46 protein-coding genes and 1 pseudogene (1 of these 47 running past the window's edge) are annotated in these 57,671 nt (G+C 44.7%); 15 read left to right on the top strand and 32 right to left on the bottom strand.

Annotated features, from left to right (window positions below):
* The 3 genes from cydD to azu all read left to right on the top strand — a co-directional run.
* A protein-coding gene (gene cydD / locus AB4154_RS15610) for a heme ABC transporter permease/ATP-binding protein CydD (protein WP_017059751.1) crosses the window boundary here: on the top strand, window positions 1–822 show its 3' end. The gene continues 963 nt to the left of window position 1, outside the view; the window shows 822 of its 1,785 coding nt (coding positions 964–1,785); the start codon falls outside the window, past its left edge; it ends in the stop codon at window positions 820–822.
* Window positions 815–2,536: a heme ABC transporter ATP-binding protein/permease CydC gene (gene cydC / locus AB4154_RS15605; protein WP_372123492.1), complete on the top strand. Its 1,722-nt coding sequence runs from the start codon at window positions 815–817 to the stop codon at window positions 2,534–2,536. The genes cydD and cydC overlap by 8 nt, the downstream gene beginning before the upstream one ends.
* Window positions 2,537–2,810: 274 nt before the next feature.
* Window positions 2,811–3,263, top strand: coding sequence for an azurin (gene azu / locus AB4154_RS15600; RefSeq protein ID WP_017063577.1), 453 nt, complete (start codon window positions 2,811–2,813; stop codon window positions 3,261–3,263).
* A 71-nt stretch (window positions 3,264–3,334) separates the two neighbouring features.
* Here the strand turns inward: azu and AB4154_RS15595 are convergent, their stop codons facing one another.
* The 9 genes and pseudogenes from AB4154_RS15595 to AB4154_RS15555 form a co-directional block, all read right to left on the bottom strand.
* Window positions 3,335–5,218: a methyl-accepting chemotaxis protein gene (locus AB4154_RS15595; protein WP_372123489.1), complete on the bottom strand. Its 1,884-nt coding sequence runs from the start codon at window positions 5,216–5,218 to the stop codon at window positions 3,335–3,337.
* Between the two features lie 322 nt (window positions 5,219–5,540).
* A complete protein-coding gene (locus tag AB4154_RS15590; RefSeq protein ID WP_017060963.1) occupies window positions 5,541–7,112 on the bottom strand; it encodes a BCCT family transporter in 1,572 nt (523 codons plus the stop codon).
* Window positions 7,113–7,383: 271 nt separating this feature from the next.
* Window positions 7,384–8,982 (bottom strand): annotated as a pseudogene (locus AB4154_RS15585) (BCCT family transporter).
* Between the two features lie 149 nt (window positions 8,983–9,131).
* Complete coding sequence (locus tag AB4154_RS15580; RefSeq protein WP_017060961.1) at window positions 9,132–9,770, bottom strand: response regulator transcription factor; 639 nt, start codon at window positions 9,768–9,770, stop codon at window positions 9,132–9,134.
* Window positions 9,763–11,118, bottom strand: coding sequence for a cache domain-containing protein (locus AB4154_RS15575; protein WP_017063573.1), 1,356 nt, complete (start codon window positions 11,116–11,118; stop codon window positions 9,763–9,765). Before AB4154_RS15575 ends, AB4154_RS15580 begins: the two co-directional genes overlap by 8 nt.
* 104 nt (window positions 11,119–11,222) lie before the next feature.
* Window positions 11,223–12,506 carry a TRAP transporter large permease subunit gene (locus tag AB4154_RS15570; RefSeq protein WP_029235146.1) on the bottom strand — a complete coding sequence of 428 codons (1,284 nt, stop codon included), beginning with the start codon at window positions 12,504–12,506 and terminating at the stop codon, window positions 11,223–11,225.
* A 9-nt stretch (window positions 12,507–12,515) separates the two neighbouring features.
* Window positions 12,516–13,061: a TRAP transporter small permease subunit gene (locus AB4154_RS15565; RefSeq protein WP_017060958.1), complete on the bottom strand. Its 546-nt coding sequence runs from the start codon at window positions 13,059–13,061 to the stop codon at window positions 12,516–12,518.
* 197 nt (window positions 13,062–13,258) lie between these two features.
* Window positions 13,259–14,353 carry a TRAP transporter substrate-binding protein gene (locus AB4154_RS15560; protein ID WP_102428058.1) on the bottom strand — a complete coding sequence of 365 codons (1,095 nt, stop codon included), beginning with the start codon at window positions 14,351–14,353 and terminating at the stop codon, window positions 13,259–13,261.
* Between the two features lie 553 nt (window positions 14,354–14,906).
* Window positions 14,907–15,299, bottom strand: coding sequence for a hypothetical protein (locus AB4154_RS15555; RefSeq protein WP_017063571.1), 393 nt, complete (start codon window positions 15,297–15,299; stop codon window positions 14,907–14,909).
* A gap of 220 nt (window positions 15,300–15,519) precedes the next feature.
* On the opposite strand from AB4154_RS15555, the gene AB4154_RS15550 reads away from it, so the two are divergent.
* Window positions 15,520–16,320 carry a DUF2982 domain-containing protein gene (locus AB4154_RS15550; RefSeq protein ID WP_017060955.1) on the top strand — a complete coding sequence of 267 codons (801 nt, stop codon included), beginning with the start codon at window positions 15,520–15,522 and terminating at the stop codon, window positions 16,318–16,320.
* A gap of 111 nt (window positions 16,321–16,431) precedes the next feature.
* Here the strand turns inward: AB4154_RS15550 and AB4154_RS15545 are convergent, their stop codons facing one another.
* The 15 genes from AB4154_RS15545 to nrfB form a co-directional block, all read right to left on the bottom strand.
* Window positions 16,432–17,085, bottom strand: a complete 654-nt coding sequence (locus tag AB4154_RS15545; protein ID WP_017060954.1) for an MBL fold metallo-hydrolase — start codon at window positions 17,083–17,085, stop codon at window positions 16,432–16,434.
* 205 nt (window positions 17,086–17,290) lie between these two features.
* Window positions 17,291–17,839 carry a YcbK family protein gene (locus AB4154_RS15540; protein ID WP_017060953.1) on the bottom strand — a complete coding sequence of 183 codons (549 nt, stop codon included), beginning with the start codon at window positions 17,837–17,839 and terminating at the stop codon, window positions 17,291–17,293.
* 198 nt (window positions 17,840–18,037) lie between these two features.
* Window positions 18,038–19,576, bottom strand: a complete 1,539-nt coding sequence (locus AB4154_RS15535; RefSeq protein WP_372123487.1) for a murein L,D-transpeptidase — start codon at window positions 19,574–19,576, stop codon at window positions 18,038–18,040.
* 80 nt (window positions 19,577–19,656) lie between these two features.
* Window positions 19,657–20,745, bottom strand: a complete 1,089-nt coding sequence (locus AB4154_RS15530; RefSeq protein WP_372123485.1) for a DUF1513 domain-containing protein — start codon at window positions 20,743–20,745, stop codon at window positions 19,657–19,659.
* Window positions 20,735–21,796 (bottom strand): imelysin family protein, encoded by a 1,062-nt coding sequence (locus tag AB4154_RS15525; protein ID WP_372123483.1) that lies wholly within the window; start codon window positions 21,794–21,796, stop codon window positions 20,735–20,737. Before AB4154_RS15525 ends, AB4154_RS15530 begins: the two co-directional genes overlap by 11 nt.
* 159 nt (window positions 21,797–21,955) lie before the next feature.
* The gene (locus AB4154_RS15520) at window positions 21,956–23,344 is read right to left on the bottom strand and encodes a di-heme oxidoredictase family protein (RefSeq protein WP_372123481.1); all 1,389 of its coding nucleotides are present in this window, start codon (window positions 23,342–23,344) and stop codon (window positions 21,956–21,958) included.
* A gap of 111 nt (window positions 23,345–23,455) precedes the next feature.
* Entirely contained in the window at window positions 23,456–24,715 is a 1,260-nt protein-coding gene (locus tag AB4154_RS15515; protein ID WP_017063566.1) for an imelysin family protein, read from the bottom strand.
* A 176-nt stretch (window positions 24,716–24,891) separates the two neighbouring features.
* Complete coding sequence (ribA, locus tag AB4154_RS15510; RefSeq protein WP_009848836.1) at window positions 24,892–25,488, bottom strand: GTP cyclohydrolase II; 597 nt, start codon at window positions 25,486–25,488, stop codon at window positions 24,892–24,894.
* A gap of 249 nt (window positions 25,489–25,737) precedes the next feature.
* Complete coding sequence (locus tag AB4154_RS15505) at window positions 25,738–25,914, bottom strand: hypothetical protein (protein ID WP_017063565.1); 177 nt, start codon at window positions 25,912–25,914, stop codon at window positions 25,738–25,740.
* A gap of 89 nt (window positions 25,915–26,003) precedes the next feature.
* Window positions 26,004–26,444, bottom strand: a complete 441-nt coding sequence (gene nrfF / locus AB4154_RS15500; protein ID WP_017063564.1) for a heme lyase NrfEFG subunit NrfF — start codon at window positions 26,442–26,444, stop codon at window positions 26,004–26,006.
* The gene (locus AB4154_RS15495; RefSeq protein WP_102332079.1) at window positions 26,441–26,995 is read right to left on the bottom strand and encodes a DsbE family thiol:disulfide interchange protein; all 555 of its coding nucleotides are present in this window, start codon (window positions 26,993–26,995) and stop codon (window positions 26,441–26,443) included. Before AB4154_RS15495 ends, nrfF begins: the two co-directional genes overlap by 4 nt.
* Complete coding sequence (locus AB4154_RS15490; RefSeq protein ID WP_372123480.1) at window positions 26,988–28,892, bottom strand: heme lyase CcmF/NrfE family subunit; 1,905 nt, start codon at window positions 28,890–28,892, stop codon at window positions 26,988–26,990. Before AB4154_RS15490 ends, AB4154_RS15495 begins: the two co-directional genes overlap by 8 nt.
* Before the next feature lie 128 nt (window positions 28,893–29,020).
* The gene (gene nrfD, locus AB4154_RS15485) at window positions 29,021–29,995 is read right to left on the bottom strand and encodes a cytochrome c nitrite reductase subunit NrfD (RefSeq protein WP_017069166.1); all 975 of its coding nucleotides are present in this window, start codon (window positions 29,993–29,995) and stop codon (window positions 29,021–29,023) included.
* A 2-nt stretch (window positions 29,996–29,997) separates the two neighbouring features.
* Window positions 29,998–30,684: a cytochrome c nitrite reductase Fe-S protein gene (gene nrfC / locus AB4154_RS15480; RefSeq protein ID WP_017060985.1), complete on the bottom strand. Its 687-nt coding sequence runs from the start codon at window positions 30,682–30,684 to the stop codon at window positions 29,998–30,000.
* 3 nt (window positions 30,685–30,687) lie between these two features.
* Window positions 30,688–31,272: a cytochrome c nitrite reductase pentaheme subunit gene (gene nrfB / locus AB4154_RS15475; RefSeq protein WP_008222036.1), complete on the bottom strand. Its 585-nt coding sequence runs from the start codon at window positions 31,270–31,272 to the stop codon at window positions 30,688–30,690.
* Between the two features lie 482 nt (window positions 31,273–31,754).
* Here nrfB and nrfA point away from each other — a divergent pair, with 482 nt between their 5' ends.
* Both nrfA and AB4154_RS15465 read left to right on the top strand, forming a co-directional pair.
* The gene (gene nrfA, locus AB4154_RS15470) at window positions 31,755–33,185 is read left to right on the top strand and encodes an ammonia-forming nitrite reductase cytochrome c552 subunit (RefSeq protein ID WP_029235145.1); all 1,431 of its coding nucleotides are present in this window, start codon (window positions 31,755–31,757) and stop codon (window positions 33,183–33,185) included.
* 125 nt (window positions 33,186–33,310) lie between these two features.
* On the top strand, window positions 33,311–33,655 hold the full coding sequence (locus AB4154_RS15465) for a rhodanese-like domain-containing protein (protein WP_017063559.1): 345 nt from the start codon (window positions 33,311–33,313) through the stop codon (window positions 33,653–33,655).
* 25 nt (window positions 33,656–33,680) lie between these two features.
* Here the strand turns inward: AB4154_RS15465 and AB4154_RS15460 are convergent, their stop codons facing one another.
* Complete coding sequence (locus AB4154_RS15460; protein ID WP_017066842.1) at window positions 33,681–34,310, bottom strand: tetratricopeptide repeat protein; 630 nt, start codon at window positions 34,308–34,310, stop codon at window positions 33,681–33,683.
* Between the two features lie 169 nt (window positions 34,311–34,479).
* Window positions 34,480–37,122 (bottom strand): DNA topoisomerase (ATP-hydrolyzing) subunit A, encoded by a 2,643-nt coding sequence (gyrA, locus tag AB4154_RS15455; protein WP_017072500.1) that lies wholly within the window; start codon window positions 37,120–37,122, stop codon window positions 34,480–34,482.
* 258 nt (window positions 37,123–37,380) lie between these two features.
* On the opposite strand from gyrA, the gene ubiG reads away from it, so the two are divergent.
* The 4 genes from ubiG (at window position 37,381) to yfaE (ending at window position 42,430) form a co-directional block, all read left to right on the top strand.
* A complete protein-coding gene (gene ubiG / locus AB4154_RS15450) occupies window positions 37,381–38,124 on the top strand; it encodes a bifunctional 2-polyprenyl-6-hydroxyphenol methylase/3-demethylubiquinol 3-O-methyltransferase UbiG (protein WP_017060991.1) in 744 nt (247 codons plus the stop codon).
* Between the two features lie 508 nt (window positions 38,125–38,632).
* On the top strand, window positions 38,633–40,915 hold the full coding sequence (gene nrdA / locus AB4154_RS15445) for a class 1a ribonucleoside-diphosphate reductase subunit alpha (RefSeq protein ID WP_017060992.1): 2,283 nt from the start codon (window positions 38,633–38,635) through the stop codon (window positions 40,913–40,915).
* Window positions 40,916–41,018: 103 nt separating this feature from the next.
* Complete coding sequence (nrdB, locus tag AB4154_RS15440; RefSeq protein WP_017063554.1) at window positions 41,019–42,152, top strand: class Ia ribonucleoside-diphosphate reductase subunit beta; 1,134 nt, start codon at window positions 41,019–41,021, stop codon at window positions 42,150–42,152.
* Window positions 42,152–42,430 carry a class I ribonucleotide reductase maintenance protein YfaE gene (yfaE, locus tag AB4154_RS15435; protein ID WP_010438115.1) on the top strand — a complete coding sequence of 93 codons (279 nt, stop codon included), beginning with the start codon at window positions 42,152–42,154 and terminating at the stop codon, window positions 42,428–42,430. The genes nrdB and yfaE overlap by 1 nt, the downstream gene beginning before the upstream one ends.
* A 172-nt stretch (window positions 42,431–42,602) precedes the next feature.
* Here the strand turns inward: yfaE and napF are convergent, their stop codons facing one another.
* Together napF and AB4154_RS15425 are read right to left on the bottom strand one after the other, a co-directional pair.
* Complete coding sequence (napF, locus tag AB4154_RS15430) at window positions 42,603–43,118, bottom strand: ferredoxin-type protein NapF (RefSeq protein ID WP_372123478.1); 516 nt, start codon at window positions 43,116–43,118, stop codon at window positions 42,603–42,605.
* Window positions 43,118–43,684, bottom strand: coding sequence for a molecular chaperone (locus AB4154_RS15425; protein ID WP_017060995.1), 567 nt, complete (start codon window positions 43,682–43,684; stop codon window positions 43,118–43,120). The genes napF and AB4154_RS15425 overlap by 1 nt, the downstream gene beginning before the upstream one ends.
* A 198-nt stretch (window positions 43,685–43,882) precedes the next feature.
* On the opposite strand from AB4154_RS15425, the gene AB4154_RS15420 reads away from it, so the two are divergent.
* The 3 genes from AB4154_RS15420 to AB4154_RS15410 are packed head-to-tail and all read left to right on the top strand — an operon-like array spanning window position 43,883 to window position 47,800.
* A complete protein-coding gene (locus tag AB4154_RS15420; protein WP_017060996.1) occupies window positions 43,883–46,321 on the top strand; it encodes a DmsA/YnfE/YnfF family dimethyl sulfoxide reductase in 2,439 nt (812 codons plus the stop codon).
* An 11-nt stretch (window positions 46,322–46,332) separates the two neighbouring features.
* The gene (locus AB4154_RS15415) at window positions 46,333–46,953 is read left to right on the top strand and encodes a DMSO/selenate family reductase complex B subunit (protein ID WP_004733360.1); all 621 of its coding nucleotides are present in this window, start codon (window positions 46,333–46,335) and stop codon (window positions 46,951–46,953) included.
* A 1-nt stretch (window position 46,954) separates the two neighbouring features.
* Entirely contained in the window at window positions 46,955–47,800 is an 846-nt protein-coding gene (locus AB4154_RS15410; RefSeq protein ID WP_372123476.1) for a dimethyl sulfoxide reductase anchor subunit family protein, read from the top strand.
* A gap of 174 nt (window positions 47,801–47,974) precedes the next feature.
* Here the strand turns inward: AB4154_RS15410 and AB4154_RS15405 are convergent, their stop codons facing one another.
* Complete coding sequence (locus AB4154_RS15405; RefSeq protein WP_017063552.1) at window positions 47,975–49,213, bottom strand: CinA family nicotinamide mononucleotide deamidase-related protein; 1,239 nt, start codon at window positions 49,211–49,213, stop codon at window positions 47,975–47,977.
* Between the two features lie 210 nt (window positions 49,214–49,423).
* On the opposite strand from AB4154_RS15405, the gene AB4154_RS15400 reads away from it, so the two are divergent.
* Together AB4154_RS15400 and AB4154_RS15395 are read left to right on the top strand one after the other, a co-directional pair.
* Entirely contained in the window at window positions 49,424–50,332 is a 909-nt protein-coding gene (locus AB4154_RS15400; RefSeq protein WP_372123474.1) for a DUF3943 domain-containing protein, read from the top strand.
* 267 nt (window positions 50,333–50,599) lie between these two features.
* Window positions 50,600–51,112 carry a glycine cleavage system protein R gene (locus AB4154_RS15395; RefSeq protein ID WP_017061000.1) on the top strand — a complete coding sequence of 171 codons (513 nt, stop codon included), beginning with the start codon at window positions 50,600–50,602 and terminating at the stop codon, window positions 51,110–51,112.
* 73 nt (window positions 51,113–51,185) lie between these two features.
* On the opposite strand, the gene nspC is transcribed toward AB4154_RS15395, so the two are convergent.
* From nspC to AB4154_RS15380, 3 genes are all read right to left on the bottom strand, one after another.
* Window positions 51,186–52,325, bottom strand: a complete 1,140-nt coding sequence (gene nspC, locus AB4154_RS15390) for a carboxynorspermidine decarboxylase (protein WP_017063550.1) — start codon at window positions 52,323–52,325, stop codon at window positions 51,186–51,188.
* 199 nt (window positions 52,326–52,524) lie between these two features.
* Window positions 52,525–53,778 (bottom strand): carboxynorspermidine synthase, encoded by a 1,254-nt coding sequence (locus AB4154_RS15385; protein ID WP_017061002.1) that lies wholly within the window; start codon window positions 53,776–53,778, stop codon window positions 52,525–52,527.
* Between the two features lie 8 nt (window positions 53,779–53,786).
* Window positions 53,787–56,726 (bottom strand): pyridoxal phosphate-dependent class III aminotransferase, encoded by a 2,940-nt coding sequence (locus tag AB4154_RS15380; protein WP_372123472.1) that lies wholly within the window; start codon window positions 56,724–56,726, stop codon window positions 53,787–53,789.
* Between the last annotated feature and the right edge of the window lie 945 nt (window positions 56,727–57,671).

Below are 57,671 nucleotides of genomic sequence, written 5' to 3'. Positions count from 1 at the left end.
GAAAGTATTGTCGAGTTCCTAGAAACAGACATCACTAAAGTTAAATCAGGCGACACTCAGTTAGACCCGGCTCAAGGCATCAATATTGAAGCTCAAGATCTGAAAGTATTGAGCCCTGAAGGTGTTCAACTGGTTGGTCCTATCTCGTTCGCGCTTAACACTCGCCAATCGACTGCGTTAGTTGGCCCAAGTGGTGCAGGTAAAACAAGTTTGATCAACGCTATTCTTGGTTTCATGCCTTATGAAGGAAGCTTGAAAATCAATGGCATTGAACTGCGTGACCTAGACTTGGCCTCTTGGCGTAAAACCATTAGCTGGGTTGGTCAAAACCCGTTACTACTGCACGGCACAATTCGTGACAACGTCACTCTAGGTAAGCACGATATCACTGACCAAGTTGTCGAGAATGCACTTGAGCAGTCTTTTGCTAACGAATTCGTAAATGAGCACGGCTTGGATTACATGATTTCTGATCGTTCTGGCGGCTTATCTGTTGGTCAATCTCAGCGTTTGGCTCTGGCTCGCGCAATGATTCAAGACGGTCAGTTCTGGTTGCTCGATGAACCCACTGCCAGCCTAGATACTCGTAGCGAACAGTTGGTAATGAAAGGCATCAATAGCAACATCGAAAGCCGCACTGCCCTACTTGTGACGCACCAGCTCGCTCCGCTTCAATCGGTCGATAACATTCTGGTTATGCGCGATGGTGGTCTTGTTGAACAAGGTCATTACTCTCAGCTTTCGACTGCGGGTGGTTTATTCGAAGAGATGCTTAACGCGAACTTAGCTCAACAAGACAATAAGGGTAATTTAGATGCGTGATTTACTGCCTTACCTGAAACTCTATAAAAAGCATTGGTTTGGCCTATCGCTAGGCATGCTACTGGCTTTTGCTACTCTGTCGGCTTCTATTGGCTTGTTAACGCTATCAGGCTGGTTCATTTCAGCTTCTGCGGTTGCAGGCCTTACGATTGCACGTGAAACCTTCAACTACATGCTGCCGGGTGGTGGTGTACGTGGTTTGGCAATGAGCCGCACTGCGGGTCGTTGGGGTGAACGTGTTGTCAGCCACAATGCAACATTCAAACTGTTAACTGATTTACGTATCTTCTTCTTCAAGAAGCTGGCTCCGCTGATCCCAGGTCGTATCTCAAACCTTCGTGATGCTGACCTACTGAACCGTTTGGTTGCTGATGTAGACGCGATGGATCACGTGTACCTGCGCTTAGTAAGCCCTGTGACGGTGGGTGTGTTCGGGATCTTCTTCCTGACTCTGTTCTTGATGTGGTTCGATAGCTCGCTTGGTTTGATCTTGGGTTCTATCCTTCTGATCATGCTGTTGGTTTGGCCAATCTTGTTCTACAAATTGGGTAAACGTAACGGTGGTGAACTGACACAGAACAAAGCTGATCTTCGTGTGACTACGCTAGATTGGATTGAAGGCTACAGCGAACTGACTCTGTTTGGTGCTGAAGAGCGTTACCGTAATGCCATTCTAGAGACTCAACGCAAGCTGATGGCGAATCAGTTTGTGAATGCTAACCTAACCGGTATGGCTTCAGCAGCGCTAATGCTGTTCAACGGTTTGACGTTGGTTCTTATGCTTTGGCTTGCGGCTGACGGTGTGGGTGGTAATGCACCAGACCCGTTCATCGCGCTAATGGCATTCGCAACCATGGCAAGCTTCGAGCTATTAATGCCAATTGCAGGTGCGTTCCAGCATTTAGGTCAAACTCTGTCTTCAGCACGTCGCTTGAACGAAGTTATTTTGTCGGAGCCTGAAGTTCAGTTCGCTGAAGAGAAGCTAGACATCAACAAGCCGCTTGATATTACGTTCTCAAACGTGACGTTCAACTACCCTGATTCTGAGCGCAGTGTTCTGAACGCTGTTGACCTAACGATCCCTGCCACGCACAAGGTTGCGATTGTTGGTCAAACGGGTTCTGGTAAATCGACTCTGATTCAGCTTCTGACTCGCTACTGGGATCCTAAAAAGGGCTACATATCAATCGCGGGTATTGAACTGACGCAGTGGAACGAATCGCAGCTTCGTGAATCAATCAGTGTAGTAAGCCAACGTGTCGACATTCTAAATGGTACTTTGCGTGACAACTTGTTGATTGCAAGACCAGAAGCGACCGATGATCACTTAGCAAATATCCTAAGAGATGTTGGCCTAGAAAAGCTGCTTGAGAATAATGCACTTGATAGCTGGTTAGGTGACGGTGGTCGTCAACTGTCTGGGGGTGAGAAGCGCCGTATTGGTATCGCACGCGCGATTCTTCATGATGCCCCTATCCTGCTTCTAGATGAGCCAACAGAAGGCTTAGATAAGCAAACAGAACACAGCATCATGACGCTGTTCGAGAAGCACTTTGAAGGCAAGACGGTTATCTTCATTACGCACCGTTTGATTGGTCTAGAGTCGATGGATTCTATCGTTCTGATTGAACAAGGCGAGATTGTTGAAAACGGCTCTCACGAGAAGCTGTTAAACGAAGAAGGACGTTATTTCCAACTTCGTCAGGCAATCTAGCTTCCCCTTAAGCTATAAAGAAAACTATTCAAGGCCCGAGTTTATGCTCGGGCTTTTTGTTGTCTGCGATTCTAGTCTCGAGCAACCATTCCCCCCTAAACGGTTGTTCATGCGCTGATTAGTTTTGCCCTTTCCTACAAAAACTTACCATTTACAAAGCAACGAGTTGCACACAATTCAAGTCGTAGCACATTACTATGATCATCTTTCTAGGATAATACGTATCAATCAACCTCATGGAATAACCTCCCCCTAAAATAATGGAGAACAGTGTATGTCTTTACGATTAATCGCAACAACGATAGCGCTTGTAGGTGCTAGCTTTACCGCTCAAGCGAGCTCGGAATGTGAAGTATCGATTGATGCTAGTGATCAAATGAAATTTTCAACTGACACATTAAGCGTTCCAGCGAGCTGTAAAGAAGTGAAGCTGACGCTAAACCATACTGGTTCTATGCCAGCCCAATCAATGGGTCACAACGTCGTTATAACAGACACTGCGTCGCTACAAGCAGTAGGCATCGATGGTATGTCGGCAGGTATCGACAATAACTACGTAAAACCTGACGACAGCCGCGTTTACGCCTTCACTCGTGTTATCGGTGGTGGCGAGTCAACCTCAATCACTTTCAGCACAGAGAAAATGACAGCCGGTGGCGACTACTCTTTCCTATGTTCATTCCCGGGCCACTGGGCAATCATGAAGGGCAAGTTTGAGTTTAAATAACTCGTTAGTCTAGATTGTACAGATACATCAAAGCCCCAACCTAAGTCGGGGCTTTGTTATATTGGCTTCGATTACAGCTTGAAGCGGCTGATTTCGCTTTCTAGCTCGTGAGACAGTTCAGATAACTGAGCAGCTTGCTCTGCAGCTTGGTGCGCTTCGTCTGCTAGCTCGTTAGATACGTCACGGATTCCTTCAGTATTACGAGTAATCTCAGACGTTACTGACGCTTGCTCTTCTGCAGCAGAAGCAATCTGTGTTGCCATGTCGCTGATGCGTTCAACAGCAGCATGGATTTGCGTTAGGCTTGCAGCCGCTGAGTTCGCGTCATCAACACTGGTTTCAGCAAGAGTACGGCTATCGTTCATGATGTTAACCGCTTTGCCTGTTGTACCTTGCAGCAACTCAATCGTTTGTTGAATTTCTTGCGTTGAACCGTGTGTACGTTGGCTCAGAACTCGAACTTCATCCGCTACTACTGCGAAACCACGACCTTGCTCACCGGCACGTGCTGCTTCAATAGCGGCGTTAAGTGCAAGTAGGTTCGTTTGTTCTGCAATACCTTGAATGTTAGACAAGATAGCGTTGATGCTGTTGCCGTGCTCTTCAAGCTCGAGAATCACGTTAGTTGCGATTTGAACTTCTTGAGCAAGGTTTTGGATAGAGCTTTGAGTCTGTGTCACTTGACCATTACCGTGCTCACACGCGCCAACCGCTTCAGATGAGTTCTGTGCAGTGTGGTCTGCGTTACCTGCGATCTCTTGTGTTGCTGCAGCCATTTCGTTAACGGCTGTTGCTACCATGTTGATCTCGTCTTGTTGCATTTGGATACGAGCACTACGTTCTTCAGCTTGAGAAGCCGTTTGACGTGCTTGGTTGCCTAGCGCAGCAGATACTTCGCTTAGCTTGATCACCATGGTGTGCATGTTACCCACAAAGCGGTTGAAGTTTGCTGCAAGCTGACCAATTTCGTCGTCGCTCTTAGGCTCAAGGCGTTGAGTAAGATCGCCCTCACCTGAAGCAATTTCTTCAAGTGCTGCTGAAACACGGTTCAAATCACGGAATAGGAAGCTTACTAACCAAGACACGAGTACGATTACGATGAGCGTAATAACGACAGCAGTGATGATCAGCTGAGTAAGTAGCGTTGAGTGGTTCGCTTCTTCTGTTGCTTTGTCCATCTGAACCGCGAAGATCCAGTTAGTGTTAGGCACCTTCGTGAAGTAAAGCAGCTTGTCTGCGCCGCGCTCTTTGATGATCTCGATGCTACCCGTACGCACTGCGTTTTCGATGATAGGCATAGAGATATCGTTTGAAAGCTGGCTTACCGGCTTCAAGCTTAGTGCTGAATCTGGGTGTGCTAGAAATGTGCCGTCAGAGGCATCAATTAGCATTGCGTAAGCGTTGTCACCAACATCAAGGCTGATTACATCGTTAACCAACTGGTCGATCAGTACGTCTGCACCAACAACACCAACAAGTTGGCCATTGTGGCGAACAGGTTCTGCGATCGTTACTAGAAGTGCTTTGGTGATTGCATCTTGGTAAGCCGTAGTAATGATTTGCTTACCTGCAGCGTTTGCTTCTTGGTACCAAGGACGTTGACGAGGATCGTAATCTGCACGATTACGTTCAGGATGTGAACGGTACATTCCACCTTCTGGAGTACCTAAAAAGATATCGTCAAAGCCACCCGCTACACGAGCTTGTCTAAGGAAAGGAACAACATCATCCTCTCGTGAAAAGTCATTAAATGCTGATGCGATATCAGTACGGATATCAATCCAGTTTTTAATACCTTCAGATGCTGCTTCAGATACGCTTTCAGCTCGTAGGTATACGCCATTACGAGTCTGTTCAAATAATTGGTTTGCTGACAACCAAGTCAACGCTGTAGCCATAACGACAACAGCAGATAGGCTAGCGCCTATCAACTTCTGCTTTAGTGTTAGTTTCATGTCAAAGTTTCACGAGTGGTGGGAAATCTCGCGCATACTACCCAATATTAGTATTAAATTCGAGCGATTTCACAATTTAATATTGGAATATAATTTTAAGCAAACCATAAGCTTAAGTAATGTCAAATCCTTGGCTTATCGCCAAATTTAAGGCTGTGTTGTCTCTACGGTTATTAACATTTTTATCGCACTTCACATGCTTAAAAGAGACAAGAAAACACGGTAAAGAGGAAACAAAAAGGCAGAAGAGTTTCCTCTTCTGCCTTCATATTATTTACCGTTCTACTGCGTATAAATTGCAGTAGATTTCAGCTTAAAAAGCCTAGCGTTTTTCTGTACGCATACCCATTAGCAAGCTCACACACATCAGTAATAGAATGATGGTAAATGGTAATGCCGTCGAGATTGCACCCGCTTGTAGAGCTTGTACTGCTTCAGTACCACCAACCCACAATAGAGCCACAGCAATCGCACCTTCAAGGAACGCCCAGAACACACGTTGAGGCACAGGCGTATCAACTTTACCACCCGCGGTGATGCTGTCGATTACTAGAGAGCCTGAGTCAGACGATGTAATGAAGAATACTAGAACCAATACAACCGCAATGATTGAAAGCAGAGTCCCGAACGGCAGTGCATCAAACATTTGGAACATTGCTAGTGATACATCTGTTAGGCCGTCTTGACCAAGAATACCAACGTTATTCACGATTTGGTCAATCGCCATGCCACCGAATACTGACATCCAAATGATAGTCACTGTAGTCGGTACAATCAGTACTGCTGTGATGAACTCACGAACGGTACGACCTTTAGAAACACGTGCGATAAACATACCTACGAATGGAGACCATGAGATCCACCAAGCCCAGTAGAATACAGTCCAACCGTGCATCCACGTTTCATCTTCACGACCGTGAGGGTTACTCAACGGAATGATGTTTTCAATGTATGCCATCAATGTCGTTGGGATAGAACCTAAAGTCACCGCGTAGCCGATTAGAGCCACTAAGATAAGCAGTAGGAAAGCCACCAACATGTTGATGTTACTGATAACTTTAACGCCACCATCAATACCACGAAGTACTGATACTACCGCCAATAAAGTCACCGCTGTAATCACAATAACTTGCAGACCTAAGCCCGCTTCAATGCCGAATACATGCTGAATACCACTTGCCGCTTGTTGTGCACCAAGACCTAACGATGTCGCCAGACCAAATAGCGTTGCAAGTACAGCAAGAATATCAACAATGTGACCTGCCCAGCCCCAAGCTCTATCACCTAAAATTGGGTAAAAGATAGAACGGATAGAAAGAGGCAATCCCTTGTTGTAAGAGAAAAACGCAAGTGACAGTGCTACTACGCCATAAATCGCCCAAGGGTGTAGACCCCAGTGATACATGGTTGCGCCCAATGCCAGTTTTGCAGCTTCTGGTGTGTTTGGTTCAACACCTAACGGAGTTTCAAACCAACCCGTGAAGTAAGCCGCTGGCTCTGCCACACTCCAGAACATCAAGCCGATACCCATACCTGCGGCAAACAGCATCGATAGCCAAGAGAAGAATGAGTAATCTGCCGTCGCATCAACACCACCAAGGCGGATTTTGCCGTACGGAGAAACAATCAAACCTAAGCAGAAAATTACGAAAATATTACCCGACCAGATGAAAAGCCAATCAAACGAATTGATAATCTGGCCTTTAACGCCATCTAGCGCAGCCTTTGCTGAAGCGGTATCTGTAATAAGAACACCGATCAGGAACAAAGCGATAAGTCCCGCACTAATACCAAATACTGGGTTATGAACATCAAAACCCCATTTTTGGACGTTATCTTGACCGACAGTGTAATCCGTACTGTCGATACTGTATTTATCTATACCTTTAGTCATCATCCCTCTCTACGGAATTCTATTAGGGTCTATTGACCTCGTATTCCTTACTTACCTGCGACTTAATTACAAACTCGAACCTACGATCCAAGTAGTACAAGCTGTTGTCACAATAATTCAAATACTTGGATGTCTGAAGTTTAGCAGGTTAACTTGTTGTTTTCAGTAAACTAGAATCGGCTCGATGGAATTTCAAACAATATTCACGTAATTACTCAAGTTTATGACGAAAAAAAGGTCGACCCTGTCGACCTTTTTATCAAAAATACTTTTAACTCAAAGCATTTTGGTGCTTAATCAATTGATTTTCAGTTCGTAAACCGAGTAATAAGCTTAGGCACATAAGCAATAATATGAAGGCAAATGGTAGCGCCATCGATACCGTTCCAGCTTGCAGTGCTTGAATAGATTCCGTACCACCAACCCATAGTAGAACCGCTGCAATCGCGCCGCCCATCAACGCCCAAAATACACGTTGTGGAACCGGTGCATCCACTTTACCGCCAGAGGTAATGCTATCGATAACCAATGAGCCTGAATCAGAAGAGGTGATAAAGAACACCATAATCAAACCAATCGATACCACTGAAAGCACAGAGCTCATTGGCAGAGCATCGTAAGTATGGAAAAGAGAAAGTGTAATATCTTGCAGACCATTCACACCAATCTCGCCCACCTTGTTCGCCACTTGATCAATCGCGATGCCACCGAAAATAGCCATCCAGATGATGATTACTGTCGTTGGGATGAACAATACAGCAACGATAAATTCACGAATCGTTCGACCTTTAGAGATACGAGCGATGAACATGCCTACGAATGGTGACCAAGACATCCACCATGCCCAGTAGAATACCGTCCAACCTTGCATCCACGTTTCATCATCACGCCCATGAGGATTACTTAAAGGAATGAAGTTTTCAATGTAGCCCATTAGCGCGGTTGGGATTGCTTTAATACCCGCCATGCCACCTGCAATCGTAACAAAGATCAGCAAGCCTAAAGCCACCAGCATATTCACGTTACTTAGCACTTTTACGCCGCCGTTGATGCCACGAACCACGGACATTGTCGCTAAGAAAGTAACCACAGCGATAACAATCAGCTGCATGTCAATACCGCCATCGGTACCAAATACATGGTTAATACCACTTGTTGCTTGTTGAGCACCTAAGCCCAATGAAGTTGCAAGGCCAAATAGCGTTGCAAGCACAGCGACGATATCAACAATATGACCAAACCAACCCCAAGTTCTATCACCCAAGATAGGGTAGAAAATAGAGCGGATTGATAGAGGTAAACCTTAATTGAAGGTGAAGAAGGCAAGCGCTAGAGCAACAACCGCGTAAATCGCCCAACCGTGCAGACCCCAGTTGTAGATGGTTGCACCAAGAGCCAACTTCGCCGCTTCAGGAGAGTAAGCTTCAACACCTAGTGGTGTTTCATACCAGCCAGTGAAGTAAGCTACTGGCTCAGCAACACCCCAGAACATTAAGCCAATACCCATTCCTGCGGCGAATAACATCGACATCCAAGATAGGTTTGAGTGCTCTGCTTTGGCATCATTGCCACCAATACGTATCTTGCCATACGGGGAGACAATGAGGGCAAAACAGAAAATTACGAAGATGTTTGCTGCCCACATGAAGAAACCATCGAAGTTACCAATGACTTTCCATTTGATTCCATCAAGCGCCGCTTTTGCGGTTTCAGGGTCTGCGACTAGAAGTGCCAACAGGAAGATAATGATCGCCCCTGCACTGATTCCAAATACTGGGTTATGAATATCAAAACCCCATTTCTGAACGTTATCTTGTCCTACTGTATAATCGGTATTTTCAATACTATACCTATCTTTTACAGGCTCCATGCTTCCTCTCTAATTTGCAGCGCACAGTTTGCAACATTGCATTCGGCGCTTAAATTTCGAAAAGAAGAATATCAACCTGTCGCAAAAATACTAAAAAAACCTCCATAAAGGAGGCGTAAATTAAACATTTAACGTTATTTAGCGTAAGATCAGTCCACAAGCCCGGAGCTGACCGCATATTTAGCAAGCTCTGCCGTAGAGTGAATATCGAGCTTATGCTTAATATTTTGCCTATGGGTTTCTACCGTTCGATAGCTGATATTCAGCGCCTTTGCGACCTCTTTACTGCTCTCCCCTTTTGCGACTAATTTCAGCACAGCCTCTTCACGTCTGCTCAATGGATTCTTGACAGATGGCGTGGGAGTAATCGGCTGAGTAAACAAATTCTGCGTGACTTTTTCACAGAAATAGGTCGATCCTTGATTGACCGTTTTGATTGCCTGTACCATTTTTTCAGCCGAAATCTCTTTCAACATGTAACCGACAGCACCCGACTGCATCACCTTCATGATGTATTCACGGTTGTTATGCATGGTCAGCATCAGGACCTTGGCTTCTGGGTCTTCTTCTTTAATCAGATGGGTGGCATCAATGCCATTCATGATAGGCATGCTGATATCCATCAACACCACATCAGGGCGCAGAGACTTAACGACCTCTACCGCTTCTAGTCCATTGCTGGCCGTACCTATCACGCTAATATCTGGCTCGAGTTCCAATCTCGCCATAAAGCCATCCAGTACCACTTGGTGATCATCAGCAATCACAACTCGAATAACTTCACTCATTCATTAATCCCTCTAGTGTCAGTAACACTGTAATTTCCGTTCCGAGGCCAATCTCACTCATCAATTCAAAGTCACCACCGATGAACTCCACTCGCTCTCTCATGTTACGCAGCCCGATCCCTCGTTTTTCCATCGCTTTATAGGTGTTGAAACCGACACCGTTATCTTGAATCAGTAGTTGCAACACATTACCAATTTGCTGAGCGATAACCGTTACTTTGGTCGCTTGTGCATGTTTTTCTATATTATTCAGCGACTCTTGCACGACTCGATATAGGGTCGTCGCCGCCTCTGATTTTAACTTACCAGGTTGAGTAGCAAACATGGTCTCGACTTCTATGCCCGAGTGCGCCTGAAAATCTAACAGTAATGAAGACAATGCCGCTTCTAAGCCTATGTCATCCAATGAACTTGGACGAAGTTGATGCGAGATGTGCCTCACTTCTTCGATCGCTCGCATCAGTGAATGCTGCGACTTATTCAAATGTGCTTTAAGGTCTTCATTTTGTAGCTTATTACCGAGCAGTTCCAAATGGCAACGACTCGACACTAATAATTGGTTAATACCATCATGCAACTCACGCGCTAGATGCTTCTTCTCGTCTTCTTGGAACATCACCGTCTTATGCGCCAGCTCCTTTAAGTTGTTATCAGCAATCCGATGTTCATGCATGTTAATAGCCAAGGTCAGCACGATGATGACCGCGACCGTTACGCTCAAAATCACCACAATCGAAAAGAACGTGGTTTCAATATTCTTATTTATCGCAGCCTGCATCGAAGCCACTTCTTGGTGTACGTCTTCAATATACAAGCCGGTGCCAATCATCCAGTCCCAACGCTCTAACCAAGCGGCGTAGCTCAGCTTAGACACCACCTCACCCGTCGACGGTTTTTGCCACAAATACTGGTGAAACCCGCCTCCGGTTTGCGCTTCTCTTAACAGAGCCTCTATCAGAAAATCGCCATCTTCATCTTGCAGTTGGAGTAGGTTTTGGCCTATCAATTCTGGCTGAATTGGATGAACCAAGTTGGTCCCGAGGCGATCGTATGCGAAGAAGTACCCATCAGAGCCATATCTAAGTTTAGACAATATGGTTCGAACTTTTTTTTTGGCTTGGGCTTCTTGGATATTTGGATCGTTATAGACGTGTTCTATGGCGTCGAACGCGAGATCAACCGTGTCTTTGAGGGCGTTTTCACGCGACTTGATTAGGCTGTCTCTAAAGATCTCGACTTCTTTAGCGCCTAACGTCTTAGTCTGGTGCAGCGAGATCCAACTAATACTCGCCGTTACCAGCAGCAACGGGAGCAACGTCAGCAAAATCAGCTTGGCTTTTAGAGGCATTCCTTTCCCTCACAAAAAACGGCTTACTGAACATCAATAAGCCGTTTTACTTTAGCAATTTATAGATAGCCGTTGAAACATATCATTCACATTCTTGGCTTCACTCACATTCCATAGAAAGATGGGAAAGCGAGAAGTGATCCAAGTACGAGGATTTGAATCAGAATGAACGGCATCACACCTCGGTAGATGTCCTTAGTCGTCACGCCTTTAGGTGCTACGCCTTTTAAATAGAACAAACTAAAACCAAATGGCGGCGTTAAGAAGGAAGTTTGTAGGTTCATCGCAATAAGGATAGCGAACCATGTCATGTTGATGCCCATCAGTTCAGCAACTGGCGCAATGATCGGCACGATGATGAAACAGATCTCTACGAAGTCGATGAAGAAACCCAGAATCAGAATCACCAGCATGGTAATGATCAGGAAGCCCCATTTTTCACCTGGCAGTTGTAGCATCCACTCTTCAACCAGATAGTCGCCACCAGTGTAGGTAAACGCCATTGAGAATGCCGTTGCACCCAACAAGATAGCAAATACCATCGCCGTTACTTTCACCGTCTCTTTCGACGCCTCGTACACCATCGACCAACTAAATTGACCGTAAAGCAGTGCAAGTATCATCGCACCCGCGCCACCTAATGCGGCTGACTCTGTTGGCGTAGCAACACCTGCGAAGATAGAGCCCAGTACAACAATGATTAACGCTAGAGGCGGAAGAATCGCTTTCAGTGCATTAAACACTTCCTGCTTACGGCTGATGGAGTCATCACGTTCAATAGGTTGAGCCGCTTCAGGGTGTAGCTTTGCGTATATCAAGATATAAACGATGTACGCGCCGACCAGCATCACGCCCGGCCAAATCGCCGCTTGGAACAAGTCGCCTACAGGAACACCTAGAACATCACCCAATAGAATCAATACGATGGAGGGTGGAATGATCTGCCCTAGCGTACCAGACGCACAAATAGTGCCGCAGGCTAAGCCTTTGTCGTAATTGTACTTGAGCATTACAGGTAGGGAGATAAGTCCCATAGCAACAACAGAAGCACCAACCACGCCAGTAGAAGCCGCAAGTAGTGAACCTACTAATACGGTTGAAATCGCGATACCACCACGAACGCCGCCAAACAGTCGCCCCATAGACTCAAGCAACTGCTCAGCAAGCTTGGTCTTTTGTAGAACGAGCCCCATAAAAACAAACAATGGAACGGCCATCAGAACCGTGTTTTCCATAATGGATTGAATTCGATATGGCATGAAGGCAAACATTTCAATGCCCTCAGCCCAAACACCAAAGATTAACGCGATACCACCAAAGGTAAACGCCACTGGGAAGCCAAGTAAAAGCGCAAACAAGGCTACGAAAAACATTACTATTCCAATCATGTTCAGCCTCTACTTGTTTTTTGTATGAATATTGTTTGCATGGATAAGATGCGGATTAAAAATCTTATTCAGTGAATGCAGGATCAAACCTACGCCACTGAGTGCCATCAAAAAGAATGACAGCGGGATCATAGCTTTGATGATCCAGCGATACGGCAGGCCACCGGGATCGCCTGAGGTTTCACCCAGTTCATAACTCTCTTTGGCAACATCGATACCAAACCAAGCCACCAGCAGGCAAAACGGAAGTAGAAAGATAAGCGTGCCAAGCAGGTCAATAATCGCTTGTGCTTTAAAGCTCAGTTGCTCATAGAACACGTCAACTCGAACATGGCCACCAGCCTTGATGGCATAAGGAACACCGAGTAGGAAAACGGCGGAGAAAAGGTGCCATTCCATCTCTTGGAAGGCGATAGAGACATCGTTGAAGGCATATCTCATGACAACGTCATACACGACGTTGGCGATAAGTAAAATAAACAGCATACTGGAAAGCCATCCCAGTGCGTCACCGATACGATTAAACAGGCGTTCAATATAAATTAGACTTCGCATTCCCGACTCCATGGAATTTGAAAAGACATCGCGCAGCTGAGGTAACGAGCTGTAGGACGTAGAAAAGGTTCTTGAGCGTAATACAGGATTTATCCTGCTTAGTTATTATGTTTTAAATGAACCCTCGGCTTATTCACTCTTAAATACTCAATAAGAAAAGCTTCGGGTTCATTTAGATTCAGTTCAACAACTGTCGATTATTTCGCTTGGCTATTTAGGTAAGCTCTGTGTGAAATGTCCGTCCATGAACGTACTTGCTCTAGGTAGCTTGCTTGTGAAGCTTGAATATCTTTTGCTAGCTCATCTTTTTCAGCATGTGCAGCCAGTAGGCGATCGTTCGCTTCTTTCAGAGCAGACATAACCTCTGGTGGGAAATCTTTCACTTGTACATCTGGGTATTCTGTCTTCATTGAAACCCAGTTCTTACCACTTTCGTGCGTTGCTTGTGTGTACATGTCGTAAGCCGCAGTACGCATTGCAACACGTAAGATTTCTTGTAGGTCTTCAGGCAGCTTGTTCCATGTACGCTTGTTCACTAGGAATTGAAGCTCTGAACCCGGCTCGTGCCAACCTGTGTAGTAGTAAGGCGCGATTTTGTGGAAGCCCATTCGTAAATCCAGCGATGGACCTACCCACTCTAGTGCATCAATCGTGCGACGCTCTAGAGACGTGTAAAGTTCACCTGGGGCAATGTTCGTCGGTTTAGCACCTAGCTCAGCAAGAATCTCGCCTGCAAAGCCCGGGATTCGCATTTTCAGACCTTGTAGATCTTCAACGCTGTTGATCTCTTTTTGAAACCAACCCCCCATCTGGATATCCGTGTTACCACCAGGGAAAGACATCAAGTTATGTGGAGAGTAAACCTGCTCCATTAACTCCATACCACCACCGTGATAGAACCACGCGTATTGTTCTGCTGGCGTCATACCGAAAGGCATAGAAGTGAAGTAAAGAGTGTTTGGAACTTTACCTTTCCAGTAGTAAGAGCCTGAGTGACCCATGTCGTATTGACCAGACTTAACCATGTCAAAAACGCCAAGAGGTGCTTTGTGTTTGTTTGCTGAATCGATTCTGATTTGCAGTCGACCATTCGACATCTTCTCAGCCATCGCCGCCATGTTTTTGGTTGCATCACCGAAAACTGGGAAGTTTGGTCCCCAAGTTTCCGCAAGTTTTAAACGGTAAACCTTATCAGCGGCTGTAGCACCAGTAGCGACCAAAGCTAAACAAGCCGCAGCAGTTACTGCAACGTTTTTAAAAACTCGTGTGAGGGAGTTAGAAATGAGACTCATGTTCACGTCCTTTGTTGGGTTAACACTCTTTCTATGAGCATTTTTTATGATTCAACATAAGAGTGCACCGTGATGAGGCAACAAGATATCAGGGAGAGCACGCACGCATGGCGTTAACAAAGTTACGTATTAGACCAAAGGATTAAGTAGAACTACGTAGGAGATGATTGAATAGTGTCGATTTCAAAGGAGTTTGGATATTCACCAAGGCAATGCGTATTGATAAATACCTAAGTATTAATAATTAAATACTCTTAACAATTGATTGCCATTTCGTGATGAAGCTCTATTCATTGCTGTATTTTAGGGGAAAAAATCAAGGCTTTGCTCTCTTGATCTACCTAGCTAACGCCCTAATTTAGTGCTTGCTGATTCGAAGCACTGACACGAGACAACACTAATCAGTTAAGCCGTATATCGAATTGGAATTGAGATTATAGAGCCTAGGTTTAGGCTTGGATTTGGGCTCGGACTTGGCATAATGTGCCAGATACAAAAAAGCCTCGAAAATCGAGGCTTAAAAACTTAACGAAGCGAATGTAATCCCACAGGATTAGATAGCTTTGTAGATAACCTTGTTACCTGCTAGCTGCTCTTTCGCTACTAGGTTTTCTTCAAGAAGTTTTTTCAATGCGCCTGTTGCCCATGAAGCTGCTTTCGCGTCTTCTTGACCAGCTTCTAGGCCGATACCTTTAGGGTTAATGCCTTCAGCATTGCTAACAACGATGTCTAGAACTTGTTGTTGCTTAGGAGTCAGTGCTACTGCAACTTCTTTAGTTGCTGCTACTGATTTCTCTACCGCTGGTTTTGCTGCTACAGTTTTTTCTGCTACAACTTTCTCTGCGACAGGCTTCGCTTTTTTCGGCGTTGCCACTGCTTTAACTACAGCCGCTTTAGTGCGTTTCTGCAGTTTAGCCTGCACCTTACGCTTATGAGCAAGTCTCATTGAATATTTCTCCAGTTCACTGCTCTTTTCGCAGTGGTGAAAATTTGAAGCGCGATTTATACCAAAAAACAGGAGCTATTTGTAGAGTGAAGCGTCGAAAGTCGACGAAAAATACCGATATTGTCTACTAGCGTCTATTATTTAAACATCGACTTATCAATTCAGGGTCATATACACTGGTTATCCATCCAGACAAAAATATGAAAACTTGGTGTTACCTATGGACACTCGTCACCTTAGTAATTTCTCTTTGCCTTCATTCACTCGCTCGTACCGTATCCTCGCCATTATTTTAGGCTTCATTTGCTTGATCGTTTCGCTCTACAGTGACAATCCAAAGTTACTGATCGTGGGTGCTTTTTGCAGTATTGCGCTTCTGGGAACTGGCTACTATTTGATGCTGCGTAGCCGAGTGATGTTCACACTTACCCCGACTCATTTTCAGCAGCACTTTTACAAAGGGGGTTGGGTTTTAAAATGGAGTAACATCCAAAAAATTGGTCTTTGCACTTATGAACAAGATGGTTGGCATCAACCTCTGCCCTGGGTCGGAATTAAAGTAAAAGATTACTCGCCCTACCTCGATTCGATTTGCCCTAAAATAACTTGTGAATTATTGCTCAGCCAACGAGCACTTTTGTACTTAGGAGCCAAACAAGCAGGCAAAGAGTCCAACTTTGAGGATATGGTTCTCGACTCATCGCATTACCATGCGCGTTGTACTGAAAGTGGCTGTGTCGAACTAAGCCAATACAAAGAGTCGCAGAATACCGACAACGTAAATTTCAACGATAACCAATCACAGGACAACCTTGATTCACCGAATGAGACAAACAGTCCAAACGCGGTGATTAAAAACTATTCTGGATTGCAGGCGATGCTTGCCAACAGAATGAAATATCAAAGGGGCTTCCACGGTTATGACATTTTCATATCAACCCATGATTTGAATATGAGTGGAGAAGAGTTTGTGGGGCTGGCTCGACGCTACTTGGCTGCCGCTGAACGTCTTTCTGATTAAGGTTTACCAGTAAGTTCACACACAATAAAAAAGCTTAGCTTTCAGGACAAAAGCTAAGCTTCATTTTCAATCAATCGACACAAATAATCGGTTGGAAAATCAAAAATTTAATTAGTACAGAGGCATTTCATCTGCGACGAACGGGTTTGATGCACGCTCGCGACCGAATGTCGATTCAGGACCATGGCCCGGAACGAATGTTACGTCACTGCCTAGTGGCCAAAGCTTAGTCTTGATTGAAGCGATAAGCGTATTGAAGTCACCTTGTGGGAAGTCAGTACGGCCAATTGCGCCGTTAAACAACACATCACCCACAAACGCTAAACGAGCTTGCTCACTGAACAATACAACGTGACCTGGCGTGTGGCCCGGCGTGTGAATCACATCAATCACTTGATTACCAAAAGTGACTTTGTCGCCCTCTTCTAACCAAGTGTTTGGTTCAAAAGCTTTACACAGTGGGAAACCAAACATCTGACTTTGATTCTCTAGACCTTGTAGCCAGAAGTTGTCTGCCTTATGCGGGCCCACAATTTCAACCTTCAAGATCTCAGCAAGTGGTACCGTACCGCCAACATGATCTAAGTGACCGTGCGTCAGTACCAAGTTCACAACCTTAACACCGAGTTCTTCAATGATAGCCGCGAGTTGTTGAACATCACCGCCCGGATCGACAACGATGCCTTCCATGGTTTCATCACACCACACAATCGAGCAGTTCTGAGAAAAAGAGGTAACAGGTACAACTTGATACTTAAGAGACATATACAAACCTTAAAGAGCGAATCTGGTGAACAACTCGAATATCGCTATGTTATTGGCAACAAACCCAACAATAACAAACTAAACAGCAACAAACTGAGCAGCAATAAACCGAATTATTAGAACAAACTGAAATTTGGGCAAACTATGACATTGGATGTCTACTTTGACAAGTGCCTACCGTATCACTCAATAACTCAGCTTAGCTCTACCAGCTGCGAACTGGACCAGTATCAATGTGGATGAAGTTACTACGAGCGTAATAACCAACACCACCTGCTTGCAGACTTTTAGCTACGTCTCTCAGTTCCTTTAAATCAACACCATCGATACGAAAATCGATCGCTTTACCAAGCATGTGATAGCTCTTTTTAGCGACACCACTCGACTTAGAGCGCAACGCTTCGTTGGTTGCTGGAGAGCGGTAGCCAGAGATGATTTGAACTTCTTTTTGAATACCCAGTACATTTTGAATCTGAGTGATCTGATCAAACAGGTTCTTATCCATTGGATGAATCTCATTGCGGCGGAAGTCACGGCACAGTTTGCTAAGGCGTGCCATCTCGTCACCAACATAGTTAGTGCCATCGAAATAACAAGTCTCTAATCGTTCACCAGTGTGAAGATTGTTCATGCTAATCGTTCTTGGTTGATCCGGGTATGAAGCGAAAGCGATAGAAGGAGTAAGAGAGGCGACTACAGCAGTACCACCAGCGTAAGTCAGAAACTGACGGCGTGAAAATAAACTTTGAGACATACAGCAAAAAAACCAATTAGATCGAACGAAAAATGCACGATACATAATGGAATTTGCTGCGTCAACGTACAAAAACCGTGCAAAACGTTAGTATTTGTAACCTTTGCACGGTTAGTTATTGATACTCATTATAATTTTATCAATAGAAGCTTGGTTGTCATTTTTCAGTCAAGATCACCTTTCTTGACCATATTTCAATCAACCGCCCTCTTTATCATATTGGTAGATATCACCGCGGTATTGTATGCCTCCTTCTTCAAACAACACGGTTTGATAAATGATATGCACTGGAATTCGCTTCTTGAGACGAACCTTAGTATTGGGCGCAAGTTCATCATCCTGATTCGGCACTTTCTTTACCTTAGTCGCAAATAACAACTCCGCGAGTTCCTCGGCATGCTCAACACGAATACAACCAGAGCTATAGGCGCGGAAGTCATCGTTAAACAAGCTTTTACTTGGGGTGTCATGGAGATAGATGGCTCGCTTGTTGGGCGTATTGAACTTATACAAACCCAATGCGTTACTAGAGCCTGCTTGCTGGCGCATTCGATAAGGAAAAGAGTTAAAGTTAATCGTTTGCCAATCTATCTCGGTAGTATCGACAGTTTCCATCGAACGCCAACCATCGATCACTTGAAAATTGTGTGTTTCAAGATAACTCTCGTCGGCTTTTACTTTAGGCAAGATATCTTTAACCATGATTTTCCATGGCACGTTCCAAGTCGGATTTAAGATAACCGAATCAAGCTTTATCTCTAAGAGTGGTGTTTTTCTCGATTTTCTCCCAACCACAACTTTAGATTCAAAAACCTCTTCCCCATCTTCCCAATACTTCATATCAAAACTAGGTACATTCACCACAATCAGTGAGTCTCTATTTCTTGGCCATAAGCGGGCACGCTCGGCGTTCAATGCTAGGGAAGTAAGTCGATCATCAAAGCCCATATTGATCCATTTGATCGTGTCTGGCCCGATGATCCCATCATCCGTAAGACCGTGCATGCGTTGGAAAGATTTAATCGCCTTTTGCAGATCTCGATCGAACTTGGGAAAATCGACCGCGATCATCGAGGTATCAACACCAACCAAAGCAATGCGCTCAACAAGAACCGTCTTGTCTGAAAGCTCGTCACCCAAGCGCTTCAAACCTTTCTGTCTATATCGTTCAACATTGAGTTCAGAGGCGGTTTCTAACACCGAATAGGTTGCTTTGAATTGGTCAAAATCCCCAACAGGCGGCGCGTAAGACAACACCATCTCCAATAAGTAATCATTGGCAACGCTGCTTTTTAAGCTCATCAGAATATGCGGAGAAGGCGCAGGTAATTTGGAATGCAACTTGCCCGAGAAGTACCAATCTTTACCGGCAAGCGGCGCATTTTCAACGTAGCTCAGGTAGTAGATAAAAGTATCGGTAAGTAATATGTCCAACTCTTGCCATTGAGCATGGGATTGATAGTGACGGATTTGCTTGAGTTGTCGCTCGAAGAGTGGTGCCATTTGCGCTTGTTCAAGAAGCGACAATTGGAACTCAAACGCTTTAACCAGCTCAGGAGAATCCCAAAGGATAGGCAGAGAAGTGTCTTGATAGATACTCTGTGTGAGCTCTGGATATATAAGCATGAAAGAGAGTTCTGATTCCGCCGGAATGAAACGGCTCTCGTCAGAACTCGCATAGCTCCATGCATGCACGGAAACTAACACCAATAATCCACAGAAGTATTTTGCTAACATGCTTAACTCCGTCACCAGCAATTCCATAAGTATGGCAAAGAAACGGGAGTAAGCATGTTATTTTTTAAGGGATTTATGAATCAAATTGCACTCCAGTGATTATCCCACTGGACCGATGATTGCTGAGTTGATTTCTCATAAGGCTTGCGCTGGCTAACCACACTGCCCGCCCCAGAGCTTAATCGAAACTCACCATCAAGCAGCACAGCGCCAGAAGCATCAGATAATGCAGAGAGTTCTACTAACTCTTTGGTTTCTTTAGACCAAATACCGTAGCAGTTGCCTCTTGGCGAAGTCGCAATAATCCAATCATCTGACGCCGCAATACTGGCGATATAGTGATTGAACCTTGCCCATTGCTCTGGCTCTGCGTTCAGTGATTCAAACTTTCCGCCTTTAGTATGCATCGCCAATAGCGAAGGATACTCATCTGGTTCACCACGATATTGCTGGCCACAAAGCACGGATTCAGCACCATCATGGGCTAAGTGTCGAATGCTCAGCTTCTTATCCAACAATTCAACCTGATCAAGTAACACACCTTCAGGAGAAACATAACTCAAGCTCGGCTGCATCGAATCGAGGTTTTTCGGTGTTCTACCATCAGTATGAACGCCACCAACGCCGATCGCGAGATTACCATCCGGCATGATGATCACTTCATGAGGCCCAATACCAAAACCGCTGAACTCTTCGACCTTACGATAGCCTTGCGCGACATCGTAAACGCCAATCACACCTTGGCTGCTGTCCGTTTTCCCTTCAGTGGCATACAGTAACTTGCCATCTAATGAGTAAACGCCATGACCATAGAAGTGACGGTTGTTACCTTTCACGACCATTTTGATCTGCTGACCGTTTTTATAGTCAAACACCATAAAATAGTCACCAGGACGACGAGCAAAAACCACCGCATGCGATGAGGTTGGGCAAATCGCGACGCCATGGCCACGATTGGGGATGGGAAGTTGGCTCAGTGGCATGCCAAATTCGTCAGCCACAACTGCAGAATATTGACCACGACCATTAAGCGCACAGCCAATCAGTTGGGGATCGTTCGACGCACTCACCCCATCCTTTCGAGTCGCACACCCAAACGGAAGCAATGGAACAGCTGCACAACCCAGTGCAGCCTTGAGTAACGATCTTCGCGTATTATCAGTCACCATCGGTAGCATTAAATCCTATTACCACGCCAAGCTCTATCGCTACTTCTTCATGAATCAGGTACTTCAAACGTTCTAGTTTGTTGTATTGAGTCAGCACCTCTCGGTAGCCCTCTTTGCTCTGTAATAGAGTAAACAAGCTAGAGTCTGTAGGCCAAGTATCTAAGGTTAGCGTGAACTGGGCAGCTACACGATCGGCAAGGTCATTTAAGCCCTTTTCTCTCAATAAACCATCAAGACCATTACCATCTGCTAAGTACAATTTCTCTAGCGCCGCTACGTTCGATTTCAGCTGAGTCATTGAGGTTTGAGCGCGCCATGATTCCGAGAAGTAAGGACGCGGATGACCAATTTTCGCCATCGGGCGACTCAGTTTTTTCATGCTGTAATCAAGTTGATTGGTCAACAAAGCGATGTACTCCGATTCCCAACGCATCTCGTCCAGTGCTAACCACGGGTTAACCTGCCAAGCTTCAGCAATAGAGGCCGATTTCATCGCCAGGTTTTGTGCGATAGCTTGTGAAGATAGACAACCTGAAGCTTTGTCTTGAAGCAATGGAGATTGCTCGTCGTACAGAGACCACTCCAAGGCGCCAAGCCCTTGAACAGTCACACTCTGCTGTGCGATTTCATCTTGTGACCAAGCTTTATCTTGCTGAGTCAGTTGACGCATTTTTAGACCTGTGGTGTTCTTTTTGTCTGGCCAAAACTGAACATTCCAGCTCTGTTCCAATGCCGCTGTTGGGCCTCTTTCTTGTCCTTGTAGTGCCATCCAGCTGTTCATGGTGAGCTGCCACTGATTTTCCAACGCATCCAGCTCAATATTGTTGGTTTCACAGTAACCCTGCATCAAGACTTCCAGCTCACCGGCTTGCTTAGCGAATAGCACGGCTGAATCAAACTCTTGTTGATACACGCTACGGCTGATATGAGCAGTCGTGTCTGCTTGATAAGAGACACCGTTAACCTCAGATGAAGCCGTTTGCTCACCCGATGACTGGCAGCCTGCCATGATTAATACCAACAAGGGCATTAACAAAAATTTATGTGCCATGCTGTTACCTTACTTCCTAGTTTTTCTTTTAATTATATGAGTTCAATAAATATGAAACGACCGCTGGCCTCGTATCCCTACAAGTTCAGCGGTAGTCAGTCTTTTGTTAGCGGTTTTCTTAAGTAACTAAGCCGTTGGCTTAACTGAATTCAAGACAGCCTATAATGAGTCCAAAAACGCTAGTAGTGCTTCGCGTTCACTGCTACTCAAAGCTAATACTTTTTGTTTTGCCATTTCTGCTTCACCACCATGCCAAAGTACCGCTTCCATAACGTTTCTTGCGCGACCGTCATGAAGTAAGAACGTATGACCGTTCACTTCTTTGGTATAACCTAATCCCCAAAGTGGTGTGGTACGCCACTCTTGACCATTGGCAAGATACTCAGGGCGATTGTCCGCTAAGCCTTCACCCATGTCGTGTAGCAACATGTCGGTATATGGGCTAATTAACTGATTAGATAATGCAGGCAAGCCTTCACGCTCTGCCGTGCGAATTTCAGCTTGGTGACAGCTTTGACAACCAATAGCTTTAAACAGTTTTTTACCTTGAACAACCGCAGGCTTATCAACGTTGCGACGAATTGGAACCGCCAAATGCTGCGAATAGAACTCAACAAAATCTAGGATATTATCGCTGACTTCAGGTTCACCACCATTTGGAAAATCATCACAGGTTGATTGAGCTGATGTGCAGTTTTCGTTCGGGAACAAACTGCTTGTTAAGCCCAAATCGCCGTTAAATGCTGCTGCATTTTGTTGCATTAGGTTTGGCTGTCCGGCTTTCCAACCAAATCGACCCAACGCCATTTCGTTAGTTTGAACATCAAGAACATAATTGGCTTTGCCTGTTACGCCTTGGCTGTCCGCAGCTTGTTGCTTCGCGAAGCCAAGAATCGTTTCTTGTGGGATGCTCTCAAGCAGACCTAGGCCGATCATTGGCGGCGCCACTCGAGCTGAAAACTCGGTCTTAGGATGCATCTCGCCGAAAGCAAGTTCAGTAATATTTAAAGTGGGTTTACGCAGAGTAACGACGGTGCCGTCTTTGAATTCAACAGGAACATCCGTGTAGCTAATGTTCACTTTGCCCTCTGGTTTTACACCTTGAAGCGCAAAATCTTGTAGCTGACCGCCGTACGTCGGCTCTGGAATTCCACCATCTCGAATGAAGGCTTGTCGCTGCTCAGGCGTTTCAGCCGGAATGCTTAAACGAACCAACATGGATACTGCGTTCTCATCTCCTTCTTCTGGCGCGTGGCCACGACCATCTTTGATGTGGCAGTTTTGACAGCCGTTAGTATTAAATAGTGGTCCTAACCCATCACGAGCATCGGTTGATGACGGTGCAGGAACCCAAGGGTTTCTAAAGAAGCTATTACCTACGCTGAAATCCAAGCGCTTACTCATTGGTAGATTGGCTGCGGGAAGGGAAAAAGCGTTCGCTCCTTCTTTCTTCACGGTCGTTTTGCCGCCAGAGTAGGTTTCATGAGCGTGTAATGGAGATACGAAAAACAGTGCGGTTAATAGTGAGGCTGAGAGATACGACTTCATACATTGCCTTGCTGTGTTTTTGATTTTAGTTTTTATGTGGGTGTGGCTTTCTTGAGGATCAAACAATTAAGGGCTCAATCAGAGCCCTTACATTTGTGTCGGCTCGGGTTCTTAGAACTCGTGATCCGCTGTGTCTGGGTTTAGGCTATCAATGCCAATCACACCCGCAGCACGCTCAATAGCCGCTGTTTGAGACACTAGCGCAACAATTGTTTTGTTTACTAGTGCATTACCCGCAGCGTTGTCAGCAGCGATTAGCTGATCGAAGTGCTGGTTGTTTTTCTCTGCAGACGTTACTAATTCGCCTACTTGTGCACGTGCTAGGTCAAACTGCTTTTGAATCTCTTTCGCAGCTTGCTCATCTTTTTGCTCTACTAGGTCGAACAGGCTTGGGCCGGAAAGCAGAGTACCGTCTTCACGCTTGTATAGACCCGTGTAAACGTTGTAGATGCCTTGCTCGTTGTAGTAGTGAGAGTTGTGCGTGTTATCAGAGAAACAATCGTGCTCATCTTCAGTAGAGTTAGCTTCTAAAGCCACCTTCATACGCTCACCCGCTAGCTCACCTAGAGACAGTGAACCCATGCCAAACAGCATTTTACGAAGACCATTCTCGCTAGATTCTGAAAGAAGCTCTTGACGGTAGTTGCCTTTCTCGCCTTCAGCCCACTGCTTTTCCATCCATTCTAGGTCTTGGATAAGTAGCTCAGCAGATGCTTTTAGGTATGCGCCACGACGGTCACAGTTGCCGTTAGTACACTCAGCGCCAACAACGAAATCAGTGTAAGCACGCTCACCTGCACCGCTGTTTGTACCGTTTAAATCTTGGCCCCAAAGTAGGAATTCAATTGCGTGGTAGCCAGACGCTACGTTCGCTTCAGAACCACCGATCTCGTTCAAGTCTGCGATTAGCTCAGGGGTGATGTTGGTTGCATCAACGGTAGTCTGACCAATTTGGAAAGTCTTGTTAGCCACGATGTTTGCGCTAGCGCCTTCGTTACCAAGTTCATATTGGTAATCAGTCGAAACATAATCAATCAGGCCTTCATCTAGTGGCCATGCGTTCAGTTGGCCTTCCCAATCATCAACAACAGCGTTGCCGAAGCGGAAAACTTCTGACTGTTGGTATGGTACGCGAGACTCAAGCCAAGCTTGTTTTACTTGTTCGAAGTTGCCAGCAGAAGGAGAAGCTAAGAAGGTATCAATAGAAGAGTTCAACGCTTTTGCTGTAATTACTGAATCTGCAAACACTGCATGCGCAATATCTGCGTAATGTTCTACAACTTGATCTTGAGTTACTGCTGCGAAAGAAGAAGCAGAGGCAAAAATGAGTGACGAAGTTACGGCTTTTGTCACTAAAGATTTAATGGTCATGAAGCATCCTTGTTGAGCTTTAAATTATTATTCGTAGTAATAGTGCAAACCATTATCATTTGCACTACGGATTGAAATAATACAAACTTACAATTTTATTGCAAGATAAATACAAAAAAACCTCACATATGTGAGGTCTTTAAACATTTTTATGTTAAGCGTAACAAAGAGGCTAATCAGATATCCAGATTATGCTTACCGTGTGAGACTTTTGCCTTCAGGTAGCTTTCATTACCCGATTTGATATGAGCAGAGGTATTCACCACTTCTTCAATCTCAATACCAAAAGATTTTAGCTCATTGATCTTCTTAGGGTTGTTGGTGACTAAGCGGATTTTTGTAGTACCTAAGGCGCGTAGCATTTCAGCAGCTTCAGTAAAATCGCGTAGGTCATCGCCAAAACCTAGGTGGTTGTTGGCTTCATAGGTGTTCATGCCTTCGCTTTGCAGGCGGTATGCATCGATTTTATTGTATAAACCAATACCACGACCTTCTTGGCGTAAGTAAAGAATCACTCCACCCGTCTCACCCATAATTCTAATGGTTTCGTCTAGCTGCTCACCACAGTCACAGCGAGAGGAATGGAAAACATCACCAGTCAGGCACTCAGAGTGCATACGCACAAGAGGTATGTCTTGTGTCTTGTCTGCTGATTTAAATATCACAGCAACATGCTCTTTATCTGTTTTCAATCCATGAAAAGACAGAAGTTCAGCATCAATACTGCTTGTTACCCCTACTTTGAAATCTATTCTGGCACGCACTTCCGCCATAGCTATACTCACTTGAAAATTCGATGTATTTAACAACACTACATTATATGTCTAGGCAATATTTTGTAGCTAACTATCTAATGATAGACACTATGAGGCTGTTAACAATTTTTTTCAAGGTCGACCTCGTACAAATTGTTATAATATAACAATTATTTTTCACATAAGAAAAAACCCCACATTGGGATGACCAACATGGGGTTATAAATTAATCAGTTGCGGCTAAGACTACGATTTTTTACAGAACGATCAACTTACTTGAGTTTGCTTCCAGATGACAAGCTGAACCCAAGCGTTCTCTAATTCGGTTAACTCTTCTTGAGTAAGCGTAGAAATGCTCGACTTTGCACTGTATTTTTCTGCCCATTTATCAGATCGGACATGAGTATGGAACTCTTTCTTTAAATTTGAGATTACGTTATCCACAGATACATCCTTATATAGCAGTGCTTAGCCTTTATAATCGGTCAATGTTACAAAATACAGGTCAATTGGTAAACAGTAATACACAATTTTTATGAGCTCTTCCTAACACTTTTTACTGATAAATATATAAATAAGAGAAATAATAGGCTCGGTAGCAACCAAAGTAATAGATTTGAAACCTTCATCGCCGGCTTATAAAGTACAAATTCACCAAATCTTTCCGTCATATATCGAGTAATCTCATTATTACTCTTCCCTGCTTTCACCATATTGAACACAACAAGGCGTAAGTCTTTTGCTATTGGTGAGTTGGATTCAATCAGATTTTGGTTTTGACATTGTGGGCAGCGTAACGTTTTCGCCAAGCTAATAGCACGTTGCTGTTGTTCTGGGTTTTCAAACTCAAACAGTTCAACTTGAATACTCGTCTCTGTATTACTGGCAGTAAACAGATCTTCAGCCATGGTTGAAAGGCTAATCACTAAAAGAGCTGACAGCATAAACAAGGTTTGTATTAGAGACTTCATCATCCATTCACACCATCAAAATACATCGCAAGCTCATCTTTCCATACCATTTCATTAATCACGCCCAATAGCTTTTTAATGATCTGGCCATTGGCATCAACCAAATACGTTTCAGGTGTGCCGATTACGCCCAACTCTAACGCTAACTTGCCTTGAGGGTCACTGATCACGGTTAAGTACGGGTTGCCATCGTTCGATAACACGTTAATCGCAGCCCCAGAGTTATCTCGATAATTGAGCCCAACGATGGGAATGCCTTTATCGTGAAGTTGAAGCAAAAATGAATGTTCGGTTTTACATATCCCGCACCAAGATGCCCATACATTAACCAGTTGATAAGGGTGCTGCGTGACATCAGTAAGCGTAACTTTCTGCTGACCACTGACGCCTTCACTATTCACTAACGCACTCGATGTAAATTCTGGAAATGCCCTTTGTTGTTCAGACACCATGGTCGATTGCTGCTTATTATCAAGCGCAAAGACAAATCCCAGCACCACAATCAATGCTAAGGCAATTAGAGTAATTAGCTTGTTACGAACGCTGTTATGCATACTGTGACGCCTTAACGGTTTTCTTTTTACGATGAGTCAATGAGAGCAAAGCGCCGATAATGGAGAACAGCCCACCAAACCAGATCCAGCGCGCATACGCCTTATACTGAACACGAAATGCGTAAGCGGTGGAATCGACTTTCTCGCCCATGGTGATATAAACATCACCATGCCAGAACCATTTCATTGCGGGCTCACTCATGTTCATAACTCGAACTTGGTAGTGTCTTCTTTCCGGCGAAATAGGAAAGCACTGCTCGCCAGACTCTAGGCTGAGTATCGCTTTTTCTGCAGTAAAGTTTGAAGCGACATACAACTCCGTATCACGATGAGAAAGCGTCCAATCCATGAATTCGACTTCTACACCCGGGCTTAACTTATAGCTGCGCTCAAACGAGTGGTAGCTATTCATCGCGGCACCTACCGCTAACACTGAAACCCCAACATGGGCAAAGGTCATCACCCAGACTTTGCGTTGGAACTTGGAACTGCGTGTTACCACCAAGCCATACACATGAGTGAGTAAAACCCAAAATGCGAGTGACCATGTCATCAGAGCCATCACTTGAATCTTCTCTACTTGCAAAACGTAACAGGCGAACCCGAGACCAATAGATGCTAGAGCGATCAACGTAATAACGCCTTTCGATGCTTGAGGCTTAATACTCAGCAATGGGGCAAGGCCGACGACAGCCAACGCAAGCAAAGCCAAAGGTGCAATCAAGAGGTTAAAGTAAGGCGCACCGACCGAGATATTTCCCAGTCCAAGCAGTTCAAATATCATGGGATAAAACGTGCCGAACACAACCACGATTGTGGCCAATACAAAGATGAGTACCGCAACTAAGCTCAAAAAGCTTTTGCTGGCGAAGCTGGTAATCGGGCTTGATTCAAAAGATTCCCCTCTGACGATAAGCAGAGAAAATGAACTCACCAGTACCAGAACTAATATAAGAAGCAGTGCGATACCTTTGGTTGGGTCGACGGCAAAAGCATGTACCGATGTGAGTACACCAGAACGAACAATGAAGGTGCCTAAGATACTCAAACAAAACGTAATGAAAGCGAGACTGAGAGACCATTTCAGTAACTGTTGTTTGCCCTTAGCAACGCCTAGGCTGTGCAGTAAAGCGGTCGAAGTAAGCCACGGCAACAAACTTGCATTTTCAACCGGATCCCAGAACCACCAGCCGCCCCAGCCCAACTCGTAATATGCCCACCAAGAACCAAGAATGATCCCCGCGGTTAAAAAGATCCAAGCGACTAAACACCAACTGCGACAATGGGCAACCCAATCAAACTCAATAGGATCAACCAGCAAAGCGGCAACTGCAAATGCCAACACCACAGAAAAGCCGACATAGCCAAGGTAAAGCAGTGGGGGGTGAAAAATCAGACCGACATCTTGCAGCATTGGGTTAAGGTCGCGCCCTTCTAGCTGTAATGTCGCGTTCATTTCAAATGGGTTTGATGCGAATAAGGTGAACCAAGCAAATATCGCGAGCAGTAGATTCATTACCCACAACACACGGCTTTGGTATTCATTTGAATAGTGTTTTTGTAAGGCGATAACGCCAGACCAGACGCTGATCGTCAGTACCCAAAATAACAAGGAACCTTCATGACCTGCCCATACGGCTGCGAGCTTAAAAAATGAGGGTAATTGAGTATTTGAATGTTCAGCGACATAGAGAATAGAGAAGTCATCACTGACAAAGGCATAGCCAAGCAACGCGAAAGAAGCGAGAGAAAACAACGCGCTTGAAAGAGAGAAACTGCGGATCAAACCTAGATTTTGCGTCCGTTTATTTAGCATTTGGTAAAACGAATGCACACCAATAATGCTGCTGAGTACAGCAACCAACACCAAACTAAACAGCCCCAAAGAACCGACCATATCACCTCAATAAGGCTCCGCTTGAGCAGAGCCGATCTGAACACGCATCTCATATTTGTTTAAAGCATGTTCATTAATAAGCAGATATTTAGTATCCAACATCTGCTCACTAATAAACTTGAGCAAGATTAAGCTATCGTTAACTGCCCTGCATAAAGAACAAAAGTTCGCAGCATTAATACGCCCATTAGGCTTAGTGAAGTCACCGAGAAAATATACACCGAGCTATGGCGGATCGAGGTTGGTGTAACGGCATTCAGCAACAATGGTAGAACCATGCCAACACCGATAACGCCATACCAGAACCAACTCGCCCAGAAACCACTGCCGATTGCGTTCCATACTGCCTGCTCACTTTGACCACCAGCAAATATCAACCCAGTGAAGAAAGTAACAAGGACAAACAGTTCAAACATAACAACAGGACGTTCGAAGCCGTGGATCCAAGAAATACTCGCACTATGCGGAGACTCCTTAAAGACCAACACACCAAATAAAATACATGCCGCCGCTCCCGAGGATAAACTCGAGAATAAGAACAATATCGGCAACACTGGGTTATTCAGCATTGGGAAGGTATTTAGCGCAGAGAGTAAGAAGCCAGTGTAAGCCGCAAGTAATAGCGCAAGCACAGCTAAGAATATTTCAAAAACATTCTCAAAAGATTCTAATTTGCCAATCCAGTTACTGACAAAATCGAGTCGCCCTTTTAACCATGCTTGATCACTCAAGAATACGGCAATCTGATTTCGGAATATAATGCCGATCCAAACAAATAGGATCACCATATACACTTGGAATAAGATCACACCCATCGACATCACTGACGTCGGATTATAAAAGATCATGATCTTCCAAAATGATAGTGGTTTCGTCAGGTGGAAAACCAAGATCAATAAACCTGAGATGATCCCGAATGGTGCTAGAAAAGCCGTTGCCTTTAATACACCATTATTCGCTGGATCGTCCTCAATCACCTTTCTCTTAAGGTAAATCGAGATCATCACTGCACCCGCTGACATACCCGCCAAAAACAGATAGATAGCAATGATCCAGTCCCAAACCACGGTACCTGATTGAAACGCTGTATCCCATGCACTCATAATCAAATCTCCCCTTTTTGGTGTGGCACTTTATAGAGTTTTGGCTGAGTACCTAGATAAGCCTTATCTCTGTAAACCACTTCAGATTTAAGTACCTGGTTTATCTCGCTCTTAGGGTCATTTAAGTCGCCAAATATCAGCGCATTGGTAGGGCAAGATTCAACACAAGCAGGTAATTTACCTTGCGCAAGATTGGTATCGCGGCAGAAGTTACATTTGTCGGCCGACTTATTCTTAGGATGGAAGAAGCGCACTTGATATGGACAAGCTAGCAGGCAATAACCACAGCCGACACACTTCTCTTTATGTACATCAACAATTCCTGTCTTCTCATCTTTATAGGCGGCGCCTGTTGGGCAAACCATCACACAAGGTGCATTATCACAATGTTGACAAGAGTTACGAGTGAAACGGTAATCAACATTTGGATATTCACCTTGAGGTTCGCTCTTTATGATTTCTAAGCGCGATACGCCTTCAGGCACTTTGTTTACTTCACGACACGCCTCAGTACAAGCAGTACAGCCAATACAAGCGGTTTCGTCATGAACCATTCCGTAACGCTTGGTGCCATCTTCCTGAACATTAGCCAGCGTTTTGCGGCTTGTAACCGCTGCAGTACCTGCAACACCAGTTGTGAAAATAACGGCACCCGCGCCAGCTAAAAAGTTTCTTCTTGAGCAGCTCATAGATTACTCCCCTTCTTTCTTCTGGTTGAAGTCTGAATGGCAATCCACACACAGCTTGATGGTTTGCTTTTTATCTAAGCCAAGCACCTTCGCTTCACTCGCATGCACATCGTGACAGTTTGAACACGTTAAGTTTTGTGCGTGTACGTCATGAGTCCAACTCGCTTCGCGCAGATCATCAGGCTTATGACAATCTATACATTGGCTGTTGGCATCTAGGATTAAGCTAGGATCGAGGAAAACCTTTTCGGTTCCGGGTTGTGATTGAGCCGCGCGATACTTCACCACCTCAGGTGCACCATCACGGTGATCGGGGCCAATAGAACTATGACAATCTGTGCAATTCACTTCACGGCCAAGCAAAGCGTGCGCACTCTCACCATGTGAACCAAATACCGTTTCTTTAGAATCTTTATGGCATTGGACACACTTGTAATCTTTGTCACGTATTAATTCGACTTCATGTCTTGTTGACTCTCCTACTGGCGTAACAGCAGGCTCTGCAACAGCATGAATGGAATAACCATAGAGGCAGAATGCTAGAAGGGATTTAAGCATTATGACTATGGCCAATTTAATATTGCCCATTTTATCCTTTCCTTATACCGGCATTATTTAACTCTCAACTAAATAATATTCCGGTTAAACAAAAGTACCCTTAAACGATATTATTACCGCTTAAATGATATCAATTCTTATTTTGGATAAGCCACAACGCTTTCTATATTTAGAATATACCCCTAATTAGGTAAAGCGAAATATACAAAGGGTAATATGTGAACACAATCACCCTATTTATAGTGAGGGCATGTCGGGTAATTGTTTGTTATATATGATAATAATTATCAATAAGACCAGTCTAACTTGATGTCCACATACCCCTTTAGGGTTATATAAACTTCAACGTGATTGAAGTCACTGTCATTAATTGATCTAAAACAAGCAAACATCCGACACGTAACAAAATGTGTTTATTTATGAATTAATATAAACAGCAATTCTCCAGTTCTTAATTTGAATAGCAAACTCACAACGCTTGGTATAAAAATCAGTATATTGGAGATATCACTGTGAAAAAGCATTGGATACGTAATTCCGTCACAGCATTATTAATGGTTAGCGCATCACTAGTAAGCGCGACCAGTTTTGCTGCGTCTGAACAAAAAGAAATTGGTGATCCTCGTAACGATCAGTTCGAGCAAAACCACCCAGATCAATACCATTCATGGAGACAAACGTCAGAGAGCGAAGCCATTGAAGACGCACTAAAAGAAGATCCAAACATGGTTATTCTATGGGCGGGCTACGGTTTCGCGAAAGACTACAACAAAGCCCGCGGCCACTTTTATGCGGTTGATGATGTAAGACAAACCCTGCGTACTGGCGGACCAACCGACGAAAATTCAGGCCCAATGCCAATGGCGTGCTGGAGCTGTAAAAGCCCAGACGTAGCACGCGTTATTGAAGAGCGTGGTGAAGACGGCTACTTTGAAGGTAAATGGGCTCGTCTTGGCAGCGAGATAGTCAATCCAATTGGTTGTGCCGACTGTCACGATACTCAAAGTGAAGGCTTTAAAAATGGCGAACCTGCACTAAAGATCACTCGTCCTTATGTTGAACGTGCGTTCGATGCGATTGGGAAGAACTTCGAAGAGCAAGGTCGCTTTGATCAGCAAGCCTCTGTGTGTGCTCAGTGTCACGTGGAATACTACTTCACGGGTCCAACAAAAGGTGTGAAATTCCCTTGGGATAAAGGGACGCGTGTTGAACAGATGGAAGAGTACTACGATCAGATTGGTTTTAAAGATTGGACACATAAAGTCTCTAAAGCACCAATGCTAAAGGCTCAGCACCCAGGTTACGAAACTTGGCGTGAAGGTATTCACGGTAAGAACAACGTCGCTTGTGTTGACTGCCACATGCCTAAAGTGACGAAAGAAGACGGTACCGTTTACACCGACCATAAAGTAGGTAACCCGTTTGACCGCTTCGAAGACACTTGTGCTAACTGCCATACTCAATCTAAAGAGACCATGCGTAACATCGTTTCAAGCCGCAAAGCTCAAGTACTAAACATGAAGCTGACCGCTGAGAAACAAATCGTAGCCGCTCACTTTGAAGCAGGCGCAGCATGGGAAGCAGGCGCAACAGAACAAGAGATGGCACCTATCTTACAAGATATTCGTCATGCGCAATGGCGTTGGGACTACGCTATCGCATCTCATGGTGTTCACATGCACGCGCCTGAAGTAGCCCTAGAGGTTCTTGGAACGGCGGTTGACCGCGCAGCAGACGCGCGAACTAAGATTGTTCGTCTACTTGCGAAGAAAGGCATTACCGATCCAATCGAGATTCCAGATATCTCAACCAAAGAAGCCGCTCAGAAAGCGCTAGGAATGGACATGGATAAGATGAATGCTGAGAAGCAACACTTCTTAGACACCGTGGTTCCTAAGTGGGAAGAGCAAGCTGAAAAGCGTGAAGCTAACTACGAATACTAGTTCCTTCAAATAGACCAATAAGATAAAACCAGTCACACTGTAAAGGTGTGGCTGGTTTTTTAGATTTGGGCGCACTCAACCGTCCCAATTTCACATTACCTTTTAGCTAATTCAAGGAACAAAGAATGAAGCACTTACTTTCGCTTTCGGCATTATGCATCGCATTAACAAGTTCAGGACTTCACGCCTCAGAACGAGCAGAAACAGGGTGGGAAATGATTGAGGAAGGTGCGCTGGTCGTTGATGTCAGGACACCAGGAGAGTTCAAGCAAGGTCATCTGGACAATGCGATTAACTACCCTCTTTCTGAAGTCGCTACGCACTTTGCCAGCATAGACAAAGCTCAACCTATCGTTTTGTATTGCCGCAGTGGTAACCGCTCAGGACAAGCTTACCAGTATTTGAAAGCTCAAGGGTTTACACAGATCCACAACGCTGGCGGTTTAATTGAGATGCAAGAAAGCAAATAATCTCGAAATTACAGATAGTGCCCGTTTAACGGATCATTTGCTTAGCTTGGTTGATCGAATGGATGATAGAGACACGATCAATGCCTTTCTGGTTAGAATCGAGAATTTGAGTCCAAGCATCGATCGCTTGTTGGTAGCGCATACTGATGAAGTGATCGGTCGCTATCAACATCAATGCCGTACGATCGTTGGGATCAAGCTCCATGGATTGATTTAAGAGCACTTTCACATCATCACTCATCGCCTGTGAACTTAGGTAATACAAGGCGCTCGCTTTAGCTGCATAAAGCCCTGAAGGCGCCTGTGGGTCTAAACGAATCGCATAGTCGTAACAGGTAAATGCAGCATCAAACTCCCCTTTCTGCATATAAACACCACCAAGCTTAAACCAAAGGTCTGATTGATTAGGGTCTTGCTCCAGGCTCTGCTGAAGTTCATTTTGGAAATCTGTTGCTGTATAGCTGCTGTCGTCACTTGAAGTAAGTTGAGGGGCTTCTTGTTTCATCTGAGACCAAACCAGAATGCTGGCTAATATCGCCACACATGAAATAAGGAGGTTGCCTTTAAGATGACTGGTTTTTCTGTTTGATGCGATCACGATTGCCACTAGAAATAGGCTCATTAGCAGCAAAGCAATCAGTAACCAGATATCCATTCCATTCTCCTTTCATTGACGCTTTACTGTACCTTTTTCTCACTAAAACAATATTGATCGAGGTTTAGCTATTGGCTTTTAAACAAGTCACAGCCAAATTCTAGGTAATAAAAAACCGAGCACAATGGCTCGGCTTTTTGTCTCAACTTCTATTTATAGAAGTGAAAGATTACTCAGTGTCTTGCTCGCTATCAGAAGCGTCTGATGCTTGCTCTTCACTTGATTCAGAAACGACTGCTGCTTCAGCGTTTGCTACTTCAGCTTCGCCTTCAACAACCTCAGCTTCTTCTACTTCGTCGATACGTTGTAGACCTACAACGTTCTCGTCGTCAGAAGTACGAATCAGTGTTACACCTTGAGTGTTACGACCAACTTGGCTCACTTCCGCAACGCGAGTACGTACTAGCGTACCTGCGTCGGTGATCATCATCATTTCGTCGCCTTCTTCAACTTGAACAGCGCCAACAACTGGGCCATTACGTTCAGAGACTTTGATAGAAACCACACCTTGCGTTGCACGGCCTTTCGTTGGGTATTCAGCTAGTTCAGTACGCTTACCGTAACCGTTTTGAGTCACAGTTAGGATATCGCCTTCGTTAGAAGGAACAATCAACGATACTACTTGATCGTCTTCTGGAAGCTTCATACCACGAACACCAGAGGCAGTACGGCCCATTGCACGTACTTTGTCCTCGTTAAAGCGAACAACTTTGCCCGATTTAGAGAACAGCATGATGTCGCTATCACCGTTAGTGATGTCAACGCCAATCAGTGAATCATCGTCACGTAGGTTAACTGCAATTAGGCCGTTAGCACGTACGTTTGCGAACTGATCCAGTGATGTCTTCTTAACAGTACCGTCACCCGTTGCCATGAAGATGAATTTCTCGTTAGAGAACTCAGAAACAGGCAGGATAGCCGTGATACGCTCACCTTCTTCTAGAGGAAGAATGTTAACGATAGGCTTACCACGAGCAGTACGACTTGCTAATGGCAGTTGGTAAACTTTCAGACGGTATGTCTTACCACGAGTAGAGAAACATAGGATGTTATCGTGAGTATTAGCAACAAGCAGACGCTCAATGTAATCCTCATCTTTCATCTTAGTTGCACTCTTACCTTTACCACCACGACGCTGAGCTTCGTAGTCGCTTAGGATTTGGTACTTAACGTAACCTGCGTTAGAAAGCGTTACTACAACGTCTTCTTGAGCAATCAGCTCTTCCATGTCGATGTCATGAACTGCCGCTGTGATTTCTGTACGACGCTCGTCGCCATAGATTTCACGTACTGCTTCAAGTTCTTCACGGATAACTTCCATCAAACGCTCAGTGCTTGCAAGAATGTGCATTAGCTCAGCGATTTCTTCTAGAAGGGCTTTGTACTCGTCTAGAATCTTCTCGTGCTCAAGGCCTGTTAGGCGGTGAAGACGAAGTTCTAGAATTGCTTGTGCTTGTGTTTCCGTTAGGAAGTATTGACCATCGCGGATGCCGTATTGGTCTTCTAACCAATCAGGACGAGCTGCGTCAGTACCTGCACGCTCAAGCATTGAAGCAACGTTACCAAGATCCCAACCACGAGACACTAAACCAACTTTAGCTTCTGCTGGTGTTGGCGCGCTCTTGATCAGTTCAATGATTTCATCAATGTTAGCAAGTGCTAGAGACAATGCTTCAAGGATGTGTGCACGGTCGCGTGCTTTCTTCAATTCGAAGATAGTACGACGAGTCACAACTTCGCGACGGTGGTCTACGAAGCACTTAAGCATGTCTTTGATGTTGAACAACTGTGGTTGACCGTTATTCAACGCAACCATGTTGATACCGAAAGTCGTTTGCAGTTGAGTTTGAGCGTATAGGTTGTTAAGAACCACTTCGCCTACTGCATCACGCTTACATTCAATAACAATACGCATACCGTCTTTATCAGACTCGTCACGCAGTGCACTGATGCCTTCTACTTTCTTATCTTTAACCAGTTCAGCAATCTTCTCGATCAAACGAGCTTTGTTTACTTGGTAAGGGATCTCAGTAACGATAATGGTTTCTTTACCATTCTTCTCTACTTCGATATCCGCTTTTGAACGCATGTAAACCTTACCGCGGCCAGTCTTGTAAGCATCTACGATGCCTTTACGACCACTGATAAGTGCTGCTGTTGGAAAGTCAGGACCAGGGATATAGTCCATTAGCTCATCAATAGTGATATCTTCATTATTGATAAATGCTAAACAGCCATCAACAACTTCACCAAGGTTATGTGGTGGGATGTTGGTAGCCATACCTACTGCGATACCAGAAGCACCGTTTACCAATAGGTTAGGAATTTTTGTAGGAAGTACTGCTGGAATTTGTTCTGTACCATCGTAGTTCGGTACGTAATCCACAGTTTCCTTATCAAGGTCAGCCAGGAGCTCGTGAGCAATTTTCGCCATACGAACTTCGGTATAACGCATTGCAGCCGCGGAGTCGCCATCGATAGAACCAAAGTTACCTTGGCCATCAACTAGCATGTAACGCAGTGAGAACGGTTGCGCCATACGAACAATAGTATCGTATACAGCACTATCACCATGTGGGTGGTATTTACCGATTACATCACCTACTACACGAGCAGACTTTTTATATGGTTTGTTCCAATCATTACCTAGTACATTCATCGCGAACAAAACGCGGCGGTGTACAGGTTTTAGGCCATCACGCACATCTGGAAGGGCACGACCAACGATGACGGACATCGCGTAGTCTAGGTATGAACCTCTAAGCTCATCTTCAATATTTACGGGCGTGATCTCTTTCGCTAGATCGCTCATAGAGCCATTTTCCCTCTATAGTCAGATCGTATTTTTGAATACGTATAAGACCGAAAAATATAACACAAATTTACCTACGGAGGCATCACTTTCCCTCTCCTTTTACCATCTTGTGACCCTTGTAGCCAATCAATTGATGAGAAATTGCACCTCCGCATCATATCTTGCTGAAACATGGTCACTTTACATCCAATAAACTAGCAAAATTGTAGATCTTCTGGTCAGCGCGAAAAGGCAAGTTATAATGCCTGCAATTTCATGGATGCATTATTTAACTTGGAAATGCCGATTATGACTAAATCACAGAACGTAGACCCAGCAGAAATCAAGAAATTCGAAGACATGGCGTCACGCTGGTGGGATCTAGAAGGCGAATTTAAGCCACTACATCAAATCAACCCACTGCGCCTAAATTACGTATTAGAGAAGACTGAAGGCCTATTTGGTAAGAAAGTCCTCGATGTTGGCTGCGGCGGCGGTATTCTTGCAGAAAGCATGGCGGTTGAAGGTGCGATAGTGACAGGCCTAGACATGGGTAAAGAACCGCTAGAAGTCGCGCGCCTTCACGCATTAGAAACGGGCACCAAGCTCGATTACATCCAGAGCACTATCGAAGACCACGCAGAACAGAACCCACAGACGTACGATGTGGTAACGTGCATGGAAATGCTTGAACACGTTCCTGACCCACAATCTGTTATCACTGCCTGTTCGAAATTGGTGAAACCGGGCGGCCACGTGTTCTTTTCTACATTAAACCGTAATTTCAAATCTTACTTGTTTGCGATTGTTGGTGCAGAGAAGCTATTGAGGATCGTTCCAGAAGGCACTCATGAACACGAGAAGTTCATTCGCCCTGCTGAACTTATCAAGATGGTCGATAACACTCCGCTGCAAGAACTAGGGATTACAGGGCTGCACTACAATCCTCTTACGGACACTTATCGTTTAGGCACAAATGTAGACGTAAACTACATCGTCCACACGCAAAACTTTGGCTAAAAAATATCGGTAGCCCTACCGTAAAACCTTTTGTAAAAAAGACGAATGAAAAGAGTTGCAATTACCATAACTTTGCGACTTTTTTCAGTCTAAATTTCGTGCGCTAGCTTCCATTTTGACCACCTCGATTTAAATTTAATCGCCTAAAATCAATCGCCCATTTTGGCCAAAGATCAAGGAATTTTTTTTTATGGGCGTGCAAAAATAAAGCATCATTAAAAGCCGACTTTTATACAATCAAGTCACATATAACCTCATCAGTTAGTGGTCACTTACAGTTTTTTTTCAATCCACCACTTATCCACAAGCAACCCCATTTCTTTACCTTGAAAAATATCAGTTGTAGCACTATCTTGTAACCCAACAAACAAATGACCCCTATATGTTGTGTTTGAACTACAATGTATGGGTAGACCAAGATCACAAAGCCGAAACGTAATTTACAAAAATTACACAGAAATACACAAAAACACGGCCTTGTTCAGTTTTGTTAGGGAAATTAAGCAGAATGAACCAACAACTTACTGTTACCAAGCGTAACGGGCGCAAAGAAACGATCGATCTAGAGAAGATCCATCGCGTGATTACATGGGCAGCTGAAGGCTTGCACAATGTTTCTGTATCACAAGTAGAATTGAAAGCTCACATTCAGTTTTACGATGGCATCACCACTACTGACATTCATGAAACTATCATCAAGTCAGCAGCGGATTTAATCTCTGAAGAGACTCCTGATTACCAATATCTAGCAGCACGTCTGTCTGTATTCCACCTACGTAAAAAAGCGTACGGCGAATACGAGCCGCCTGCACTGTATGACCACGTTGCAAAACTGGTTGATATGGGTAAATACGATAGCCACCTTATGGAAGATTACACGAAAGCTGAATTCGAAGAGCTTGACGAGTACATCGACCACAAACGTGACTTAGACTTCTCTTACGCAGCGGTTAAGCAGCTCGAAGGTAAATACTTCGTGCAAAACCGTGTAACGAAAGAAATCTACGAGAGTGCTCAGTTCCTTTACATTTTAGTTGCTGCGTGTCTATTCGCTAAATACCCGAAATCGACTCGTCTTGACTACATCAAACGTTTTTACGACGCATCGTCTACGTTTAAGATTTCTCTACCTACACCGATCATGTCTGGTGTACGTACGCCTACTCGTCAATTCAGTTCTTGTGTACTGATCGAGTGTGGTGACAGCCTTGATTCAATCAACGCGACAGCAAGCTCAATTGTTCGTTACGTATCTCAACGTGCTGGTATTGGTATCAACGCAGGTCGTATCCGTGCGCTTGGTTCTGAAATCCGTAATGGTGAAGCGTTCCACACAGGCTGTATCCCTTTCTACAAATACTTCCAAACAGCAGTAAAATGTTGTTCTCAAGGTGGTGTTCGTGGCGGTGCAGCAACGGTATTCTACCCACTATGGCACGGTGAAGTTCAGTCTCTATTAGTACTGAAAAACAACCGCGGCGTTGAAGAGAACCGAGTTCGTCACATGGATTACGGCGTACAGCTGAACAAGCTTATGTACTCTCGCCTAGTTCAGGGTGGCAACATCAGCCTGTTCTCACCTTCAGACGTACCTGGCCTTTACGATGCGTTCTTCGAAAACCAAGACCGTTTTGAAGAGCTATACGTTAAGTACGAAAACGATCCTTCAGTGAAGCGTGAAACGGTTAAAGCCGTTGAGCTTTTCTCTCTGCTAATGCAAGAGCGTGCTTCTACTGGTCGTATCTACATTCAGAACGTTGACCACTGTAATACACACAGCCCGTTTGATTCTGAAGTAGCACCTGTTCGTCAATCGAACCTATGTCTAGAAATCGCGCTTCCTACTAAGCCACTTTCTAACGTAGAAGATGACGAAGGCGAAATTGCACTATGTACGCTTTCAGCATTCAACCTTGGCGCAATCAATGAACTGGACGACCTAGCAGAGCTTTCTGAGCTGGTTGTTCGTGCTCTAGATGCACTGCTTGATTACCAAGACTACCCGCTTCCAGCTGCATACAAGTCGACAATGAACCGTCGTACTTTAGGTGTAGGTGTAATCAACTACGCATACTACCTAGCGAAGAATGGTGTTAAGTACTCTGATGGCAGCGCGAATGGCCTGACTCACCGTACTTTTGAAGCAATTCAATACCACTTGCTAAAAGCATCTGTTGAACTAGCGAAAGAGCAAGGCCGTTGCCCATCTTTCCACGAGACCAACTACGCGAAAGGCCTACTGCCAATCGATACTTACAAAAAAGATATCGACTTAGTATGTGAAGAGCCACTGCACTACGATTGGGATTCTCTACGTGAAGAGATCATGGAGCACGGTCTGCGTAACTCTACGCTAACAGCGCTTATGCCTTCTGAGACATCGTCTCAAATCTCGAACGCGACTAACGGTATCGAGCCACCACGTGGTTACGTATCAGTGAAAGCATCGAAAGACGGCATCCTTAAGCAAGTGGTTCCAGATTTCCTAAATCTTAAAGAGAACTACGAGCTACTTTGGAACATTGGTTCTAACGACGGTTACCTACACCTAGTGGGTATCATGCAAAAATTCGTTGACCAAGCTATCTCTGCAAACACTAACTATGACCCAAGTGTTTACGACAGCGGTAAAGTACCAATGAAGAAGCTGCTTCAAGACCTACTAACAGCGTACAAGTACGGTGTTAAGACGCTTTACTACCATAACACTCGTGATGGTGCTAAAGACGACCAAGGCGATGCAGTTCAAGTGCCGGAAGAAGATTGTGAAGGCGGCGGTTGTAAGATCTAAACCGCAATAAACATTAAGACCCCAGAGAAGAGTTATCTTCTCTGGGTTTAAAGCATTAACAGGGTCCGTTTTATTACGGGTCTTTAAAGGATTTGAGGCATTTATGGCTTACAGTACTTTTTCTCAGCAAAAAAATGACCAACTAAAAGAACCAATGTTCTTGGGTCAGTCGGTAAACGTTGCACGTTACGACCAACAAAAATTCGAAATCTTCGAAAAGCTTATCGAGAAGCAGCTTTCTTTCTTCTGGCGTCCAGAAGAAGTAGACGTGTCTAGCGACCGTATCGACTACAACAAGCTTCCTGAGCATGAAAAGCACATCTTCATCTCTAACTTGAAGTACCAAACGCTTCTAGATTCAATCCAAGGCCGCAGCCCTAACGTTGCCCTACTTCCATTGGTATCTCTACCAGAAGTTGAAACTTGGATTGAAACTTGGTCTTTCTCTGAAACGATTCACTCTCGTTCTTACACGCACATCATCCGTAACATCGTGAATGATCCAGGCGTAGTATTCGACGACATCGTTGAAAATGAAGAGATTCTGAAGCGTGCTAAAGACATCGCTTTCTACTACGACGACCTAATCAAGCTAACGGCTGACTACCACCGCTACGGTGAAGGCAACCACAGCATCAACGGCGAAGACGTCAAGATTTCACTTCACGACCTGAAGAAGAAACTTTACCTATGTCTAATGTCTGTAAACGCACTAGAAGCGATTCGTTTCTACGTAAGTTTCGCATGTTCATTTGCATTCGCTGAGCGTGAGCTAATGGAAGGTAACGCGAAGATCATCAAGCTAATCGCTCGTGATGAAGCCCTTCACCTTACTGGTACACAGCACATGATCAACTTGCTACGCAATGGTCAAGATGATTTTGAATTCATGCAGATCGCTGAAGAGTGTAAGCAAGAGTGTTTCGACCTATTCAAAGAAGCGGCTGAGCAAGAGAAAGAGTGGGCAGAATACCTATTCAAAGATGGCTCTATGATTGGTCTGAACAAAGACATTCTTTGCCAATACGTTGAGTACATTACCAACATCCGTATGCAGGCTGTTGGCCTAGGTACGGCTTACCCAGCAGCAACGTCGAACCCAATTCCATGGATCAACGCTTGGTTGTCTTCAGATAACGTTCAAGTTGCTCCACAAGAAGCAGAAATCAGTTCTTACCTAGTTGGCCAAATCGACAACGAAGTAAAAGCTGACGACTTTGAAGGATTTGAGCTGTAATGCCAACAATCAAAATCAACAAACTGACTTCAATTGAATCTAACCCTTCAAACACTCTGTTGGAAACAATGGAACAAGCTGGGTTAGAGCCAGAATACAACTGCCGAGATGGTCACTGTGGCGCTTGCCGCTGCACGTTGGATTCTGGTGAGGTCGAGTACGTTGGTTTTGCTATGGCTTACACGCAAGGTAATGAGATATTGCCTTGTATCTGTAAAGCAAAGACTGAGCTATCGCTGAGTAACGTTATTCATAGAAACAAGCAAAAACGCGCATAAGCCAGCTGGCTTTAGGTCACTTTGTTCGAATATCGTCAATAAGAATCAAAAAAGGGTCCGCTTCCTTTAGGAATGCGGACCCTTTTCTATTTATGTCTTTAGGTATCTAAAGCGACTCGTCTATCACTCAACCAAATCTTCCTGTTGGCTTGTGTCATACAAAGCCAAACGTTTATTGCTGAGTCAGGTTAAGAGTCACAGAGCCAATATAACAAGCGCTTCGGCACTCTCCACAGCCGTTACACTTATCTTTGTCCACTGTAGGCAACTCTCCTACTTCGATGTGTATTGCACCAGCTGAACACGCCGTTTGGCATGCTGAACAGTCCATTTGCATGTAATTATTGCAGCTATCCGCAAAGCTCGGCTTGAGGTCGATATAAGGCGTGACCGTTGGATGAAGTGCGCCGGTCGGACACACTTCAGTGCATTTGTTACACATAGAACAACTGTTGTAATCCAAATTCAGCAGCGCACTGCCCTCTAGCATATCAATAACGCTATTTGGACACGATTGTTCACACAATCCACAACCGTCGCAAAGACGCTCAAACAGCACCTCATCGACCGCTCTTGGCGGTCTTGCATGCAAGCGCTGTGATATCTCTTCATAATTCGCGGCTGCTTTAACCGGTTTAGAAAGTCGAGTTAAGAAACCGCGTCTATTTGAATTTATTTGTTCAGACATTAGTCGATATATAACTTTTTAGTAGCAACGTTTAAATTATATTCAGATATTAAGTACTTAAACCAATCTATTACATCAACCGATAGCTTTTTATAAAAAGATAACTCTGATGCTTTATTTAGTTTTTCTAAATAAACAGAAGACCAAGTTAATAAGTGACCCTCAAGTAATTCACCGGCTGAATTAATATTATTATTTTCTAACAAATACGCATGAGCGAATAACATTAAACCAAATTGATCTTCCGGCTCTCTTAACCCAGTGTCTAATTCAATCTGATTCAATTCTAAAAACTGGCGATACTCAACCGTAGAAGCACCAAACACAACGCGGTCTTTATCTAGGTACACAGAACCCCAAGGCGGAGCTGGCATGTCTCCAACGCCTTCAAACAGGCGGCTGAACTCTGCTGCGAGCGCATCTTCGTCTTCGCTTCTTAATGCCTGCAAGCATTCTTCAGAGAGTACTTCGCTCTCAACCAAAGCTTCGACAATGGTGATTAACTGTTCTTTACTTGTCGCTTGATAAAATAGCGAACCCAACAATTTATGCGTATCGATAATCATTATTATTTATACCGTTATAGGTTTAAAGATAATTATATTAATTAACTCATTTCATTCTTTGATCTATTTTATACATTCAATTCATAAACTTTAAATTCCACACTTATTTGATGCCAATCAATCAATAATTCGAAATAAATACATAAAGAACAAACTACCTATAAAGTGCTAGCTATCAATAGCAAAAGGCATCTTAGAATGACGAATAAGAAAGAATCTGGGGTAATGAATCTTACTCGAAGAGGCTTCATGAAAGCTTCCTCTGCAGTAGGTAGTGCAGCTGCACTTGCGGGCGGTATTGCATTACCTTTCAAATCCAAACCAGTAGCGGCTGCAGTTGCTGAAAATGTGGATGAGAAAATCGTATGGAGTGCATGTACAGTAAACTGTGGCTCTCGCTGCCCACTGCGTATGCATGTACAAAACGGTGAAATCAAATACGTAGAAACAGACAACACAGGCACTGACGAATACGGTCATCACCAAGTTCGTGCGTGTCTACGTGGTCGCTCGATGCGCCGCCGTGTTTATAACCCAGATCGCCTAAAGTACCCAATGAAACGTGTGGGTAAACGTGGTGAAGGTAAGTTTAAGCGTATTAGCTGGGAAGAGGCTTATGATGAAGTCGCTGGCACCATGCAACGCCTTATCAAAGACTACGGTAACGACACTATCTACCTAAACTACGGTACAGGTACGCTGGGCGGCACGGTTACTAAATCTTGGCCACCAGCTCAAACGCTGATTGCTCGTCTAATGAACCTAAGTGGTGGTTACTTAAACCATTACGGTGACTACTCAACAGCGCAAATCACGAAAGGCTTGAGCTACACCTACGGCGGTTGGGCAAACAACAACTCTTTCTCTGATTTAGAGAACACTAAACTTAACATTCAGTTTGGTAACAACCCTGCTGAGACGCGTATGTCTGGTGGCGGCCAGATCCACCACTACGTTGAAAGCAAAAACAAATCAAACGCAAGAACGATCATCATCGACCCTCGCTACACCGATACTGCCGGTGGCCGTGAAGATCAATGGATCCCAATTCGTCCTTCTACAGATGCGGCATTGGTAGCGGGTCTTGCACACGTGATGATCACTGAAGACCTTGTCGACCAACCGTTCCTAGACAAATACTGTGTCGGTTACGATGAGAAGACCCTTCCTGCATCAGCGCCTAAAAACAGCGACTACAAATCTTACATCCTAGGTTTAGGTGAAGATGGCGTAGAGAAGACACCAGAATGGGCTTCTAAGATCACGGGTATTCCAGTTGACACCATCGTTAAGCTTGGCCGTGAAATGGGCACAGCGAAACCATGTGCGATTCACCAAGGTTGGGGCTTACAACGCACTGCGAACGGTGAACTAGCGTGTCGTGCAATCGCGATGCTGTCACTGCTCACTGGTTCTGTGGGCGTATCAGGCGGTTCAACAGGCGCTCGTGAAAGCGACATCAACATTCCATTTGTGCGCTTCCCTACTGTGCCAAACCCAGTTGAAACGTCTATTTCAATGTTCATGTGGACAGACGCGATTTACCGTCACCATGAAATGACCGACATCACTGATGGTGTTCGCGGTGCAGAGCGCCTTAAGAACCCAATCAAGATGATCTGGAACTACGCAGGTAACTGCATCATTAACCAACACTCAGACATCAACAAGACTCACGCGATTCTTCAAGATGAAAGTGCGTGTGAAATGATTGTCGTGGTTGATAACCATATGACGTCTTCAGCGAAGTACGCCGATATCATCCTGCCAGACTTAACAACGTCTGAGCAAGACGACTGGTGTATGGACGGTAAAGCGGCGAACATGCCTTACTTCATCTACGCGCAGAAAGCGATTGAGCCTCAGTTTGAAGCAAAATCTATCTACGAGATGTGTACTCAGCTTGCGAAACGAATGGGCGTAGAAAAAGAGTTCACCGAAGGCCGTACTCAAGAGCAATGGATTGAGCACCTTTACGCAGAAACTCGTAAGAACGATCCAACACTGCCAACCTTCGAAGAGATGAAAGAGCTGGGTATCTACAAACGTAGCTACGACCACCACTACATCGCTTATGAAGATTTCCGTAAAGATCCTGAAGCGAACCCACTGACCACACCAAGTGGCAAGATCGAGATCTACTCAGAGCAACTGGCTGATATCGCGAAGACTTGGAAGCTGAAAGAAGACGAAGTGATTCACCCACTTCCGATTTACGCGGACTCTTTCGAAGGTCATAACGACCCACTAGCAGAGAAGTACCCACTTCAGCTAACCGGTTTCCACTACAAGGCTCGTACTCACTCGACTTACGGCAACGTTGCAGAAATCAAAGCAGCAGCACCGCAAGAGTTGTGGATCAACCCAATCGATGCAAAAGAACGTGGTATTGAAAGCGGCGACATGGTGAGTATTTTCAACGACCGTGGCGAAGTACATATTCCAGCGAAAGTGACACCTAGGATTCTTCCTCGAGTTGTCGCACTAGGCGAAGGTGCATGGTACGCACCAGATGGTCAGAAGATCGACCATGCAGGCTCTATCAACGTGCTGACGACTCAGCGCCCGAGCCCACTTGCTAAGGGTAACCCTCAGCATACAAACCTAGTTCAAATCAAAGCGCTAAAGAAAGCATAAGGTAGGTTGGAATGAAACAATACGGCTTTTACATTGATTCAAGTAAATGCACGGGTTGTAAAACCTGTCAGCTTGCTTGTAAAGATTATAACGATCTAGACATCAAAACGAACTACCGTCGCGTATACGAATATGCCGGTGGTGGCTTCACTCAAGATGGTGATACCTGGGTTCAGAAAGATGTCTTTTCTTACTACCTATCTATCGCTTGTAACCACTGTACTAACCCAGCGTGTGTGAAAGTGTGTCCTTCGGGCGCAATGCACAAACGTGATGAAGACGGTTTGGTTGTGGTTGATGAGAGCGTATGTATTGGTTGTCAGCACTGTAGCAATGCGTGTCCTTACGGCGCACCACAATACAATGCTAAGAAAGGTCATATGACGAAATGCGATGGTTGTTACCAACGTGTTTCTGAAGGCAAACAGCCTATCTGTGTTGAGTCTTGCCCACTTCGTGCATTGGAGTTTGGTGAAATCAATACACTTCGCGAGAAGTACGGCTCTGGTGCGGATGTGGCTCCACTGCCATCTTCAACAGAAACGCTACCAAACATCGTGATTAAGCTGAACAAAAACGCGAAGCCGACTGGCGATACCAGCGGTCACCTAGCAAACCCGAAGGAGGTGTAAGATGATTTTTCATGAGTGGTCTTTAATCTTCTTTACGGTGCTGGCGCAAACTGCGGTTGGTGGTTACTTACTGATTGGCGCACGTGCACTGGTACTTGGTCATGACGAAGAGAAGCTGAACAGCTACAAGGTTCCAATGTTTATCCTATGGGTACTGATGGGTCTTGGCTTCATGTTCTCGACAACGCACCTTGGCTCTCCACTGCGCGCGTTTAACGCTTTTAATCAGCTAGGTTCGGCTTGGTTGTCTAACGAAGTGTTCTTCGGTGCGGCATTCTTCGCTGTCGGTGGCCTGCAATGGTTACTGTCGGTAGTCAAGAAAGGTGGCGTTGCTATCCAGAAAGCACTGATGATTGGCGCGATGGTACTGGGTGTTATCTTCATGTACGCGATGATCAACGTATACATGATCAACACAGTACCGACGTGGGACAACATCTACACACCACTGAGCTTCATCATGACGATGGTTGTGGGTGGCTTGCTGTTATCTCAGTTCGTGATTGTATTCGCAAACGACAGCCGCTTTACGGTTGACCGTAACATCACCATGTTGGCTGTTATCGCTGTTGCTATCAGCTTGCTTGTGACAGTAGGAAAACTGAACCTAATCGGAGACATCCAAACTTCAGCGGCAAAAGCGTCTGAGTTAGTCGATGGTTTAGGTAGCTATGTGATTCTTCAAGTGGCACTGCTAATGGCAAGCTTGTTGATTTGGATTCTACCTATGCTGAACAAAGCAAAAGTGAACCCAGTTAACCTTGGCTTAGCACTAGTATTGTTCTTGGCTTCAGAGTTAATCGGCCGTGGTTTGTTCTACAGCCTACATATGACAAGCGGTTTGTAATCGAGTTCTTACAGAGATGAGTTGCGTGTAAACATCGCTGCTTGTTTGGTTATCTAGAAGGCTAGATAAACAAAAGGCCCAACACCTATTTAGATGTTGGGCCTTTTTATTTCGTTTTTTCTAGCGTTTTTAATACAGACTTAGCGAGTTCGCTTACATCGTTAGCTTACATAGCTACTTAATGATAGCCGCTGGAATAAACATGTCTTTTAATCGCTTAACCGAAGAATAAGTACCAAACATCGGTTTGTTATCTAAATGCCTTCTCAGCATATCGGCGGCAACGGTCTTAATCACGTTGCGTTGGTCTTCACGCGAGTACTGACGATAAAACTCAAGTACCTGCCCCCACTCGCCTGCTTCAGTCGACAATGCAACGCTGAATGTGTTGCCTTCCAGCTTACCAGTCACCAAAGCCAATTCAGTTCCGCACTTATCTCTTGTTGCTCCAGCCAGCGCAAAGGTCGCGGCTAATGGATCGCTCTTTTCAAGTTCGCTCTCTTTTGGCTCAGCCATCACCCATGAGTGTCCGAAGCAATCTTCTATCTGCTCATTCAATTGCAGCCACGCTGACAGTGAACCTTTGGTCGACACTTCAGACACAGATAACGTCTTCTTTTTTTCCGCCATGATGTGTCCAATATGGTCAATCATCGGCTCATCAACACTAACGACATTACTCTCTAGCAGCTTGTAAACCATCTGCAGGAGCTTAACGCGAGTTTCTAAGTCTGCCTTAGGACCAAACAGTTTGACCTCAATGAACGGCAGATAAGAGCGATAACCAAGTTCATAACCTTCTGGCAGCTTTAGTTGATCCAAAACATCAGAGATACCGGACTCAGACAAACCAAACGTAAACAGTCGACTGCATTCAGAGGCAACCACTTGAGGGTAGGTACACGACAAGTCAGGAAGAATCTCAAACGTCACCATGCGCTTGAATTCACTTGGTACACCCGGCGTGAAATAGAAAGTCGCATCGTTAATTTTCAGTTTGAAGCCACAAGCCGTCCCTACAGGGTTATCGACAATCTCTGAACTCGCAGGTAACAAAGCTTGTTTAAGGTTGCTGTCTGGCATTGGCATGCCACGTCCAGAGAACATCTCTTCCATACGATCAAGCCATTCAGGGAACATGACGAGTTTCTGCTCGGAAGCAGCTGCAGCGGCGGCAGCACTCATATCATCGGTTGTCGGGCCTAAACCACCATTAACGATAACCACATCATAGTTAAAGCTCAGCATCAGCAGTTCTTCAACAAGAGCATTCATTTGATCACCCACAGTTGAGCGCTTAGCAAGCGCAAAACCATGCTGATAAAACTCAGCAGACATCCAAGCTGCGTTTGTATCTACAATGTCTCCATGAAGAACTTCTTCACCTGTGCTTAACATTGCGATTTTCGTCATATTTCTATCCCTTGTTGTCATAAAAAGACACTGCATTATTTACAAACTGGTCTATGGTTGAATTTGGAGCAATTCGCCTTTTCACTAATATTAATAATGTTAAACCTAAGGTTTTCTTAGGAAAAGCTATAAATTATTAGTTCCCTAAATCAGGCATTTAATAGATAATTGTGACCCTGATCAATTCCAAACTTTCTCATGGAGACCCTTGTGTCCAAATCACCGTTACTAGCAAAGGTTACTGCCGCATTTTCAATGCTAATGTCAGTTAACTCGGTTGCAAGCCAATACGACTTCGACCAGCCAATCAACCTTTCTTACTCGGATGAATGTGCTCAAGATTACTGTTTTAATGACAACTTGTACACCTACAAGCCTAGTACCAATTACGCACTGAGCGAATCGAGTGATGAGTACGACTTCTCAATCCAACAACCAAAACACATGTTGGTGAGTCAGGAGAAAGATTGGGATTACCTAATGGGTCAAACCTACACCATTCTTGGCTTGAGTGTCGTGACAGTGGGTCTAATGACTCTGCTCCCTGAAAGTATTACTAAGTGGGATGATGACCAACGTGATATCAGCTCATTAGGTAAAAAGTGGAAAGATAACGTTTCTGCTGGTCCAACATGGGACCGTGACGAACACTTCCTAAACTACGTAATGCACCCATATTTCGGTGGTGTTTACTACACCGCAGCTCGACACGCAGGTTACGACGAGTTTGAGTCATTCTTATACTCTTGGACTATGTCGACGTTCTTCTGGGAATACGGCGTAGAAGCGTTTGCAGAAGTACCTTCATGGCAAGATCTCTTCATCACACCTTTCTTCGGTGCGGTTGTCGGTGAAATGATGCTAGAAGCAGAGCAGGATATCATTGCTTCAGGTGGCGAAGTGATGGGCTCTCAAACCATGGGTGATGTGTCGCTATTCTTCCTTAACCCTGTTGGACACATTCACTACTGGGTAAGTGACGCATGGGGCGGTGATGCAGAAGTTAACCTGAATACTAACCCTTGGTGGGATAACCAAGACGCTGCACGTTTTGCTTACGATGCTGGCGCACCATACGACTCTCAGTTTGTTGGTATGAACTTCAAAGTAACGTTCTAATTCGTCTCTAGTACTACTCAATATAAGTTATTGAATATAAGTTGCTGAATCATCAATCACAGTGACAACTCTTCTAAAAAGCGGCTCTCTAGCCGCTTTTTTTGTGCCCTACTCTTCATTCTCTTTTTTTGCATCGAAGCTTAGTTTCAAAAATTGACCTAGGTCAAACATTGTTCGATGTAACCTTCTACACTGAAATTAAAGAACTTTATCGCGTGATATCAAACATTTAATTAGCAAAGAATAATTGAAACCTTGGGGGCTGATATGAACAGTACATTTATCGTAAACTTTATCGGAAAAGCATCACCAGCAACAATCAAACAGCTTGCTGCGGTTACTCACGAAAACGACGGCAAATGGCTCATCAGTAAAGTGAACTTTATTGAAGACCAAGTCGCAGGCGTACTAAAGGTTCAACTTCCAGCCATCAACGAATCGATTGTAAAAGAAGCGTTCAGCGCCAATCCAGATCTCATCGTGCAGTTTGTCGATTCCGATCATACACACAATGTTCAAGACACGGTCCATCACTTGAGACTCGACTCTAACGACCGAGCAGGTATCGTCAACGAAGTGACTCATGTATTGGATAGACAAGGAATCAGTATTCTCGATATGGATTGTCACCGCGTCTTTATCGCTGGTGGCGGCGGTGTTAGCTCAAGTCTATTCACATCAAAAATCGCCGTTAAGCTGCCAATCGAAGTACAGATCGACGACGTAGTTAATGAACTCGAAACGCTCAGTGAAGATACTCGTGTGATGATTGAAAGCTAAATAAACAAAATTAAAGAACAAAAAAGAGCAGCTCATTAGCTGCTCTTTGTATTGCTCTGAATTTGTGATTCAGTTACTTAACTGACCATTGTGATAATGAGCGTTTGAAGTCTTCATAGCCGAATTCATTTAGCTTCTGAACTTCACCACTGCTACGTTCACAGTAGATTGAAGGCATTTTAAGGCCATTGAACCAGTTCAATTTCACCATTGTGTAACCCGCGCTGTCTAACAGATGCAGCTTTTGACCAATCTTAAGTGGCTCATCAAAGCTCGCTTCGCAGAACTGATCGCCCGCAAGACATGAACACGAACCAATCACGTAGTCATGGCTGCCTGTTTCTGATGCTTCCAATACTGATGCGGGCTCATTGTAGATAAGCGTGTCAAGGCGGTGCGCCTCAGTCGCTGAATCCACAATCGCTGTTTTCTTCACGTTCTCAACAATATCGACCACTGTCACAACTAGGTCGGTTGTTTTAGTGATGATCGCTTCACCCGGCTCAAGATACATCTGCACACCGTGCTTTTCAGAGAAGGCTTTCAGCGCAAGACCGAGTTTTTCGATGTCATAGCCAGGCCATGTGAAGAACACACCTCCGCCCATGCTCACCCAGTCCAACTTATCTAAGTGCTCACCAAACTGTTCTGAGATTGAATCAAGCAGGCCGATAAACGCATCGACGTCTTTGTTCTCACAGTTCATGTGGAACATCACACCATTAATCTCATCGAAAATTTCTGGTTTGATGTGGTCAGCTTGCACGCCCAAACGCGAGAATTGACGTGCTGGATTCGCCAAGTCTTGCCCTGCGTAGCTCACGCCCGGATTTAAACGTAAACCCAGTGAAGCTTTACCTTCAACAATATGACGGTAAGCAGCAAGTTGGCTTTGAGAGTTGAAGATCATCTTGTCGCAGATGTCAGCAACCTCTCTCACGTCATCTTCACTGTAGCCCACACTGTAAGCATGAGTTTCACCGCCAAAAGTTTCGTGACCTAATTTCACTTCATAAGGGCCAGAACTAGTAGTACCGTCTAGGTACGGTTTGATGATGTCAAACACGCCCCAAGTCGAGAAGCACTTAAGCGCAAGTACCAATTTCACACCTGAAATCTCTTTCAGTTGCTTGGCTTTTTCTAAGTTCGCAATCAACTTGTCTTCGTTGATCATGAAATATGGGGTTTTTAGTTCTTCTTTCTTAAACGTCATTTTTGTAAACACTCAAGCAGCATCTATAGATGGAAAGGTAAATTAACAATTTTGGTGTGATTTATTTTGATTTTGTCCTGTCCGAGCGCAGTGAGTTACAAAATCAAAATAAATGATACCAAAGCTTCAAGGCTATCATCATCGAAAAGGGAACAATCCATGTCCCCTTTAATTAGCAATCAAAACAAGAAATCAGTTCTTATTTTTTCAGCTCATGAATCACTGGAAGACCTTGGCCTGCTTCAAGCTCTTGAACATGCCAATCTAGACCAATTTCCGGCATAGTTGCTAGGAACGGATCTGGATTTAACTGTTCCATGTTGAACACGCCTTTATCAGCCCATTCGCCACGGAAGAACTGAAGTGCAGCGGTAATCGCTGGAACACCAGTTGTATAAGAGATCGCTTGGTGCTCTACGTCTTCGTAAGCCACTTCGTGGTCTGCGTTATTGTAGATGAATACGCTACGCTCTTTACCATCTTTCTTACCTTGAACCCAAGTACCGATACACGTTAAACCAGTGTAACCCGGAGCTAGAGATGTTGGATCCGGTAGTAGTGCTTTAAGAACATGCAGAGGCTGAACCACAGTACCATCGTGCAGTGTTAGCGGATCTGGGCTAAGAAGACCGATATCACGCATGCAGTTGAAGTAGTTCAAGTATGCATCACCAAAGCCCATCCAAAATTCGATACGCTTAGCTGGGATGAACTCTTTCATTGAACGAACTTCATCGTGCGCCATTGAGTAAACTTTGTGAGAACCACAGTTCGGGAATTCAAACTCAAGCATACGAGAGTGACAAGGTACTTGTTTCCACTCTTCATTTTCCCAGTAGAAAGAATCGCCTTGGATCTCAAGCATGTTGGTTTCTGGGTCAAAGTTTGTCGCAAACTTCTTGCCGTGGTCACCAGCATTCACATCCATTACATCAATTGAGTCAATCTCATCGAACAAGTGCTTAACCGCGTATGCAGCAAAGATTGATACCACACCTGGATCGAAACCAGCACCAAGAATACCTGTGATGCCTGCTTCAGCGAACTTCTCACGGTAGCCCCACTGCCAATCGTAAGCTTGTGGTACTTGTTGGCCTTCAGAACATAGGTCAACCGCTACCGATGTATCTAAATAAGAAACTTTAGATTGGTAACATGCTTCCATGATTGCCATGTTTACCCAAGGAGGACCAGCGTTGATCACTAGATCCGGCTGAACTTCTTTAATCAAAGCAACAAGCGCATCAACATCATCAGCGTCTACTGAACGTGCTTCTAGTTTCTTAGTTGAATCTTTAAGGTTGTTTTTGCCCTTGATAGATTCGATGATTTTTTCACACTTCGCGATTGTGCGAGAAGCGATTGTGATATCACCCAGTACTTCGTTATTTTGTGCTGCTTTGTGTGCAACAACCCAACCAACGCCGCCTGCACCAATTTGTAGAATAGCCATAGTATTAATTACCCTTGTTGTTCTGCTAGCTCAGTGGCTAGAGTTTGAATTTTGTTAATTAGAGATTTGAAATCTGATGTCTTTAGGCACGGATTCAAGATAGTGAATTTAAGCGCACTCTTACCATCCACGACCGTTTCACCGAGTACTGCAACACCACGAGTCAGCGCTTCCAGTCTTAGCGTTTGATTCAATTTGTCTAAATCTAGCTCGCCGTTTGCTGACGGCTTAGATCGGAACAGCACTGTTGATAGTGACGGCTCTGCGAGTAGCTCTAAGTCAGCTTGGTTTTGAATCAGGTCTGCCACTTCTAGCGTTTGCTCAAGAAGATGGTCGTACATATCACCCAACTGCTTTGGTCCAACGCTTTGCATCGTCATGAAGACTTTCAATGCATCGAAACGCTTGGTGGTCGCAATAGACTTATCGACTAGATTTGGCAGTTCATCGTGTTCGCGGTTTAGGTAATCTGCGTGATGTAGAAGGTACTTAAAGTTCGCTTTGTCTTTCAACAATACCGCGCCGCAGCTGATTGTTTGATAGAACAATTTGTGGAAATCGACACTCACAGAGTCCGCTTTTTCGATGCCTTGTAAGCGAGCCTTGTGGCTACTCAAGATAAGCGCGCCACCGTATGCACTGTCGACATGGAACCAAAGGCCTTGCTGACTTGCGATTTCTGCAATCGCATCAAGGTCATCGATAGCACCATGATCGGTTGTGCCCGCAGTACCAATCACAGCAAAAGGAATCAGACCTTGTGCTTTCAGTGCTTTCACTTCTGCGTCTAGCAAGTCAGGCTTGATAGTGCCGTTTGCATTGGTATCAACACAGCACACTGCCGCTTCGCCTAGCCCTAGTAGAGAGGCTGACTTTTGAACCGTGAAGTGAGATTTCTTTGAACATAAGATACGCAGCTTGCTCGCGTATTCTGGTAAGCCAAGCTTTTGGATAGAATGACCATTGTGCTTATCCGCAACCCAGTCTCTCGCAAGCAATAAACCCATTAGGTTACTTTGCGTGCCTCCGCTAGTGAAAACACCGTCAGCTTGTGCGCCAAGTTGGTATTTGTCACACATCCAATCCACAACGCGCTGCTCAACATAAGTCGCAGCCGATGCTTGGTCCCATGAATCCATTGATTGATTCAACGCCGCGATAATCGATTCCGCTGCTACCGAAGCCATAAGAGGAGGAGTGTGAAGGTGTGCAATGCAATCTGGGTGTTGCACGAAGATGGAGTTTGCAGCGACAAGGTCTGCAGTACTATCTACAACATCAACCAAAGCGTGTTGATTGTTATCAAGGTCGACAGCATTGATAGCTGCTTCTAGCACTTTTGGATCTAAACCCGAATAAGGGGTTTCAACCTGTTCAAAAACCGCTTTCATCGCTTGAGTGGTTTGGTTCATCACGTTAGCAAATTCGTCGCTACCGACTAAACCTGTATGGATGAAATGCTTGTTCCATTCTTGGTTTGCTTGTTCGCTTGAAGCTGGGTCTTGTTGTAAGCCACCACCAGCTGCGATGATCGCTTCTTCCATTACGCGGAGTGCAAAGTCAATCTGCTCAAAAGAGATAATCATTGGCGGAAGGAAACGAATTACCGAGCCATCACGACCACCCTTTTCAACCATCAAGCCACGCTCTAACGCTGCTCGTTGAATCGCTAGGGTTAGTTCGCCGTCTGATTGTGGTTCGCCAAACTTGTTAAGCTCACCATTTGGTTGTTTGATCTCAGCACCGAGCATCAGGCCTTTACCACGAACTTCAGCAATACAGCTAACGCGTGATTGAATCTTCTCAAGCCCGTGACGTAAATATTGGCCTGCGATGTTCGCGTGCTCAACTAAGCCATCTCGTTCGATGATCTCCAACGCCTTAGCGCCAGAGACCATTGCTAATTGGTTACCACGGAATGTACCGGTGTGCTCACCCGCTTTCCATGTATCAATGCTCTTATCGAACACAAGCAGCGACATAGGCAGTCCGCCACCAATCGCTTTAGATAAACATAAGATATCTGGATTAACACCAGACTCTTCAAACGCAAATCGATGGCCAGTTTTGCCCACACCACACTGAATCTCATCAAAAATCAGTAGGATGCCGTGCTCATCACAGATGCGACGTAGGCCTTGTAACCAAGATGCTGGAGCAGGAATCACACCGCCCTCACCTTGCACAGGCTCAACGATCATCGCCGCCGGTTTCATGATGCCAGACTCGTCATCATTCAACATACGTTCGATGTAACGAATGCTCGCGTTAGCACCCGCTTCACCACCAATACCAAACGGGCAGCGTAGGTTGTATGGGAAAGGCATGAAGTGCACATCAGACATCAAGCCGCTACGACGCTCTTTAGTGCCGAGGTTACCCATCATACCCATGGTGCCGTTCGTCATACCATGGTAAGCACCACGGAAAGCAAACATGGTGTTGCGACCTGTGGTTTGCTTGGCGAGCTTGATCGCCGCTTCCACAGCGTCAGCGCCAGATGGGCCACAGAATTGAAGAACCGAGTTATTTGAAAAGTCTTGAGGAAGAAAAGCTTTAACTCGCTTGATAAACGTCTCTTTTGCTTGAGTCGTGATATCAAGTGTTTGGTATGGCAAACCAGAATCGAGTTGGTCTTTAAGTGCTTGGTTAATCTCAGGGTGGTTGTAACCCAGAGAAAGTGTACCTGCACCGGCTAAGCAATCGAGAAAGAGTTGGCCACGAGTATCTTCAACTAAAGCGCCACATGCTCGTTTAATAGCAATAGGCAGGCGTCTTGGGTAAGAGCGAACATCCGACTCATGCTGTTCTTGCTCTAGCAAAATAGCGTCAGGTGTTAGGTCGTACGTTCCCTCTAAGATAGGAACCATAGTTGAAAATGAATTTGCGATAGTATTGATATCGACTTCAAAGGCGGTAGTCATAAAAGTCCCCTTGAATGTGTTCATACTCACCTCCATCAGACGCAATTACCCACCAACTCTCGTTAAATTTGGAGAGAGTTCATAGTGAAGTACACGTATTGTCTAGAAATGAGATATAGCTGTACGCTCGCATAAGTCAAATGACGAATACGAAATTAAGCCGTCTTAAGACAGCGATAAATTGTTAGCGTGAGCTCAAGGTTCAGTAATGCTACTGTTTTGAAGAATTGGACATTTTTGCAGGATCGGGCAGCTATGAGGAGCTGGTCCCTTTGGAAATGCAGAGCTGATTAGCAATGTTGTAATTAGTGTGTTCAATGTTGGGTTTCCCATTAACATGACGAACTGCGCCATAAGTATCCCGTCTATCAGCTAAAGGACTAGCCAATACCTACCCTACGTAATGTCCCAATCAGCAAGAATGGTCACTACGCGTATCCCCCAGAAGCAATCGTTGCTCTTCTTGAACATTTTCATTCCGAGATTGCGCGGGAAAGTAACATAAAGTGAAATGAACGATCAATAGTTTTTAGTAATAGCTTGATAAATAGCAGCGGTGGCTAAGCAATTGCTGTAAATATCGTCACACTATCGTTTGGGAAAGAGATCCCCGGTTCATTCGTTCCTCATACCCGAGGATGACGACGTGGGACTATAAACGTTGCTAGAGAAGCTTGGAGGTCATGGCGTCACTCCCTAGAGCGAGGAATGAGTTCATAGGGAGTCCCGAACAACATGTCGATGTATGGCTTTATTAAAGAAGTTACCTGATGCAATAGATTAAACTGAAGTTAATCAGCAAGCGGCAAGAGATCCCCGCTTCAATCGTTCCTCACGCCCGAGGATGACGACGTGGGGTTATAAACGTTACTAGAGAGACTTTGAGGTCAAGGCGTCACTCCCTAGAGCGAGGAATGAGTTCATAGAAAATCTCGCACTGAAACCAACAAAGTTCACTACACAGATAAA

This window comes from Vibrio sp. 10N.286.51.B11, from assembly GCF_041469245.1.
Classification (GTDB): Bacteria; Pseudomonadota; Gammaproteobacteria; order Enterobacterales; family Vibrionaceae; genus Vibrio; species Vibrio crassostreae_C.
This window is presented reverse-complemented; position numbering and strand designations above follow the sequence as displayed.

Bases quoted from the DNA above. Each gene is read 5' to 3' on its own strand.
- cydC (WP_372123492.1), top strand. From the start codon at position 815: ATGCGTGATTTACTGCCTTACCTGAAACTCTATAAAAAGCATTGGTTT.
- azu (WP_017063577.1), top strand. From the start codon at position 2,811: ATGTCTTTACGATTAATCGCAACAACGATAGCGCTTGTAGGTGCTAGC.
- AB4154_RS15595 (WP_372123489.1), bottom strand. From the start codon at position 5,218: ATGAAACTAACACTAAAGCAGAAGTTGATAGGCGCTAGCCTATCTGCT.
- AB4154_RS15590 (WP_017060963.1), bottom strand. From the start codon at position 7,112: ATGACTAAAGGTATAGATAAATACAGTATCGACAGTACGGATTACACT.
- AB4154_RS15580 (WP_017060961.1), bottom strand. From the start codon at position 9,770: ATGAGTGAAGTTATTCGAGTTGTGATTGCTGATGATCACCAAGTGGTA.
- AB4154_RS15575 (WP_017063573.1), bottom strand. From the start codon at position 11,118: ATGCCTCTAAAAGCCAAGCTGATTTTGCTGACGTTGCTCCCGTTGCTG.
- AB4154_RS15570 (WP_029235146.1), bottom strand. From the start codon at position 12,506: ATGATTGGAATAGTAATGTTTTTCGTAGCCTTGTTTGCGCTTTTACTT.
- AB4154_RS15565 (WP_017060958.1), bottom strand. From the start codon at position 13,061: ATGCGAAGTCTAATTTATATTGAACGCCTGTTTAATCGTATCGGTGAC.
- AB4154_RS15560 (WP_102428058.1), bottom strand. From the start codon at position 14,353: ATGAGTCTCATTTCTAACTCCCTCACACGAGTTTTTAAAAACGTTGCA.
- AB4154_RS15555 (WP_017063571.1), bottom strand. From the start codon at position 15,299: ATGAGACTTGCTCATAAGCGTAAGGTGCAGGCTAAACTGCAGAAACGC.
- AB4154_RS15550 (WP_017060955.1), top strand. From the start codon at position 15,520: ATGGACACTCGTCACCTTAGTAATTTCTCTTTGCCTTCATTCACTCGC.
- AB4154_RS15545 (WP_017060954.1), bottom strand. From the start codon at position 17,085: ATGTCTCTTAAGTATCAAGTTGTACCTGTTACCTCTTTTTCTCAGAAC.
- AB4154_RS15540 (WP_017060953.1), bottom strand. From the start codon at position 17,839: ATGTCTCAAAGTTTATTTTCACGCCGTCAGTTTCTGACTTACGCTGGT.
- AB4154_RS15535 (WP_372123487.1), bottom strand. From the start codon at position 19,576: ATGTTAGCAAAATACTTCTGTGGATTATTGGTGTTAGTTTCCGTGCAT.
- AB4154_RS15530 (WP_372123485.1), bottom strand. From the start codon at position 20,745: ATGGTGACTGATAATACGCGAAGATCGTTACTCAAGGCTGCACTGGGT.
- AB4154_RS15525 (WP_372123483.1), bottom strand. From the start codon at position 21,796: ATGGCACATAAATTTTTGTTAATGCCCTTGTTGGTATTAATCATGGCA.
- AB4154_RS15520 (WP_372123481.1), bottom strand. From the start codon at position 23,344: ATGAAGTCGTATCTCTCAGCCTCACTATTAACCGCACTGTTTTTCGTA.
- AB4154_RS15515 (WP_017063566.1), bottom strand. From the start codon at position 24,715: ATGACCATTAAATCTTTAGTGACAAAAGCCGTAACTTCGTCACTCATT.
- ribA (WP_009848836.1), bottom strand. From the start codon at position 25,488: ATGGCGGAAGTGCGTGCCAGAATAGATTTCAAAGTAGGGGTAACAAGC.
- nrfF (WP_017063564.1), bottom strand. From the start codon at position 26,444: ATGATGAAGTCTCTAATACAAACCTTGTTTATGCTGTCAGCTCTTTTA.
- AB4154_RS15495 (WP_102332079.1), bottom strand. From the start codon at position 26,995: ATGCATAACAGCGTTCGTAACAAGCTAATTACTCTAATTGCCTTAGCA.
- AB4154_RS15490 (WP_372123480.1), bottom strand. From the start codon at position 28,892: ATGGTCGGTTCTTTGGGGCTGTTTAGTTTGGTGTTGGTTGCTGTACTC.
- nrfD (WP_017069166.1), bottom strand. From the start codon at position 29,995: ATGAGTGCATGGGATACAGCGTTTCAATCAGGTACCGTGGTTTGGGAC.
- nrfC (WP_017060985.1), bottom strand. From the start codon at position 30,684: ATGAGCTGCTCAAGAAGAAACTTTTTAGCTGGCGCGGGTGCCGTTATT.
- nrfB (WP_008222036.1), bottom strand. From the start codon at position 31,272: ATGGGCAATATTAAATTGGCCATAGTCATAATGCTTAAATCCCTTCTA.
- AB4154_RS15465 (WP_017063559.1), top strand. From the start codon at position 33,311: ATGAAGCACTTACTTTCGCTTTCGGCATTATGCATCGCATTAACAAGT.
- AB4154_RS15460 (WP_017066842.1), bottom strand. From the start codon at position 34,310: ATGGATATCTGGTTACTGATTGCTTTGCTGCTAATGAGCCTATTTCTA.
- gyrA (WP_017072500.1), bottom strand. From the start codon at position 37,122: ATGAGCGATCTAGCGAAAGAGATCACGCCCGTAAATATTGAAGATGAG.
- ubiG (WP_017060991.1), top strand. From the start codon at position 37,381: ATGGATGCATTATTTAACTTGGAAATGCCGATTATGACTAAATCACAG.
- nrdA (WP_017060992.1), top strand. From the start codon at position 38,633: ATGAACCAACAACTTACTGTTACCAAGCGTAACGGGCGCAAAGAAACG.
- nrdB (WP_017063554.1), top strand. From the start codon at position 41,019: ATGGCTTACAGTACTTTTTCTCAGCAAAAAAATGACCAACTAAAAGAA.
- yfaE (WP_010438115.1), top strand. From the start codon at position 42,152: ATGCCAACAATCAAAATCAACAAACTGACTTCAATTGAATCTAACCCT.
- napF (WP_372123478.1), bottom strand. From the start codon at position 43,118: ATGTCTGAACAAATAAATTCAAATAGACGCGGTTTCTTAACTCGACTT.
- AB4154_RS15425 (WP_017060995.1), bottom strand. From the start codon at position 43,684: ATGATTATCGATACGCATAAATTGTTGGGTTCGCTATTTTATCAAGCG.
- AB4154_RS15420 (WP_017060996.1), top strand. From the start codon at position 43,883: ATGACGAATAAGAAAGAATCTGGGGTAATGAATCTTACTCGAAGAGGC.
- AB4154_RS15415 (WP_004733360.1), top strand. From the start codon at position 46,333: ATGAAACAATACGGCTTTTACATTGATTCAAGTAAATGCACGGGTTGT.
- AB4154_RS15410 (WP_372123476.1), top strand. From the start codon at position 46,955: ATGATTTTTCATGAGTGGTCTTTAATCTTCTTTACGGTGCTGGCGCAA.
- AB4154_RS15405 (WP_017063552.1), bottom strand. From the start codon at position 49,213: ATGACGAAAATCGCAATGTTAAGCACAGGTGAAGAAGTTCTTCATGGA.
- AB4154_RS15395 (WP_017061000.1), top strand. From the start codon at position 50,600: ATGAACAGTACATTTATCGTAAACTTTATCGGAAAAGCATCACCAGCA.
- nspC (WP_017063550.1), bottom strand. From the start codon at position 52,325: ATGACGTTTAAGAAAGAAGAACTAAAAACCCCATATTTCATGATCAAC.
- AB4154_RS15385 (WP_017061002.1), bottom strand. From the start codon at position 53,778: ATGGCTATTCTACAAATTGGTGCAGGCGGCGTTGGTTGGGTTGTTGCA.
- AB4154_RS15380 (WP_372123472.1), bottom strand. From the start codon at position 56,726: ATGAACACATTCAAGGGGACTTTTATGACTACCGCCTTTGAAGTCGAT.